Origin of the sequence: Bacillus sp. B.PNR1, from assembly GCF_030386235.1 — a bacterium.
GTDB classification, from domain to species: domain Bacteria; phylum Bacillota; class Bacilli; order Bacillales; family Bacillaceae; genus Bacillus; species Bacillus stercoris.
Genome location: NZ_JANYMN010000002.1, coordinates 56,302 through 113,972, shown reverse-complemented (window position 1 = coordinate 113,972; position 57,671 = coordinate 56,302). Strand labels below are relative to the sequence as shown.

The window sequence follows — 57,671 nt, the reverse complement described above, 5'->3', positions numbered from 1 at the left end:
TACAAGCACACAGTTAAAACATATCGCTGAATCAGAATGGTCTAAGATTATACGCCAAATTGAAAGAATTGATGACATCGTAAAGGATTCTATTGAGGATGTCAGGAACATGCATACACGAATGGTTGGTTTTGGCACATATGATGAATTATCAATTTCTGATGTCGATGATTTGATCAATAAGCTTAAAATGAACAAACCGCATCACCTTTTTTACTCAAAAGAAAAGTATGATCAGGCTGTAGATGCAGCACTTCATTTACAGCACTTGCTTCATATGGTGTCAGATGACCTTGGCCATATGGGACACGCTTACCATGATGCGGATCTGGCAGCGGCCAGCCGGATGGGGATTTCGTAAGGAGAGAAAGAGACATGAATTTTATGAATAAAAAACCAACAGATGCAGACCGTTTTATGCAAAGAGTAACGAGCCAGCATTCAAGCACCTCGCTTTTTTCAAATGCCCATCTAGATACATCTGAAATGACACCGGAACAATTGGCGGTGTACAAAGAGAAGAAAAAACAAGAACAAAAGTTGGCGCTGATGAATTCAATCAAGAAACAACTAAGCTATGCTCTCCAGGAAGACCGCAAACACTTGTCTTCAATCCTTGATAGCATCACAGATGCCGAGCAGACTGTTAAGACAAAGCAGGAAATGCTCGACCATCATATGTCAGGAAAAGCGATTGACAGTGTCACTGATAAAATGAAGGGTCAATTATCATTTGATAAAGTTCGTGCTCATGTGTCGAGTGCAGTAAATTCCATTGGCTTATAGAATAAAGAAACCAAAAGCCGGCAAATTGCCTGCTTTTTTGCTTTCTCCAGACTGACATAGAGCTGTCTTACATAAGATATGTTTATCATTCACAAAATGAGGGTAATTCTTTCGTTGCACGATTAACATAAAGGAGGTTCAAATGGACCACTTAGACTTGCATCATATTTTCGAACTGGGTTTTTTGCTGGTTATGATCGCAGCCGGAATCACTGCGATTGCCAAGAAGTGCAGGCAGCCTTATCCCATCGCACTGGTGATTGTCGGAACGATCATTGGACTTGTACATATTCCGCTCTTAGAACCGCTTAAAGATTTTATTACTGAAGGAGAAGTATTTAACTTTGTCATCATAACACTATTCTTGCCGGCTTTATTAGGAGAAGCGGCGCTGAAACTTCCTTTTTCCCATTTGAGAGAAAACAAACGGCCCGTTCTGGCACTGGCTTTCGGCGGTACACTCATCTCGTTTCTGATCGTCGGCTTTTCTTCCATGTGGCTTATGCATCTGGCCTTTCCTGCGGCGTTTGTTTTTGCGGCGCTGATGAGCGCGACTGACCCCGTGAGTGTGCTATCCATATTCAAAAGTGTCGGCGCGCCGAAAAAGCTTTCGATCGTCGTTGAAGGAGAAAGCCTGTTCAATGACGGGCTGGCGGTTGTGCTGTTCAACATTTCCGCTTTTTACTTGATGACATATCTGGATCTCGGCATCCAAGGCGCCGGTTTAGGCCTGTGGGAGTTTGTCAAAGTGATTTCTCTCGGCCTGATCATCGGAGGCATACTTGGATATGTCTTTTCCCAGCTCACCAAGTATTTTGATGATTACCCTTTAGAAATTATTTTCAGTATCATTCTGTTTTACAGTTCATTTCTATTGGCGGAAATGGCAGGTGCCTCCGGGGTAATCGCCGTTGTTGTCGCCGCTCTTATTTTCGGTAATTATGGCGCCAACATCGGCATGAGCCCGACGACAAAGCTGAATATCAATAACTTCTGGGACGTCGCCGCCTTGCTTGCGAACTCCCTTGTCTTTCTAATGGTCGGACTTGAGATTACGAGAATTGACCTCACTGATAAATGGGGTTTGGCCGTTACGGCGATTGTGATTGTGCTTATCGCCCGAAGTGCCGCCGTCTATATTAGTCTGGCCTTTATCAAAAACTTTCCGGCTTCATGGCAGCATACGATTAATTGGGGCGGGCTGAAGGGTTCTCTATCCATCGCACTGGTGCTGAGCCTGCCGAGAGACTTTCCGGGGCGTGAAGACATTCTTGTGTTCGCCTTCAGTGTTGTTTTATTCTCCCTCGTTGTCCAGGGCCTCAGCATCAAACCGCTTCTTGAACGGTTAGGCGTGAATCAAAAGGATGAAGGCAATCAGGAATATGAGGAACTGCTAGCCAAAGGACATCGCTTAGAAACCGCCATCAAAGAAGTCCAGCAATCCAAACATCATTTGCTTATACACGAAGCTGTCTCCAGCGAACTGACAGACCAATACAAAGAAGAGGTCAGCCAGCTGCATCAACAAACAAATCAGTTATTCGAAACGTACCCAGAACTCAAAAACAAACAACAAACCATTTTGAAGAAACATTCGTTATACGCTCAATACCAAGCGATTGAAAACCTATCAAAAGAAGATATCATCTCAAACGAAGTGGCTGAGCAAGAGCAAGCCCGGATCATTGATGAAATCGTTCGTTTGGAAGACGATCATTAATACACAAAAAAGCAGACTGTCAGCAGTCTGCTTTTTCCTTTATGATCTAAAAAAATCAATCAGCGGCTGAAAATCCTTAGACAAATCAACGTCATTCGGCTCTGCTTGAAGCAGGCGGTCAATCATGCGCTCCAGCTCCTCAACATCATTCTGATCCGTATACTCAATGAAGTTTAAGCCTTCAAGCCAATCTCGGTATGAATGTTTGGCTTTACCATAGCTATTTCCAAAGACAAGGCACGGTGTTTTCGTGATAATTGAGAAAATCATCGCGTGAAGGCGGTCGGTAATCACCAATTTACTGGAGCCGATGCGGTCCAGCATCTCCATAAAATGCTTTTCACGATCGGCGTAATCGATGGTGTCGACCGTATCCAGCACCGTATCGGTACGCTCCGTGTAAGTTGTTTTTTCTGCCCATTTCTTCATCTGTGAAATAAAATCTTCGTCAGTCACTTTCTCCTTATCCGCTCTTAAAATAAAGAGAACGCCGTCCCGCTCGAGCTCTCGCGGCACAATATCCAAGGAAAGCACCATGTCCGGTGTAAAGATCACATTGGAGTTGAAGGTCTCTTTCACCACATCGAGCGTTTGCGTCTCGCGCGCAGCAATCGTTAAGTTTGTATTTTGATGGTACGCATCCTGTGTTTTTTTCTTTTCCTTCTGCCCTTCCTCTGTATCCTCAAAATAAACGGATTGTGGCAAAGAAATCGATTTGTAGTCTTTAAACGCCGAGAAGACCTTTCTTCTGTCTTCCTCAATATCGAGATAAAGGTTTCCTAAGTTTCCTCCGCCTGTAAAGCAGACAATATCGTCTTCACGAATGATCTCCTTCACCAATTCAATGCCCTCATCCGTCGCATAATCCATAATTTCAATGTATTCATAATACGGAAAATGATTTTTGATAAATTTCTCTTCCGCATACGCAATCGCTTGGTCGCCAATGTTTGTGTAACTAGGGGAACCAAACAAAAATACTTTTCGTTTATCATTTAACAGAGCTTCCGGCTCCACATTTGGCGCAATGCCTTTAACTAGTTTTTTGCCTTTGATTTCTTGTACAGTCATATCTGCGTCCTCCTTCTGGGATGAATTCCTCATTATGTGTTAACTGTCTCTACCCCAAAAGAAGGATGGCTATGCATTGGCATGTGCACCGGCTATATCAAAAACATCGTTTTCGCCAATTTGATAGACGCCGCGATGTCCCGCGCCGTTCTTTCCATATATTCCGCGGCATGTTCAAACGCGTCTTCTAGAGGCACGGCTCCGGGAACGATGCTGAAAAGCGCATCGATGCCGTGCTGGTAGACGGCATCACTGTCCGATGATATTGATCCCGCAATGCCGATGACGGGCACATCGTATGATTTAGCCGCCTTGGCCACCCCGATCGGCGTTTTTCCGTGAACCGTTTGGCTGTCAATCCGGCCCTCACCGGTAATTACAAGATCTGCATCTTGAACGATATTTTCAAAATCAACCGCTTCAAGAACAATATCAATGCCTCTTTTCAAGTCAGCCTGAAGAAAAGTCAGCAGGCTCCACCCAAGACCGCCCGCTGCACCTGCTCCCTCTCTTTCTCGCAAGGTTGCTCCGAGCGCTTTTTCTGCTATATCAGCGAAATGGCTTACGTTCTGGTCTAGTACATCCACCATGTCGGACGTCGCGCCTTTTTGCGGCCCGAAAACAGCCGTAGCTCCTTTTGGCCCTGTCAACGGATTATCCACGTCACACGCGACTTCCAGTTTGACATTCTGCAACCTGGGATCAAGCCCGCTGATATCTATTGATGCAAGCTGTGATAGCGCGCCGCCCCCTGGGCCGATCTCGCATCCTGAGTCATCAAGAAGCCTTCCGCCCAATGCCTGGATCATTCCGGCTCCTCCATCGTTCGTGGCGCTCCCCCCGATTCCGATGATCAAACGCTCCGCTCCCGCAGCAAGAGCCGCTCCGATTAATTCTCCCGTTCCTTTTGTTGTGGTGACGAGCGGATTTCGTTTATCAACGGGCACCAGATGCAGCCCTGAAGCAGCAGCCATTTCAATCACAGCTGTTCTCCCATCACCCATCATGCCAAAAAACGCTTTTACCGGTTTCTCCAGCGGTCCTGTCACAACCTGCTCTATGACCCTTCCATTTGTGGCATCAACGAGCGACTGGACGGTTCCCTCGCCGCCGTCCGCCATCGGCATTTTTCTGTAATCAGCACCCGGAAAGACCGATTTGAAACCTCTTTCTATCGCGTCGGCGGCCTCCAGAGCTGATAAACTTTCCTTAAAAGAATCAGGTGCAATGATGATTTTCATCCAAATCGCCTCTTTCAAAACATGATTCATTAACCTATTGATCTCCAATGTACCACACTACCGCTGGAAATAAATACTATATAATATGGTAAAAATTTAATTAAAAATTAGAAATGAAAGTGTTTGCATAAAAGAAACATTCACGTTATCATACTTGTATACAAGTATACTCCTTGAGTGAGGAAGGTGAGTGTATGCTAGACTCCAAAGACCTGTTGTATCCCGCAAAGTGGCTCTCAAAAGCGTCAACCGGGGTTCGTGTCGCATACGAGCTGAGAATGCGGATCGTTTCAGGTCTGATTGAAAGCGGTACCATTTTATCAGAAAATACGATCGCCGCCGAGTTTTCAGTAAGCCGTTCGCCGGTTCGCGAAGCGCTAAAAATACTCGCATCCGAAAAAATCATCCGCTTAGAACGAATGGGAGCGGTCGTAATTGGTTTAACTGAGAAGGAAATCGCGGAAATTTATGATGTGCGTTTACTATTAGAAACATTTGTCTTTGAACGGCTCGTCAAAATAGACATTGAGCCTTTAGTTAAGGATCTCAGCAAAATTCTTGAAATGATGAAAGTTTCAATCAAATATGAAGACGCTGACGAATTTTCATTTCAAGATGTGCTGTTCCATGAAACGATAATCAGAGCCATCGATCATTCATACATTCAAATGATCTGGAACAATCTAAAACCTGTCATGGAAAGCTTTATTCTTTTATCCATGCGGGTACGGTTAAAGGAAAAATATGATGACTTCACAAGGATTTTAGATAACCATGAGCTTTATATTCAAGCCATCAAAACAAAGGATAGGGCGCTGATGATTCAGTCACTTCACCAAAACTTTGATGATGTGCAAGAAAAGGTAGAAGACCTGTGGCTCTCACAACAAATGCTGGCAAAAGGAGCTGAATACAACAATGACTAGTTATATGTTAGGAATCGATATCGGCACAACAAGCACAAAAGCTGTGCTGTTCAGTGAAAACGGAAATGTGGTACAGAAAGAAAGCATCGGCTACCCGCTCTATACACCGGACATCTCAACAGCTGAACAAAATCCGGAAGAGATTTTTCAGGCCGTCATCCAAACAACAGCGAGAATTACAAAACAGCATCCCGAAAAACAGATCTCTTTCATTTCGTTCAGCAGCGCCATGCACAGCGTCATTGCAATCGACGAAAATGACAAGCCGCTGACGCCATGCATCACATGGGCCGACAACCGAAGCGAAAGCTGGGCTCATAAGATCAAGGATGAATTGAACGGACATGAGGTGTACAAACGGACGGGAACACCGATTCATCCGATGTCGCCGTTAAGTAAAATTGCCTGGATCACGAATGAGCGGAAAGAAATCGCTTCCAAGGCAAAAAAATATATCGGCATCAAAGAGTACATTTTTAGACAGCTGTTCAATGAGTATGTCATCGATTACTCCTTGGCATCAGCGACAGGCATGATGAACCTGAAAAGCTTGGATTGGGACGAAGAGGCACTGCGCATTGCAGGCATCACGCCGGATCACTTATCCAAACTCGTGCCGACAACCGAGATCTTTCAGCATTGCAGCCCGGAAATAGCGATCCAGATGGGAATCGATCCGGAAACGCCTTTTGTCATCGGGGCCAGCGACGGCGTGCTCTCCAACCTCGGCGTCAACGCCATTAAAAAAGGCGAAATCGCCGTCACCATTGGAACAAGCGGCGCCATCCGGACAATTATTGACAAGCCGCAAACCGATGAAAAAGGGAGAATTTTCTGCTACGCCTTGACGGACAAGCATTGGGTGATCGGGGGACCTGTGAACAATGGGGGCATCGTCCTTCGCTGGATCAGAGACGAGTTTGCCTCTTCCGAAATCGAAACAGCGACACGGCTGGGCATTGATCCATATGACGTGCTGACGAAAATTGCCCAACGCGTCAGACCCGGTTCTGACGGTCTGCTGTTCCACCCATATCTCGCCGGAGAACGTGCTCCGTTGTGGAATCCAGATGTACGCGGCTCCTTTTTCGGCCTGACCATGTCGCATAAGAAAGAGCATATGATACGCGCGGCATTAGAGGGCGTCATTTACAACCTGTACACGGTGTTCCTGGCATTAACAGAATGCATGGATGGCCCGGTAACCCGCATCCAAGCAACAGGGGGATTTGCAAGGTCGGAGGTTTGGCGCCAAATGATGTCGGATATCTTCGAATCAGAGGTTGTCGTTCCGGAAAGCTACGAAAGCTCATGTCTCGGCGCCTGCATTTTAGGCCTGTATGCGACAGGAAAAATCGATTCTTTTGACGCCGTGTCCGACATGATCGGCAGCACATACAGACATACGCCGATCGAAGACTCAGCCAAAGAGTACAGAACATTAATGCCGATTTTCATCAATCTATCAAGATCCTTAGAAAATCAATATACGCAAATTGCAAATTATCAGAGGGGCTTAATCACACACAAATAGTACATGACATGAAGGGGAGGGCATTACCATGCCGTTAATCATCGTTGCACTTGGGATCTTAGCATTACTATTTTTGATTATGGGCTTAAAACTAAACACATTTATTTCCCTGCTGGTCGTATCGTTCGGCGTGGCACTGGCACTCGGGATGCCGTTCGATAAAGTTGTCAGCTCCATCGAACAAGGAATAGGGGGGACTCTTGGCCACATCGCGCTCATCTTCGGGCTCGGTGCGATGCTGGGCAAGCTGATCGCGGATTCAGGAGGCGCACAGCGCATTGCGATGACGCTCGTTAACAAATTCGGTGAAAAAAATATTCAATGGGCTGTTGTCATTGCCTCATTCATTATTGGGATTGCGTTATTTTTTGAAGTAGGACTCGTTCTATTAATTCCGATTGTCTTTGCGATTTCAAGAGAATTGAAGATTTCTATTTTATTTCTTGGAATCCCGATGGTCGCGGCACTATCCGTCACGCACGGTTTTCTGCCGCCGCACCCGGGACCAACGGCGATCGCTGGTGAGTATGGCGCAAACATTGGAGAGGTGCTGCTGTACGGCTTTATCGTTGCTGTTCCGACAGTGCTCATCGCAGGACCGTTATTTACAAAGTTCGCGAAAAAAATCGTTCCTGCATCATTTGAGAAAAACGGCAATATTGCATCACTCGGCACACAAAAAACGTTTAACCTTGAAGAAACACCCGGCTTTGGAATCAGTGTCTTTACTGCAATGCTCCCGATTATCATCATGTCGGTCGCGACCATTATCGACCTGCTTCAAGAAACAATCGGGTTTGCAGATAATGGCGTTTTAGCTTTTATCAGATTGATTGGAAACGCGTCGACTGCTATGATTATTTCGTTATTGGTTGCAGTCTATACAATGGGGATCAAACGCAACATTCCAGTCAAAACTGTGATGGACTCTTGTTCAACTGCCATTTCACAAATCGGCATGATGCTTTTAATCATCGGAGGAGGCGGCGCCTTCAAACAAGTGCTGATCAACGGCGGTGTTGGCGATTACGTAGCAGACTTATTCAAAGGAACGGCATTATCGCCAATCATTCTGGCATGGCTTATCGCAGCGATCCTGCGCATTTCTCTAGGTTCAGCCACTGTTGCCGCTCTAAGCACAACGGGTTTGGTCATACCGTTATTGGGGCATTCTGATGTTAACCTGGCATTAGTCGTGCTTGCAACAGGCGCCGGAAGTGTCATCGCTTCACACGTCAATGACGCCGGCTTCTGGATGTTCAAGGAATACTTCGGATTAAGCATGAAAGAAACATTTGCCACATGGACATTGCTGGAAACCATTATTTCCGTTGCTGGACTGGGATTCATTTTATTGTTAAGTTTAGTTGTATGAAATTAAGAAGGAGCTGTAACACATGTTGAATACGATTGGTGTCATAGGCTTAGGCGTAATGGGAAGCAACATCGCCTTAAACATGGCAAATAAAGGTGAAAACGTCGCTGTCTATAATTACACCAGAGATTTAACGGACCAGCTTGTCCAAAAGCTGGATGGACAATCTCTCAGCCCGTATTACGAGCTAGAGGACTTTGTTCAATCGTTAGAGAAACCAAGAAAAATCTTTTTGATGGTCACAGCGGGTAAACCCGTAGATTCCGTCATCCAATCATTAATGCCTTTGCTTGAAGAAGGCGACGTCATCATGGATGGAGGAAACTCCCACTATGAAGACACAGAAAGAAGATATGACGAGCTGAAGGAAAAAGGGATCGGCTACCTGGGAGTCGGCATTTCCGGCGGTGAAGTCGGCGCATTAACAGGGCCTTCCATCATGCCGGGCGGAGATCGCGACGTCTATGAGAAAGCCGCTCCTATCCTGACAAAAATCGCAGCTCAAGTCGGAAACGACCCTTGCTGTGTCTATATCGGACCAAAAGGAGCAGGGCACTTTACAAAAATGGTGCACAACGGCATTGAGTATGCCGACATGCAGCTGATTGCAGAAGCGTATACGTTTTTGAGAGAAACGCTGCGTCTGCCGCTTGATGAAATTGCATCTATTTTTGAAACATGGAATCAAGGTGAGCTGAAAAGCTATTTAATAGAGATTACAGCTGAGATTTTACGCAAAAAAGACGAAAAAACAGGGCAGCCTCTGATCGATGTCATTCTTGATAAAACCGGCCAAAAAGGAACCGGAAAATGGACGAGCATGCAGGCAATTGATAACGGCATCCCGTCCACGATCATCACAGAGTCCTTGTTCGCCCGCTACCTGTCATCCTTAAAAGAAGAACGCGTAGCGGCTCAAGATGTATTAGCAGGCCCGGAAACGGAAGAAAAACATTTTGATAAAGACACGTGGATTGAATACGTCAGACAGGCTCTTTACATGGGGAAAGTATGCGCCTACGCACAAGGCTTTGCCCAATACAAAATGTCATCTGAGCTTTACGGCTGGAACCTGCCGCTCAAAGACATCGCGTTGATTTTCCGCGGCGGCTGCATCATCCGCGCAGATTTCCTAAACGTGATCAGTGAAGCATTCAGCGAGCAGCCAAACCTGTCAAACCTGATGATTGCGCCTTATTTCTCAGATAAGCTCCAGGCTTATCAAACAGGCATGCGAAAAGTCGTTTGTGAGGGCATCAGCACCGGAAGCTCATTCCCATGCTTAACAACAGCGCTCTCTTATTACGACGGCTACCGCGCAGGGCGTTCCAATGCGAACCTCTTGCAGGCGCAGCGCGATTACTTTGGCGCTCATACGTATGAACGGACTGATATGGACGGCGTTTTCCATACAAATTGGTCTGAATAACCTGTATCAAAAACACGGTCAGTTTCAACTGAACCGTGTTTTTTTTATCTATGTTTTCTTCACAAACAACAGAAGACATAAGTTATGTTTTAAATATCATAAACAGTGATACAATAATAGCTAGAAACAATCCCCAAGACCATCATGTGACAGCAGCTTGCTGTTTTGTTCTATTCTGCTTTTGGTCTTTGTCCTTTGCTCCTTGCCTATGGTGTCATAAAATGTTCAAATGCTTACAACGTCTTGGCATTCTCATTTATAAAAGTCCCTGAAAACCTTGTCTAATTGAGAATCAGCCTCTCATCTGTTATAAAAGAAATGCCTAAATCCTACCTGTCACACCTTTAACAAGATGAAAAAAAGTAGGTTATGGCTTGACAAAAAATATATATTAATTAATAATTCATATATAATTAGAATTATTATTGAAAGCGAATATGCTTTCTAATACATTTTTAGGAGGAATATACATTATGTCTTTAATCGGTAAAGAAGTACTTCCATTCGAAGCAAAAGCATTCAAAAACGGTGAATTCATCGATGTAACAAACGAATCTTTGAAAGGCCAATGGAGCGTGTTCTGCTTCTACCCAGCAGATTTCTCTTTCGTATGCCCAACTGAGCTTGAAGATCTTCAAAACCAATACGCTGCACTTCAAGAATTAGGTGTTGAAGTATACTCTATCTCTACAGATACTCACTTCGTACACAAAGGCTGGCATGACAGCTCTGAAAAAATCGGCAAAATCACTTACGCAATGATCGGTGACCCATCTCAAACGATCTCTCGCAACTTCGATGTTCTTGACGAAGAATCTGGTCTTGCTGACCGCGGAACATTCATCATCGATCCAGATGGCGTTATCCAAACTGTAGAAATCAATGCGGGCGGTATCGGCCGTGACGCAAGCAACCTGATCAGCAAAGTAAAAGCAGCTCAATACGTTCGTCAAAACCCAGGTGAAGTTTGCCCGGCTAAATGGGAAGAAGGCGGCGAAACTCTTACACCTAGCCTTGATCTAGTAGGTAAAATCTAAGGAGTGCATTCAATTGGTACTTGATGCAAATATCAAAGCACAATTAAATCAATATATGCAGCTAATTGAGAATGACATTGTTCTCAAAGTTAGCGCAGGCGAAGATGACACTTCTAAGGACATGCTGGCTCTCGTTGATGAGCTGGCTTCCATGTCATCTAAAATTTCAGTTGAAAAAGCTGAATTAAACAGAACGCCAAGCTTCAGTGTCAATCGTGTCGGAGAAGACACTGGCGTGACTTTCGCCGGTATCCCTCTGGGCCACGAATTTACATCATTAGTGTTGGCGTTGCTCCAAGTGAGCGGCAGACCGCCTAAGGTAGACCAAAAAGTCATTGATCAGGTGAAGAAGATCAGCGGTGAATACCACTTTGAATCTTATATCAGCCTGACATGCCATAACTGTCCTGATGTTGTACAAGCTTTAAACATGATGAGCGTGCTGAACCCGAACATTACGCACACGATGATTGACGGTGCAGCATACAAAGCAGAAGTTGAAAGCAAAAACATTATGGCAGTGCCGACCGTTTACCTGAATGGCGAATCGTTCGGAAGCGGCCGTATGACGCTTGAAGAGATTCTTGCAAAAATGGGCAGCGGCGCAGATGCATCTGAGTTTGCTGACAAAGAGCCGTTTGACGTTCTTGTTGTCGGAGGCGGACCTGCTGGTGCAAGTGCAGCGATCTACACTGCACGTAAAGGCATCCGCACTGGTGTTGTCGCTGAGCGCTTCGGCGGACAGGTTCTCGACACCATGAGCATCGAAAACTTCATCAGCGTCAAAGCGACGGAAGGACCGAAGCTTGCGGCAAGCCTTGAAGAGCATGTGAAGGAATATGATATTGATGTCATGAACCTTCAGCGTGCGAAACGCCTTGAGAAGAAAGATCTGTTCGAACTTGAACTCGAAAACGGCGCTGTCCTGAAAAGTAAAACAGTGATCCTTTCAACAGGTGCACGCTGGCGCAATGTCAACGTACCAGGTGAACAAGAGTTCAAAAACAAAGGTGTCGCATACTGCCCGCACTGTGATGGGCCATTGTTTGAAGGCAAAGACGTTGCGGTAATCGGCGGCGGAAACTCTGGTATTGAAGCAGCGATTGACCTTGCAGGTATTGTCAATCACGTTACTGTGCTAGAGTTCGCACCGGAACTGAAAGCAGACGAAGTCCTGCAAAAACGTCTCTACAGCCTGCCTAACGTTACTGTCGTGAAAAATGCACAAACAAAAGAAATCACAGGCGATCAGAGTGTTAACGGCATCACATACGTAGACCGCGAAACAGGCGAAGAAAAACACGTTGAACTTCAAGGTGTATTCGTCCAAATCGGTCTCGTGCCAAACACAGAATGGTTAGAAGGAACGGTTGAACGCAACCGCCTGGGCGAAATCATTGTCGACAAACACGGCGCAACAAGCGTACCAGGCTTATTTGCTGCCGGCGACTGCACAGACAGTGCGTACAATCAGATTATTATTTCTATGGGTTCAGGTGCAACTGCCGCCCTCGGCGCGTTTGATTACCTAATCCGTAACTAATAAGAAAAATCCGCTAAATTGCCAGATTGGCAGGATAGCGGATTTTTCTTATTCTATAGTTCCTCACCATTCGTTTGAATGACGTTTTTGTACCACTCAAGAATCTTTTTTATATCGCTTCATCTCGCCTGTTGTGTAGAAGACGATATCAATAATGCCCAAGGCGTATAGCCCAATTTTTGAATGTAAAGAGCTTAGCCTTTTAGACACCCGCCCCACCCTAATATATTAGAATTTCAAACGTGATTTTACTTATAATAATTATAATTATTAAATGTTGCGATCATATCTTCTTGTGTTCCTTTGTTTCCGCGGTTCGTATTAAAGTATAACGTGCCATCATCAAAATCAACAGATTCTATCTCGAAAAGTGTATAGGCACTGCTGGTAATCCGAAAAGATAAGTTGTTACGGGTGAACAATTCTTTCGAAAAGTCAGCTGTTGGAGTTGCCTTTTGTTCTTTAATTAAACCATTTATATCCAAAGGATAAGTTAGTATAATGCTAACATTAGAGGCATTTCCATTTGCATCTGGTTTTGAAAGCGGCACATATAAGGTTCCTTGATAGAAGGAAATCCCTTGCTGGATGTATTTAGAAACATCTTCTATCTTATTATTAACTATAGCTTTCGTATAATTGAGTTTAAAAGTAGCCTCATAATCAAATCGTCCAGTTTTATCATTAAACGTACCAACAAAAAATCTTTTTCCTGATCTAACGATAAATTTATCTGCTCCTACTGAGTATGTAATTCCACTTATAGATAAATTAGAACCCTTATAATTCAGAACATAAGTTTTAGCAACTTTGTATGTTTTCTTTGTTGTATCTACACTGAGTTTTATTATTTTATTGATATATTTAGTTCCATCTGACATTGGAGCAACATAAATGCTTACATTTTTATCACCTGCAGATGCTTTTACAGCTAAATCATTAGCGTGACCTAAATCATAATTAGTACTATTTGTGTCTGAATTTTTAAGTAGTGTAACAGTTCTATTACTCGATGTACTGCTCATTTTAATAGAGAATAATTGAGTTTTTTGAGTTGCACTGTTTAGTTTTGCTGCATAAATAGCATTATTGTTGCGATCCACACACATTCCCTGCATCGCAGTAAAATACCCTGATTTTGATAAAGGTGTATAAGTTGTATACGTGTTAAAGTAACCGGATTGAGCGTATACAGTTGTTGCAGCCAAACTGCTTATAGCTAAGACAACCGCCGTTATTAGGACTCTTGGTTTTCTAAACATCCATACTATCCTCCTATATTTTATTTCCAAATTATATATTGAAGAGATTTTATCGTCAACGTATTACCCATTTATGCAAATTCGATTTTTTCACCTTATAAACTAAGAAATTATTTGTTTAACCCTTAAATATTGAAAACAAAAAGACCTACCAACGTCTAAGATTTTTAGATGAAAAATGAATATTTTGGTGATTCAATGTAATGAAATTCAGTAATTTATATATAAGGGTTTAACAGGCAAAATATCTCTGTTAGTATGGCAACCAAAGGAGAAGGATAATGAAGCTAACCACAGTAAAATTGGCGGTCTTGGTATTCCTAGTAGGTGCCTTATCCCTCCCGGTTTTACCTATAGCAGCGAATGCTACAGAATCCCAAGCTACATACAATATTGAAAACCTCAATGATAGTGAGCTGAAGATGACGTTCGATCATGCAGATGTTCAGCTTGCTGATGGAAATGCAATATTAAAAGATCATGTAACAGGCGAAGAACAAGTTCTCCCTAAAAGCTCAACTGACAAAAATGGTGATCCTGTTACACTTCAATACGAAAAAATTGATCATGGCGTTTTGATCAAAGTTGTAAACCAAGACTCTAGACAAACTAGCGGTACAATCAGCACTCAATCCGTTGGAAAATGTATTCTAGGTACTGGCGGCGGTGCGATAACAGGTGGAGGTACACTAGGTCTTGCAGGAGCTGCCGTAGGAACAGTCACAATCCCCGGTATTGGAACTGTAGGGGCTGGCGCTGTTGGTGCGATTACCGGCGCGGTTGGCGGTGCGATGACAGGGGCTGCTGCATCTTGCTTCTAATATAGAACTCTTCTTTCATTAACTATGGAAGGTGGTCGGCATGTACAAAATCATCATTCCTGCAATACTAGCCATCTTTGCGCTCTGGATACTCTTACAGATTTCCCTGGAGATGAGCATCGTTAAGAATCCAATGAACTACTTTATCGTATTCATTGTCTTTTTCCTCTTTATAAAGATGTTGAAAGAAAAACAACAATAGTTTGCTTTGAACAGGAAACCAGATTTGACATCTGGTTTTTTTGTGTTTCACTTTATCCACTCGTTTCAATTGTCTCTAAAAGCAGTTATGCGGTACTATCATATAAAGGTCCAATAATGAAAACCAATGTCATACTTTTAAATTCACCTTATCATGCACATGATCATATATAGGGGTTTATTCTAAAAAGGGGATGGACGATTTTGGAAAGCAAGTACCTAGATCTACTCGCGCAAAAATACGATTGTGAAGAAAAAGTCGTAACAGAAATCATTAATTTGAAAGCGATATTGAACCTGCCAAAAGGCACTGAGCATTTTGTCAGTGATTTGCACGGGGAGTATCAGGCATTCCAGCACGTGCTGCGCAATGGTTCAGGACGAGTCAAAGAGAAGATACGCGACATCTTCAGCGGTGTCATTTACGATAGAGAAATCGATGAATTAGCGGCATTGGTCTATTATCCGGAAGACAAACTGAAGTTAATCAAACACGACTTTGATGCGAAAGCGGCATTAAACGAGTGGTATAAAGAAACGATTAATCGAATGATTAAGCTCGTTTCATATTGCTCCTCCAAGTATACCCGCTCCAAATTGCGCAAAGCACTGCCTGCCCAATTTGCTTATATTACGGAGGAACTGCTATACAAAACAGAACAAGCTGGCAACAAGGAGCAATATTACTCCGAAATCATTGAGCAGATCATTGAGCTTGGCCAAGCCGATAAGCTGATCACCGGCCTTGCTTACAGCGTTCAGCGGCTGGTGGTCGACCATCTGCATGTTGTCGGCGATATTTACGACCGCGGACCGCAGCCGGATAGGATTATGGAAGAACTGATCAACTATCATTCTGTCGATATTCAGTGGGGAAATCACGATGTCCTTTGGATCGGCGCCTATGCCGGTTCCAAAGTGTGCCTGGCTAATATTATCCGCATCTGTGCTCGCTACGACAACCTGGATATTATTGAAGATGTGTACGGCATCAACCTGAGACCGCTGCTGAACCTGGCCGAAAAATATTATGATGATAACCCAGCGTTCCGGCCAAAAGCAGACGACAACAGGCCAGAGGATGAGATTAAGCAAATCACAAAAATCCATCAAGCGATTGCGATGATCCAATTCAAGCTTGAGAGCCCGATTATCAAGAGACGGCCAAACTTTAATATGGAAGAGCGGCTGTTATTAGAGAAAATAGATTACGACAAAAACGAAATCACGCTAAACGGAAAAACATATCAACTGGAAAACACCTGCTTTGCGACAATTAATCCGGAACAGCCAGACCAGCTATTAGAAGAAGAAGCAGAAGTCATAGACAAGCTGCTATTCTCTGTCCAGCATTCCGAAAAGCTTGGCCGCCATATGAATTTTATGATGAAAAAAGGCAGCCTATATTTAAAATATAACGGCAACCTGTTAATTCACGGCTGTATTCCTGTCGATGAAAACGGCAATATGGAAACGATGATGATTGAGGATAAACCGTATGCGGGCCGTGAGCTGCTCGATGTATTTGAACGATTCTTAAGGGAAGCGTTTGCCCACCCGGAAGAAACCGATGACCTGGCGACTGATATGGCCTGGTATTTATGGACAGGCGAGTATTCCTCCCTCTTCGGAAAACGCGCCATGACAACATTTGAGCGGTATTTCATTAAAGAGAAGGAAACGCATAAAGAGAAGAAAAACCCGTATTACTATTTACGTGAGGACGAAGCAACCTGCCGAAACATCCTGGCAGAATTCGGCCTCAATCCAGATCATGGCCATATCATCAACGGCCATACACCTGTAAAAGAAATCGAAGGAGAAGACCCAATCAAAGCAAACGGAAAAATGATCGTCATCGACGGCGGCTTCTCCAAAGCCTACCAATCCACAACAGGCATCGCCGGCTACACGCTGCTATACAACTCCTACGGCATGCAGCTCGTCGCCCATAAACACTTCAACTCCAAGGCAGAAGTCCTAAGCACCGGAACCGACGTCTTAACGGTGAAACGATTAGTGGACAAAGAGCTTGAGCGGAAGAAAGTGAAGGAAACGAATGTGGGTGAGGAATTGTTGCAGGAAGTTGCGATTTTGGAGAGTTTGCGGGAGTATCGGTATATGAAGTGAGGGATGTCGGGTTCAGAGGTGATTTTCGGGGCTTTTTTTTCGATCTCTCATTTAGCACAGAAAATTGCTAACATGTCTGGTTTTTATTAATAAAATTATGATTGAGCAAACATAAGGCGTTCAAGAATGGTTTAATAAAATTGAATTTCATTTACAGAAGTCAACATATCCAAGAACTTTTATTTATAAACAGCTATATCATGAAACTGGACTGGTGGTTGTTCACAGCTATTACCCGTTCCGGATAATAAAATACCACCTTAATAATAACTTTTTTTCACGTTACGGTTAGGTGAAAACCGGTGAAAAACTTACGAATTCTTAAACCAACACTTATCCAACTGATCCTGATGTAAAGTTATTGGAATGATTGTCGCATTGTAAGGTTCTAATCTGTTCATTTCTTCTATTAAGATTTGCTGCAAAAGTATCTGCTTGCATAGCTAACTCCTTTAATATACCAAGGAAGTAAGATTCATATTATAACTTGTTTAATTTTTCTAAAAAATGGTGTATAATTCTATAAGCGTGTGGCTAGATTTTTTCGCTTGTGTTTCGCAAGTGTTGACAAAAATGGAGGGGACATTCGCTTCTCCGAATCTCATTCTTAACATGATGGTATATTTGCCGATGTTTACAATTTTCACCGCCTAATGAGTAGCCACACGTTTATTTATGAGGGAGTTTATATGATGGAATTTAATGATATAAAAACACGAAATGGCCTTGCAGATTTTCTGAAAATTCCCAGAAAACAACTTAGTTACTTATTGTATTTTAAAGATGTTAATAATTTATATACTTCGTTTGAAATACGTAAGAAAAATGGGGGCAGTCGTAAAATTAAGGCTCCAATAGAAGAACTTAAAGACATTCAAAAAAACTTGCAGAAGCTTTGTATAAGCATAAAAAAGAGAAGCGGGGGAAAAAAAATAATATCTCTCATGCATTTGAAAAAGACAAGAGTATTATAACAAACGCAAAAATTCATCGTAATAAAAGGTTAGTTTTGAATATTGATTTAGAAAACTACTTTGAGAGTTTTCATTTTGGCCGTGTCAGAGGTTTTTTTGCTAAGAATAATGATTTCTTACTACCTATTGAAGTAGCCACAGTTATAGCACAAATATCATGTTATGAAGGAAAATTACCTCAAGGATCTCCAAGTTCTCCAATCATCTCAAACTTAATTAGTAAAATACTCGACCATAAAATAATGAAAATTGCAAAAAAATATAAGTTGGATTATACACGTTATGCAGATGACTTAACATTTTCGACCAATGATAAAAAATTTTTAGATCTACAATCGGAATTCTATGAAGAAATATCTAAAGAAATAAAACGGGCTGGATTTAAAATAAATGAAAAAAAGAAAAGGTTGCAATTTAGGGATTCAAGACAGGTGGTTACTGGACTTGTTGTTAATAAGAAAATAAACGTAAATAGAGTTTATTACAAAGAGACTAGGGCAATGGCTCATCAACTCTATAAATATGGAAAGTTCGAGATTAATGGTAAACCCGCTACCCTTAATCAATTAGAAGGAAGATTTACCTTTATAAATCAACTCATTTGGTATAATAACAAAATAGATGGAGAATATTCCAATTTTAATTATTTGCACTCCAGAGAACTTCAATATCAAAAGTTCCTATTTTATAAATACTTTTTTGCGCATCCCAAGCCACTAATTGTGACGGAAGGTAAAACGGATATTGCATATTTAAAATCAGCTTTAAAAAGTCTCTATAAAGAATATCCAAATTTGATTACTAAAAAAGACGATGGAACATTTGAGTTTAAAGTTTCTTTTCTAAATAAAACAAAGAGATTAAAATACTTTTTGGGAATTAACCAGGATGGGGGCAGTGCACTAAATAATATATATAATTACTTTGATTCAAAGAAACCCGCCCCTAATTATCTGAGTTACTTTAAACAGATAAGTAATAATTCACCAATAAATCCCATAATATTAATGTTCGATAATGAGATTGAGAGTGGAAAGAATAAACCTATAGGTAAATTTCTAAAACATGTAGGTCTCGATGATGGAAAAAAGGTGATTTTAGAGGATAAATACATGGTCAACCTTATTGACAACCTATTCCTTTTAACTGTACCTTTAATAGATGGGAAGGCTGAATGTGATATAGAAGACTTATTTAAAGACGACGCCCTATTGCATAAAATTGATGGAAGAGAATTTATTAAAAAGGATAAGTATGATGTCTCGAAATACTATGGCAAAGAAATTTTCTCAAGGTATATTTCGGATAACTATTCCAATATTAACTTTAAAAATTTTAAATCTGTTTTAAATAACATAAGCGATATTATAGACATATACACGCATCGGCTTTTAGATACAGAACATGATACTGAAGGAAAAAAAATAGACGAGAGTAATGCGAACAAAGTGCCTTTAAGCATCATATAAATGAGCTTTACTTATCTTACGAGCATTTTTTTGTCCCTAATAGGGCAGAGATCATTATCCACTTAAACAATAGGATGCTTTGTTTAAGTAGACGTAAATTTTTTATAGCATGTTTTGATATAATTTCAAAACATGCTTTTATTATTGGAAACAATCTCAAAAAGATTGTGTTTCAGATGCAAAATATCACCCATTAGACCCTAATATAGGCATAAAAGTAGAATTGATATTAAGGGATATTTGGAATTAACATACTTCCTAAGCTTACTTAAGTCTAGAGTGTACTCAAAACTTACATTATCGATAAATTTCAGGAAATGAGTGACTGATTTGGGACATCACATGAAAATACTAAGTGTTAATAGTAACTTGCAACCCGACTATAACTTGCATGCCATTAGAAACCTATCTAAAGTCAATATCTTTGTAGGATCTAATAATTCTGGTAAAAGTAGATTCCTTAGAGGGATATTTGCAACCGATAAAAGTTTTTCTTTTATGCCTCCAGAAGAAATAGTAGACGTTGAGGAATATTACAATATACTAAGAGAATTCATGGATGAAATAATTAGCTCTATAACAATAGAAAATTATCTTGTGGGCATCGGTGAACTTGTTGTAAGCCAATTAATTAATGAGATAAATGATTTAGAAAATATTCCAATGTTAAAGGAAGATGAGGATTTATTTAAGCAATTTCATAGACTAGTTGATGAAATAAGTAAACTGAATAGTTCATCACCTCTCACTTTAACAAGAAACATTGCAGGATCAACAAATAATACAAAAAATCAAATAATAACTAACTTAAAAGCATTGATAAGTGATTATCAATCAAAAATTTATGAAGTGACCCCTTCTGGTAGAACAAGTTATAAAATTAATTTTAAACGTGTTTATATACCGACTTTACGCGGCCTTAGAGGATATGTGGATACAATCGATACTGGGAAAGATGTTTATAAAGAAAGAACGAAAAATGATTACTTTAAAGAAGCACCTGAACCATTAGAAATACATACTGGACTTAATCTCTATGATGAAATAACAGATATGTTATTAGGAAGTGTTCAACAAAGGCACAATATGATGAAATTTCAAGAATTCCTGTCGGAAAGCTTCTTTAACGGACAGCCAGTCACAATTACACCCGTTAGACATTCAGATGTAATAAAAGTGAAAATAGGAACAGAAACGGAAAAAAACATATTTGAATTAGGGGATGGCATTCAATCATTAATCATCCTAACATTCCCGATATTTAAGTTTTTAGGAGAAAACTTGCTATTATTTATAGAGGAACCTGAGTTGTATTTACATCCAGGTATGCAAAGAAAGTTTATTGAGATTATAATGGGTGAGAAATTTGCTCATCACCAATTTTTCTTCACAACCCATTCAAATCATTTTTTGGATATGACACTGGATATGGGCAGGATTTCCGTATATAAATTCAAAAAAGAATTAGCAGAACACTCTGGAGACATTATTGAAGAGCTAGATCCAAATTTCTCTATAGAAAATGTAAGTAATGAGAACAGGAGCGTTTTACAAGAACTTGGAGTTAGAAATTCCGCTGTTCTTCTATCTAACTGTACCATATGGGTTGAAGGTATTACAGACAGGTTGTATATAAGACGTTTTCTTAAAGTATTTCTAGAATCTGACTCTAATTTAAAACAGTTTAAAGAAGATATACACTATTCATTCATTGAATATAGCGGTGGCAATATAACTCATTGGTCATTCCTTGATGATGATCAAACAGAGGCTGATGAAGGTCATGCTTCTATAAATGCTGAAAAAATCTGCAGCACACTTTTTCTGATTTCAGACAAAGACGGTGACGATAAGCGTCCTCGGCAAGAAAGGTTAAAAGAAGTTCTAAGAGAAAGGTATTATTGTTTGGAATGTAAAGAAATAGAGAATATACTCTCAGCAGATACAATTAGAAAAGTTATTGCTGAATATGAAAAGAGTAAACTAGAACACCTAACCATCAAAGACTTTACTCAAGAAGAATACAAAAACGAGCATTTAGGTAACTTTATAAATTCTCTTTTTCCAGAAGGAACTAGGAAAAGAAAAGGTAGTTATGGTGCAGATTCAGGAACAATAACAAATAAATTGGATTTCTGCAAAAAAGCTATTGACCATATAACTACGTATGATCAATTAAGTGAAGAAGCACAGAAATTAAGTCAAGTCCTTTATGACTTTATAAAAGCACACAATGAATAACATATTTATGTAAAAAAGCCCTCACTTAGAGAGCTTTTTTCTTTAAAGGCATATTTAATAATAGACTTTTACAGATGCTAATATCTAAAGCTAACAAAAATTTTATTTACTTATGATAAGGCTCCCCACGATTAATCCGAAAAGCCCGATAAATCTGCTCCACCAGAATAAGCCGCATCAACTGATGAGGAAACGTCATTTTTGAGAATGACAGCTTCTCATCCGCTCGCTTCATTACCGCGTCACTCAATCCGAGTGATCCGCCGATGACGAAGGTGACTTTGCTTTTTCCATATGTAGCCAGCTTATCTATTGTATCGGCTAGTTCTTCGGATGTTTTCATTTTTCCTTCGATGGCGAGGGCGATGACATGGGCGTCGGGGCTGATTTTTGCTAGGATGCGGTCGCCTTCTTTGTCTTTTATGATTTTCATGTCCTGGTCGCTTAGGTTTTCCGGCGCTTTTTCGTCCGGGAGTTCGATGATGTCGATTTTTGCGTAGGCCGAAAGTCGTTTGGTGTATTCTTCAATGCCTTGCTTGAGGTATTTTTCTTTTAGTTTTCCGATTGTCACAATATTGATATTCACAGGTCATCCCCACTTTAAAAACAAGTTATTCATATATGTTGTCCACAATTGTGGATATCTTTTCTGTATTTTGTGTAAGATCATTCGTTCCCCACTATATATACTGCGGGGTCTCCACATAATTCACAGGCTGTGGATAAACTGTTAGTATGTTCGATTTTTCTGATTTCGGGCGGCAGCTCGTGGTCGTCTATGTACATATCCAGTACCGTTTCGATATGTTCTTCACAGGAATAATACGCTTGTTTCATGTTCAAATCCTCCGATGTTTTCTTCCATTTTTACAATTGTTCTCTTCTCAATATAACCTATTTATTCACATGTTAGTAGTGCTTCGGGCTGAGTTTTATCCACAATTCGACAAACAAGCTGTTGATGACTCTATTTCGCTCGTATGTTAGTTTGGATGTAACCGATGTGTGGGGAGGTTTGCATTTGCGCTTTAGATGGGTTTGGCTTTTTGTGATCATGTTGTTGCTTGCTGGGTGTCAGCCGTCTTATTGGGTGTTAGAGAAAGATCGAATCGGTGAAGGCAGTCCAGACTTAGAAATATACGCTAATTTTCTCCAAATGCATGATAACGTGAAAGGATATCAAGTCTTCACCATTTCAGAAGGGAGAAAGATGGTTATTGTGTCTCTCGGAAGCTACGAGAAAGATAAGAAACTCGAAGTGTCGGACGTCAAATACTCACCTAAAGAAACGATTGTAACTGTGAAACGAAGACCTGCTCCTAAGGCAAATGAGAAAAACCCTTATATTTTGATTGGACTGGACAAAATCGAAGGGGATTTCATCGTACAGGATGAAACGGGAAACCGCTTTGAAGAAACGGATTATCAGCAATAAAGCCGGCGTTCAGAGAACGTCCGGCTTTTTCTTTTACTTCAATGTTCCATGCGGATCGATGACGAATTTTTTGGCTGCGCCTTTGTCAAAGTCGCTGTAGCCTTTTGGCGCGTCGTCCAAAGAAATGACGGTGGCGTTGACGGCCTTTGCGATTTGCGCTTTGCCGCTCAGAATCGCTTTCATCAAATTGCGGTTGTATGTCATGGCGGGCGTTTGTCCGGTGACGAAGGTGTGAGCCTTGGCCCAGCCGAGTCCGAAGCGGATTTTTAGTGAGCCTGTTTTGGCGTCCGCATCCTTTGCACCGGGATCTTCGGTCACGTATAAGCCTGGAATGCCAAGGCTTCCGCCGACCTGGGTGACATCCATGATCGAGTTCAGCACGGCGGCTGGTGCTTCTCCTTGATTGCCGTGTCCAGATGCTTCAAAGCCGACACAGTCCACTGCGGCATCAACGGTTGGTTCACCTAGTATTTGTTCAATTTGCTCGCCGAGGCGGTCATGTTTTTGCACGTTGACCGTTTCACAGCCGAAGCTTCTCGCCTGTTCCAGTCTGTCTTCATTCAGATCGCCGACAATCACGGCGGAGGCGCCTAGGAGCTGAGCGGAGTGTGCAGCTGCCAAGCCGACAGGCCCCGCTCCCGCGATGTAAACGGTTGAACCTGTTTGCACGCCTGCTGTATAGGCTCCATGGAAGCCGGTCGGGAAAATGTCGGACAGCATGGTCAAATCGAGAATCTTTTCTAGTGCCTGTTCTTTATCAGGGAATACCAAGAGCTGAAAATCGGCGTACGGCACCATGACGTATTCAGACTGGCCGCCGACCCAGCCGCCCATATCGACGTAGCCGTAAGCCGAGCCCGGCCGGTCAGGATTGACATTCAGGCACACGTGCGTTTTCTGCGTTTTGCACATCACACAGCGCCCGCAGGCAATATTAAAAGGAACGGATACGATATCGCCTTTTTTGATAAATTCAACATCACGCCCCGTTTCAATGACTTCTCCAGTGATTTCATGCCCGAGCACCAACCCTTCAGGCGCTGTTGTGCGGCCTCTGACCATATGCTGGTCGCTTCCGCAAATATTGGTTGTAATGACTTTGAGAATGACCCCATGCTCACATTTTCGGTTCACATTCGCCTTCGGAACGCCGGGCCCGTCCCTTAGGATTAACTCCGGATAACCGATATCCTCCACCGCTACAGTCCCTTTGCCTTTGTACACAACCGCTTTGTTTCCAGTCAACGCCATTCCTCCCATTCATGTGTTTGGACTCTCGGTCCTAGAACATGACTTCGGTTCGGCATGACCCTTTCCCTTTCTCAACACTGTTTTTTCTGTATTCTTATAACGATAAAGATGCCAAGAAAGCAGCCAAGTATGGTTCCGAAGATGTCTAACCAGTCGACTTTACGTCCATTTAACAGGAACACAGTAATGACCGAAACCAGGCTGATCATAACTGCCAGAAGAATCACCCGTTTGGTCCGCATGTCATTACTCCTTTAGATTCGTTTCTATACCATACCCAAAATCTCTGCACACTTGGTTCAGCAAAAAAAGAGACTTTATACCAGTCTCTTCATAAACAGATCAATTAAAAAATTTCCTGAGAAATAATGTGACAATACTGGTTACTAACGCAATTGCCGTATAAACCACAACCCAAAATAAAAATGAACTGTTGCCTGATGCTAATGTAAACAACAAAATGATGCTTGCCATTAGGACAATCAACGGCGCCACCCAAAATCTCTTAAATAAAAAATGACCCGCTATACCAAATACACCTGCAATGATCGGAAAACCAAAAACGATAAATAAAACGGCGATAGCTCCCATAAAACCTCCTTGCCCTAAAACCCCTTCATCACCTCAACATCATACAGCTTCAAATGACTCTTCGGCGTCACAACGTCCTTTACCTTCCCAATCTCTTTTTCCTTCATTTTCTTTCCGGTTTTCAGACTGTACTGTTCAATGTAGGCAGGCTTGTTGTACGTGTATGTGAAGAAGTAGAGACTGCTGCCTTTTTGGGTGATTTCTTTGAAATCGGCTTTCATTTTGTCTCGGGAAAGGGTGAATGCGATGCTTGTTTTTCCTGTCTTGGCATCGATTTTATACACTTTTCCGAAGCCGTCAATGAAGTACAGGTTCCCGTCATAAGAGAAGAAGCTTTTTTTGAAGCTAAAGGGCATGGAGCTGTATATCGTTTGTTCGTCGTTTTTGTATTCGGCGATGTCGTGCAGCTCTACTTTGCCGCTTTTTTTGTTGATCTTGACCATTTGATAGAGATTGCGCGCCTTTTGGCCGCGAATCATGACATACACAGCTTGGTCGTCCACGGCAAGCTGGGATTCGACTGAGGCTCCTTCCCTGTACTGCCATTCCGTTATCTTGTGGTAGGTGAGCTTCTTCTGATCCGCTTGAATCTGAAGGAGCTCATAGACTTTTTCGTCAGCTGTCGGAACGAGTGCGAAAATCGAACCGTTATGAAAACCGGAGGCCCGAATGTAGGATGGGATGACGTCTTTTTTCCACTCTCCGTTCATTTGGCGGTACAGCTCTGAGCGGTATCCGTCTCTCTTTTTGTCATAGCCGGAGTTGTATAAGGTATAAAAACCGTCCGTGTTTTGCAGAAAGCCCGCGCTGTCTCCGGTGTGCTGATAGGCTCTTTTATGAGAACTCAGGCCGTTTTTGATCGTGTAAATCGTGTTTTTATCCTCCAGCATCACACTGTCGCCGTGAACCTTGGCTGAGCCCAGCTCAAGGCCCTTCATCTTAAAGGAAGACAGCGACCCGTCCTGGCTGATAAACAGGGCGTAGCTTTTCCCGCCGCCAAATGCATCTTGATCCGCAGAGGATGAGAAATACAGCAGGATTTCTTTGTCATCCAGGAAACCGGGATCTCTAAGATCCTGCTGACTCACGGCTTTATGGCTTTTGAGAGGGGAAACGAAGACAAATAGTGCGATTCCTGCGAGAACAAGCATGGCAATGGTGATCATCCACTTTTTCATATCCCTCTCCTTATCTGATGGTCATAATGGTTGCTGTATAGGATGAACTGGTGATGTCGCGCGGATACACCCCTAAACCTCCGTTGCTGTCTATATCAATGCCGGCTTTCAGCAAAAAGGCGGACCATAGGAGCTTTGAACAGTTTTTGGCGCCGTCATGGCCGGTGCTTCTGTTATTGACGAAGTTAAAAGAGTATGGATCGCCGACTTTTGATACCGCCCAGTCAGCGGCAGCTGTTTTTTGAGATGAGGTAACACTGACGGTCTGTACAATGGAGTTGTCTTCCACGTCTCTGGCATTGTAAGCGATCTGCCTGACACCGTCACCCGGGACAGATTCAACAATTTTGTCAGCGGCGGAATACATGCCGACGTGGCCATGATTATAGTAGGCTGTGTAGGAGTTCGTGTAATAAATGTTGCCTTTCGCGCTTGTCGGGAGTTTTTTCGTGCCGGACGAGCCGCCCATGATAGACATGCCGCTTTCCTTGGCGAGCCTGTCACCTTCTGCTTTGTCAGCTGTGATTTCCTTATAAAACTGCTTCAGAATGACGTCTTGCTTTACATGCTGCTGTTTGGAAATCTGGCTGGCGGATTTCATGATTTCCTCCGGTGTCGTGCCTGGCTGCAGTGCGGCGATTTCTTCTGCATAGTTTGTGGTCTTTACGGCTTTCGCTGGAGAAACAAACAGGCCGCCGCATATTGTAAGCGCTACCATAAATATTGATACCCTTTTCTTCATTCTCATTACATCTCCTCTTTTCATTTAAATGTAGGAAAATATACTTCCCTCCTCTATTATATTAGGAATATATGGAAAGAAACTAGACCTTTTACAGAATTTTTAGAATTTATTTACAGAAGACTAAAAAAGGCCTTTACCAGACCCTTTTCGTTAAAGCTCTTTGCTCATCACCACGTCTGTTTCTTGAAATCCGGTTCGCTCATATAGCTTTCGCGCCGTCTGATTATGGGCAAAGACGTGAAGGGACAGCTTCCGGATTCCCATGCTGCGGGCCGTGTTATCTAATGCCGCCAATGCTTGCTTTGCGTAGCCCTTGCCCCGATACGGTTCATATAACCCGAAATCGTAAATAAACGCTTCCTGCTGCGGATGCTCCGGTTCAGCATGGATCCAGAGCCAGCCAACGATTTCCTTTTCATTCAGCGTGAGGCTCCACAAATGGTGATGGGGGGTTTCCAGCCCTCTCGGAAGCAGATCAGTAAACGTCTGCCTAGACAAAAGCTGTGCGTCTTCAGGCAGCCATGCTCCCGCTTTTACCTTTTCTTCCGCGTAATGCTTTGTTGTGTACGTGAGATAGGACCGAAATTCTTCTGTCTGCATCGGGGTTAGTATCATTGTCATATCATCTCTCCTTCATATATTGACTAGAGGATTTTACATAAAATAGAAAGAGGTGTTACTATCAGAATAAGCAACTGAGATTGATAAGTCACTAGAGAAAGGAGTTTCACATGAATAAGATTGCACCTGCAGAAATCGCTAGCATGCTCAACGATTGGTACCTTGCTATCAAGAAACATGAAGTGGAAGAGTCCTCCCGTTTATTTGAAGAAGTGAAGCCTTTATTGGATGACATGGAAGAGGATCAGGAGGTGCTTGCCTACTTCTCCTTATTGGAACTGCGCCACAAGGTTTTGCTTCACGAGGCGAGAGGACAGGGCTTTCAGCATGAGGAGCCTTCTCATATGAATGCTACGTCTGACATGCTGAAATATTACTTTTTTCTGTTTGAAGGCATGTATGAGGCCTATAAAAATAATTATGATATTGCCATTGGGCTGTATAAAGATGCTGAGCAGTATCTCAACAACATTCCCGATCCGATTGAGAAAGCCGAATTTCACCTGAAGGTCGGAAAGCTCTATTATAAGCTGGGACAAAATATTGTGTCCCTCAATCATACACGGCAAGCGGTCAAAACGTTCAGGGAAGAGACTGATTATAAAAAGAAGCTGGCTTCAGCCCTGATTACCATGTCAGGCAATTTTACCGAAATTGGGCAGTTTGAAGAAGCTAAAACATATTTGGACGAAGCAATTCGGATCACAAGAGAATTGGAGGATCATTTTTTTGAAGCCCAGCTTTTGCATAACTTCGGCCTTCTCCATGCGCAAAGCGGCCAATCAGAACAAGCAGTCTCCAAATTAGAAGAGGCCTTGCAGAACGAAGAGTATGCCCGCTCCACCTATTATTATCACTCTGCCTACTTGCTGATACGAGAGCTGTTTAAGATCAAAAAGAAAGAACAGGCCTTATCTTATTACCAAGAAGTGAAGGAAAAATTGGCTGCTGAGCCGAATAGAATATGTGAGGCAAAAATAGACATTTTATATGCCATTTATGCAGAAGGGGGTCATGCGGAAACGTTTTACTTATGCAAACAACATATGGATGACTTGTTGTCCGAGAAAGAGTATGACAGTGTAAGAGAACTTTCCATTTTGGCTGGCGAACGGTATAGGGAACTTGAGCTTTACAAAGAAGCTGCCCACTTTTTTTATGAAGCATTACAAATTGAAGAACTGATTAAACGAACGGAGGTTATATAAATGAAAAAATTTTTGATTGGCGCAGGCATCGCAGCGGTGATGTTATCAGGCTGGTTTATTGCGGACCATCAAACCCATTCACAGGAGATGAAAGTCGCTGAGAAAATGATTGGATAAATGAAAAACCCCCGCGGGATACGGGGGTTCAATTTAACGAAAGAATCCTAAAACGGTTTGTAGTTTTAGGATTCTTTCATCTTTTCAGCGTGATTGAAAACCCTTGAAGTCTAGGAAGAACGAGCATTGGAGCGCAGCGAATGTTTGGAATTCGTGAGCACCGAAGCGCAGGCCTGACAACGAATGCGAGGGTTTGTCGACACGCTGAAACCCCCGCGGGATACGGGGGTTTTCTTATTACAGGAGCTTCTTCCCTAGCAGAGATTCTACGAGCTCTACTGCTGTTTTGCCCGTTTTGTTTTTATGATCAAGGATCGGGTTAACCTCAACGAATTCGGCTGAGGTAATGATGCCTGCATCATACAGCATTTCCATAGCCAAATGGCTCTCCCGGTAGCTGATGCCTCCGACGACAGGGGTTCCGACACCCGGTGCGTCGTTCGGATCAAGTCCGTCCAGATCAAGGCTCAGATGGACGCCATCACATGCTGATAAATAATCAAGGGTTTCTTCAATGACCTTTGTCATGCCAAGACGGTCGATTTCGTGCATTGTGTACACCTTCATGCCGCTTTCCTTAATGTACTTGCGCTCCCCTTCATCAAGTGACCGGGCGCCAATGATAACGACGTTTTCCGGTTTGATTTTAGGCGCGTAGCCTTCAAGGTTAACCAGTGACTCGTGGCCAATGCCGAGGCTGACCGCGAGCGGCATGCCGTGAATATTGCCGGATGGTGAAGTTTCAAGTGTATTCAAGTCGCCGTGCGCGTCATACCAGATGACGCCGAGATTATCGTAATGCTTCGCTGTGCCTGCCAGCGTGCCGATCGCAATACTGTGGTCACCGCCCAGGACAAGCGGGAATTTTTTCTCTTCGATGACTTTGTTGACCTTTTGCGCGAGTTTTTCATTTCCCGCCAAAACGGAATTCAGGTTTTTCAGTTCCTCGTCATTTTTGATTTTTTCGCGGTTGATCGGAATGTCACCGAGATCTTCAACCGTATACCCCATGTCTGACAGCCGCTCGATCAGATGAGCGTAGCGGATGGCACTCGGGCCCATATCCACTCCGCGTCGTGCTTGTCCTAAATCCATTGGCATTCCAATAACCGAAATCGTTTTATCCATCTGTGATTCCACCTCAACATTTAAGATAATGTCCTATGCGGGTTCTAACAAAGATGACTTGCGGACAACGTTTTTAAAGCTCTAGCTGACGATTTGCCTGCTGGCGTTTTTTAATGACGACATGATAAATGATGTAGCAAATGATCATAAACGGTACGCCGCAATACAGCGCGATACGCTGCTCCGGATCAAATGCAAGGCTGATAAGCACGACTGTATTTAATGTCAGGCCGATCAGCGGAAGCACCGGATACAGCGGTGTTTTGAATTTCAAATCTTCTGTCTTGCCGCCTTCGCGGATATATTTGCGTCTGAACATGATTTGGGAAAGCGAGATCGTAATCCAGCCGACCTGCGCGCTCATCCCCGCCAATGATAACAGCACCATATATACGGTTTCAGCCTGCGCAAACTTTGTCAGAAGTGATAGGCAAGCCACAGCCATCGTTACGATTAACGCATACATCGGTACACCGCGCTGATTTGTTTTGCCGAGCGCTTTAAAGGCCTGTCCTTCATTCGCCATCGCGTACAGGATACGCGTTGATGCGTATAAACCTGAATTCGCAACAGATAACAGCGCGATTAAAATAACAAAGTTCATGATATCAGCAGCATATGGGATTCCAATTTGCTCAAATACGGCAACAAACGGACTTTCCACGACTCCCGCCTGTTTCCACGGAATCATGCCGGCAATGACAACGATGGAAAGAACAAAAAATACAAGCGTTCTCCATACTGTCTGTTTGATCGACCGCGGAATCGTTTTTTCAGGGTCTTCACTTTCTCCGGCCGCAACCCCGATCAGCTCAGTTCCCTGGAACGCAAAGTTCACGGTAATCATCGTAATCAGCATTGCCTTTATGCCGTTCGGAAATAACCCGTCTTCATAAAAATGCGTCAAAAACGGCGCATGCTCTCCGCCCTTCAGATCAATCAGGCCAAACATGGCAGCTCCGCCGAGAATAATAAATAAAAGGATAATCAAAATTTTAATGCCTGAGAACCAGAATTCAGATTCCGCAAAGGCTTTTGTGGTGATCGCATTTAGAATAAACATCAGAGCCGCAAAGACCAGACACCAGATCCACACGTCTATATGCGGAAACCAGCGTTGCATCAGCTGCCCCGCTGATAAGAATTCAATGGCGCATGTAACCGCCCAGCCGAGCCAGTACAGCCAGCCGAACGCAAATCCGAAGGCCGGGCTGATAAATTTCGTCGCGTAGGTCTGGAAGGACCCCGATACAGGAAAGGCGACTGCCAGCTCTCCTAAGCAGAGCATGGTCAAAAACATGATAAAGCCGCCCACTAAATAGGACAGAACCGCGCCGAGCGGTCCCGCTTGGTTAATGGTAAACCCGGTTCCAAGGAAGAAACCGGTTCCGATCACTCCGCCCAATGAAATCATGAACAAATGGCGTGATTTCATTGTCCGCTGGAGCTGATTTCCGTTATCTTGGTTTGTATTCACATTCTGCACCCCTTCAGCAACTTGTATTGGATCTAAGCTGGAACATCTGCATGGTGCTATCCCAGTTTGCTGTCCAAAGAGCCTCTATCTATTTAATATAAAATTCACTTCTTCTCATAAAGATACATTATACTAAAATACTGTAGCTGAGCAAATAGGGAGTGCTGATTTTTCTGTTGTAAATTTATACAAACGAAGTGAATATCCCTTCATGGTGCGGGTTTATGCGTTTTGCAGCACGTGCTTGATTTTCTCTATCGCCCAATCCAAATCCTTTTTGGAAATGATTAATGGCGGTGCAAAACGAATAACAGTATCATGCGTTTCCTTGCATAAAAGCCCTTCTTCCTTCAAACGCTCACAATACGGACGTGCCGCTTCCGTCAATTCCACGCCGATAAACAGCCCTCTGCCGCGGACTTCTTTAATGACAGGGCTGTCAATGCTCTCAAGCTCGCTTTTAAAGTATTCGCCAAGCTCAAGAGAACGATCCGCCAGTTTTTCATCCTCCAGCACTTCTAATGAAGCGATAGACACTGCACATGCAAGCGGGTTTCCGCCAAATGTGGAGCCGTGTGATCCCGGGTTAAACACGCCTAAGATCTCGCGGTCCGCCGCAATGCATGAGATCGGGAACACACCGCCGCCAAGCGCTTTGCCCAAGATATACATATCCGGAACAATGCCGTCCCAGTCACAGGCAAACGTCTTGCCTGTACGTCCGAGACCCGTTTGAATTTCATCCGCAATAAACAAGACATTCTCTTCCTTACAAATCGCCGCCGCTTCCTGTAAAAATCCTTCAGGCGGAATGACAATGCCCGCTTCGCCTTGAATCGGTTCAAACAAGAATGCCGCTGTATTCGGCGTAATGGCCTGTCGAAGCGCTTCCACATCGCCGTAAGGAATGAGTTTGATCCCCGGAAGCATCGGGCCGAATCCTCGTTTATATTCCTCTTCAGAAGAAAGAGATACCGCCAGCATCGTGCGGCCGTGGAAGTTCCCGACACACGCGATAATTTCCGCTTGATTGTCTGCTACGCCTTTCACTTCATACGCCCAGCGTCTCGCCGCTTTCACCGCAGATTCAACCGCTTCGGCTCCTGTATTCATCGGCAGAATCATCTCTTTGCCTGTCAGCTTAGCTGTTTTTTCGTAAAACGGCCCAAGCTGATCGTTGTGAAACGCGCGTGATGTGAGGGTAATTTTATCAGCCTGATCCTTCAATGCCTGAATGATTTTCGGGTGTCTGTGACCCTGGTTTACCGCAGAGTAAGCACTCAGCATATCCATATATTCATTGCCTTCCGGGTCCTTTACCCAAGCACCCAGCGCTTCAGAAATGACAATCGGGAGCGGGTGATAATTGTTGGCTCCATAATGAGACGTCTGATCAATAATTTCTTTGGATTTAGATAAAGCTGGCATATTTGAATTCCCCCTTGTTTTCTGTTTCAACATGTTATCCTGCTTTCCCTTTATATAAATGCAAGTTCTGTGCCAAATCAAGAATTCGTGTGTTTTCTACAATTTTCGAGGACAAGGTGCAAAAACATTCTGATATTTCGAGCAAAAAGACTTCAGTAAGGGCAAAATTATTTTGCAGTTCAAATGAATATATCAACAAAGAAGGTATTCACAAGCCAGATAAAAAGATCCTTTTAATTAAAAAATTAAAATAAGAATGACATTTATAAGAAATATTTCCACTATAAAAAGGCGTAATCTAAATTATGATTACGCCTTTTACCTATAGTTCTTAGTTCAGTTTATCTGCAACATCCTTAACAAACATCTCTGTCGCAAGTTTAGACTCTTTATCATTAGAAGTTATTCCCCAAAATTTAGTTGCATTGTAAACGTACAGATAGTCTACAGCGCCACCTGCTGCTAGTACCAAAACAAAAATAGCAGCACCCAGAGTTTCAACACATTTACCTGAGACTAAATCCGCATGTTCAGAACTGCCCATGTTAACCTTCTCAGCAGCTTCTTTTAAAAGATCTCCACCCTTGCTGAATTCCTCATCAATTAATTTAAGATCCTTTTCATAAACCGATTTTTTCAAATCGTTAAAATATTGAGGATCGATTTTTTTCATTTCACTTATTAACAATTGAGTAAGTTCTTTAGATTTATCTGAATTTCTAACATTATAATCGTTGGTGTTCCAAATTTCAGGAAATTTTTTCGAGATTTCACCTTGACCAAAAACAATTCCAGCAAAAATTTCTTCACCTGAGTATTTATGTAGATTCTTTGCTTGAGTAATAGGTGTTGCACCAGAAAATATAGATACAACCAACACAATGAGCATTAAATAGACCAATTTAAGTTTTAAATCTTGAGCCGCTAAACGCATATCCATTTCTCCTCCCGATTTTTATTCCTATGGCTACGACTAGTGACAACAAAAACAATATCTATAATGACTTTCCTGCATCACCCCTTTTCATAAATAAATGGCTAATGGAAAACCGTTTTCCTAATGAAAAATGAAATTGTTTTTCTAAGGGCCTTAAATAGAGAATTAAAATACCTAGCATAATCATTGAAAAACTTATAAGACCAAACATTACTGCAAAAATTTCATGCATAAGTATTGCAATAATAAACATATATTTTCGATATGATTTAGGTGAAAATAAAAATGCAAATAATAACAATTGAATAATTAAAGTTCCCCAAGTTGGAATTACAACTAAAGGTGATGACAAAAAGTCATTAAATAAGGTATGTAATAAAGGCGGAAAACCTAACATTGGATCTTGAGCATAATAATAAACAGCCGTTCCATTTAACCAATCTTGATCAGCTAATTTTGCCGTAGCTGAATTAAAATATAAAATTGCAATTTGGATTCTAATAAATACAAAAGTTGTAAGTGCTATGACGCGAAAATATAAATCTTTCTTGTTGATTAGATCTGTACCAGTCTTTATATTTTCCCAATGCCATTTTCTTGAATCGGTCAAAGTTATAGGCAGGAGTAGTAACGTAAAAACTGCACTCACTTGCTCTCCCCCATCAATAGTCATAGCGGAAACTTGTAAACTATAAGATATCCACCAATGTATAATTCCAGTCAATCTGGGCCTCCAGCCTGACACAACAACCAGTAATAAGATGACACAAATCCATCGTATTAAATTAAGGTATATATGGTTATTAGGCACTGTACAAAAAATGCTATATGTTCCATTACAATACGGTGTTTCTTGTCCTGCACCCGGTCTAAAGAAAATGCTAGAATCATTTAAAGCAAGTGTTAAAGCTGTAGATAAAGCCATAATACTTCTTGCCAAACCATAGACATTGGTCCAAGGTACGTTATCATTTGCCCACTTATAAATTTTAATGTTTAACGTTTCGAACATTTTACATTCACCCTCATAACCTTAGAAGTTGGAACGACCTTATATTGGCTCCATGCCCATGGAACAAGACTTCCGCTTACGATTCCCAGATCACCACAAAGTGAAGCATTAGGCGTAGGGTTTGCAATGTCCACTTGTACCTTCATCTCATCAAGACAATTCTTTGCATCCTTATCGCATGTTTTCCATTTTAATGAACTTGGTAGTTTAGAAATAAGTAATCCAAGTTCTATGCCCTGTGCTCTGCCATATCTATTAAGTCCAAATACATTTCTTATTTTGTTATTTGGCCATGAAAGCATATCTGTATCTCCACTCATACTGTATGCATAAAGATGATCAGATCTTGGATCCCTACTGTAAAACCCCCATCCCTGTGGAATAAATTGTTTCACCAAAAACTCTGCTCTAACAGTTGTCGAGAGAGGATTTTTCGGTAATGCAACTATGATACTTGAGAAAAGCAAGATCGTTAGACATGCACAAATTGTTAAAAAAAAGAGGCCTATTCTACTTTTATCACTACTAAAATCGTTCAATTATGAACACTCTCCCGATTACAATTTATCCTATTTATTTCTAAATAAACCCATAAAATACAGAAGAATATTATCATAGGCTATATGAAAAATGAAGAGTTTTTTAATATTTAGTTATTTTTTCCCAGTTAAAAAGAGGTTAGAATAAGACTCTAACCTCTTTAAATAGGAAACATAACCCGGCTATTTATTTAGCTCTTTTTGATATATGAAATAAGATGCGAATACGGATAAGAGTATACTACCTATTGCCGCTATAAAAATAATCGGCTCGGTAAAAGACTCAGGAATAAATGCAGTTAAAACAATAATGATTCCGGCTAGAACAAATATTCTTGAACTCAATCTATGTGTAAGCCTCCATACATTTTCACTGCTTAATGTCCAAGGAGTTCTAATTCCCAAGAAAAAATTCGGTCTAACCTGCTGAATAAAATTACCAAAAACCATAAATATAGCTCCAAGAATAAATGAACCTAAATATGGAATAGGAAGTTTAATACCCAGCCCCGTCAATATTGTAATCAAATTAATGAGAAATAAGACGAGAAACATGGTATTAAAAATAGATAAGTATGCACGAGTAAAGGTCGGATAGTTTCGTCGGGGATCAATTTTAGGAATAAGCACCATAAGAATATATTGTACTATCATTATACCTACCAACGTTGCTATGGCCGTAGGTTTCTTTGAAAAGTCATCTGCTTCACCACTTATACCCCAGTGTGTTGCCAATTCATTAGGTAAGTGTGAATATGTTATAACCCAAGCTAAAATTGTTAAGGCTATCATAATTAGTGCAAAGAAATATTTTTTCATCATTCTCCACCTTCCTTCTTGTCATGGTCTGTATCTGTAAGGGAAAAAAACCAGCCAATAAGATCTTGAAGTACAGTCGTATTTAAAGAATAAATAATAAATTGTCCCTTTTTTTGGTCTCGTACTAAATCAGTGTTCTTTAAAATATTTAAGTGATGAGAAATACTAGGTTTTGACATATCAAATTGGTCAGCAATTTGCCCGGCTGTTAAATCTTGTTGTTTTAACAAATCCAAAATCCTTCTCCTTGTAGGATCGGCCAGAGCTTTAAAAGCCTTATTCAAATAATTCTCCCCCCTTTGGTAAACATTAGGATTTAGATATTTACCTAAATAATAAAACATTTTATTTTTCCAGTCAATATACAACACCAGTATTTCCTTCCTTTACGATAAAACGATATTAGAATTAACTGTAATACAAATCCTAAGTGCAAAATTCTTTTGCATATCCTCTCCTTTTTTTTATAAAATAGAAGCAATATTAAGAAAATAATTGAGGGAGGTTCATACAGTGGTCAAGGACAGCGAATTCCTCACATTGGTTTTTCAGAGCATTTTAGATGAAATCGATGTTGGCCTGCACGTAGTGGACGAGCATGGTAACACGATCGTTTATAACAATAAAATGATGCAGATTGAAGATATGGAGAAGCATGACGTCCTGAATAAAAACCTGATGGATGTGTTTATGTTTTCAAAACAGCAGGACAGTACGCTGGTACAGGCTCTCCAGGAAGGCAAGACGATTAAAAATGTGAAGCAGAGCTACTTCAATAATAAGGGCCAGGAAATCACGACGATCAATCATACCTATCCCATCGTCCAGGACGGCAAAATCAAGGGTGCCGTTGAAATTGCCAAGGATGTGACAAAGCTAGAACGGCTAATCAGGGAGAATATGAACAAAAAGGGCAGCACCACCTATACGTTTGACAGCATCCTCGGCACCAGCCCGGCCATTCAAGACGTCATCGAAAACGCTAAGCGGGCAACCCGCACGTCATCATCTGTCCTTCTCGCAGGCGAAACCGGCACGGGAAAAGAGCTGTTCGCGCAAAGTATCCATAATGGCAGCGATCGTTCAGGCGGCCCGTTTATTTCGCAAAACTGCGCGGCACTGCCAGACAGCCTTGTGGAAAGCATTTTGTTTGGGACGAAAAAAGGCGCGTTTACGGGCGCTGTCGACCAGCCCGGCCTGTTTGAACAAGCCCATGGCGGCACGCTGCTGTTAGATGAAATCAATTCGTTGAATCTCAGCCTTCAGGCAAAGCTGCTGCGCGCCCTTCAAGAACGAAAAATCAGGCGTATCGGTTCAACAAAGGATACTCCGATTGATGTACGTATTATTGCCACGATGAATGAAGACCCAATTGACGCGATTGCCGGCGAGCGAATGCGGAAGGACTTGTATTACAGGCTGAGTGTCGTCACGCTGATCATCCCGCCGCTCCGGGAACGAAAAGAAGACATTTTGCTTCTCGCATCGGAGTTCATCCAGAAAAACAACCATCTGTTCCAAATGAATGTTGAACACATCAGCGAAGACGTGAAGCAATTTTTTCTTTCTTATGACTGGCCGGGAAATATTCGTGAGCTTGAGCATATGATCGAAGGTGCCATGAATTTCATGACGGACGAGCAAACGATTACGGCCTCCCATCTGCCCTATCAATACCGCATGAAAATCAAGCCTGCTGACATCCCAGATCCTGAACCAAGACATCAGCCGGCTGCGGACTTAAAAGAAAAAATGGAAAGCTTCGAAAAATATGTGATAGAGAACGTGTTAAGAAAACACGGCCATAACATCTCGAAAGCCGCTCAGGAGCTTGGCATCAGCCGACAAAGCCTTCAATACCGGCTGAAGAAATTTTCTCACTCATCTGACGAATAAACTGGTGCAGGAAGCCTGATCATAAATACAGTGCCTCTGCCGATTTCACTTTTCACGTCAATTGTCCCATTGTGGCTGTCGATAATCGATTTCGTTATGGCAAGGCCCAATCCCGAACCTCCATATTTCCGGGAGCGCGATGGGTCTGCCCTGTAAAAGCGGTCAAACACATGCGGTAAGTGCTCCGGCGCGATGCCTGTGCCGTTGTCCGCTATCATCAGCATAACGCTATCACGGCCTTTTTGCAGTGAGATGGTAATGGCACCGGCTTTCTCTTTTGTATACTGCACCGCGTTATAAACCAAATTCAAAATAACCTGTTTCATCTTATCCCTGTCAAACACCGCTTCAGCATCATCCTCAAGCAGCAGCTGCAGTCTTCTTTCTTTTGCAAGCAGACTGAGCTGCGGCTCCATTTCCCTTATGAGCGCATCGAGATTTCCTCTCTTCATTTCAAAGCTCGGCACCCGATCAATTTTTGCTAAAAACAACAGATCCTCTATCAGCCGAGTGGCTCTCTTCGACTCTTCATACATACTATTCAACGCCCTATCTCTCTGCTCCGGCTGAAGCGCGGCGCCACGCAGCAGCACTTCGATAAAGCCGTGTATGGACGTTAAAGGCGTTCTCAATTCATGTGAAGCGTCTGATACAAATTGCCGGATGCGCTCCTTCGCTTCTTTTTCTGCTTTAAATGACGTTTCAATCCGCTCCAGCATGCGATTAAACGAAATGGCGAGCGTGTCGATTTCCATTTGTTTTCGATATACAGGAAGCCTTTTATTCAAATTTCCTGCATTGATTTCACCCATCATATGTACCATTTGTGATAACGGTTTAAGCGTATGTCTGACCACTGGCAAGAATGTAAAAAGCCCGAGCAGGAGCGCGACAAGCGAGAGCGTGGAGTAAGTGCTGATTTGCCGGAGCAGTACGTCCTTCAGTGGTTCTGTTAAAGCACTCATTTGAATCACGCCTGCTTCTTTTCCATCGATATTAATAGCCTGAAATACAATCAGCACTTCCTCGCCGGATTCATTTTTCGTGACTCTATAATGCAAAGCCATCGTATCTTTTAATGCCTCATCATATACACTTTTTTTCACTTTCGGCGGCGCTCCCGCATATGGGTCGGTCGACAATACCGTACTGTCTTTTGTTTTCTTATCAATAAAAACAATGGTCACGCCCGGATAAATAAAGGCGGGACGGACAGCACCATCTGATTTTTTCAAGCCGCCGGAATGGCTTTTGTATGTTTTAATGTTATTCCAGATGGTCGGCTCCGTCGAATTGATATAACTCTGAATGCTGACAGCCCGGTTTTCATATAATAGGCGTTTTCCATACACATATTGCAAAGCGCCAACAAACACCAATAGAAGAACGAGAATGCATAATGAGCGGCATAAAAGCTGAAAGCGCAGCGTTTTGAATCGTTTTTTCATTCTATATCCACCCGATAGCCCGCGCCCCGAACCGTTCGGATTACTTCATGCTTTTTGTCATTCAGCTTTTCCCGCAAGGAACGGATGTACACTTCGACAATATTTTCTTCTCCGTAAAAATCATACCCCCATACTTTATCCAGAATCCTCGCTTTACTGAGCACAAGGCCGTGATTCAGCACCAAAAACTTTAAAAGCTCGTATTCTGTTGCTGAAAGCTTGAGCACCTCTTCCTGATAGCGGATTTCTCTGCGCCGATCATCAATTCGAAACGGACCGAGCGCGACTTCTTCAAACAGGTTGGGAAAGTGATCCCGAATTCTTGCATAGATTCGCGCCAGCAGCTCTTCAAAGCTGAAGGGTTTGATCATATAATCATCAGCGCCCTCTGTCAGCGCTTTTACCCGAACCCCCACCTCATCCTTGGCCGTAAGCATAATAACGGCGGTATGGCCGGTTTTTTTCATCATCCTCGATACTTCCAGTCCATCCATTCCAGGCATCATCACATCCAGGATGGCCACATGCGGCTGAAATGTCTTTACGGTGTTCATCGCTGTCATTCCGTCAGCTGCTGTCTTCACTTCAAAGCCTTCATTTTCAAGGCCCATTGTCAAAAAATCTAATATCGCCGGTTCATCGTCCACGAGCAAAATCTTGATGCCTTTCATCCTATTCATGCTGTGCTCTCTCCTTAGTTGGCATAAACCTCTGATTAGTTTTTTCCCTTCCCCTCCTATTATTCGTTTTTACCTGAAAACAAACTGAATCTTCCCTAAAAATCAGCTGAATTCAGCAAGTTTTCAGCCAGCCCTCATTTGATTTTCAGCTTCAGCCTATACAATTGCCTTAGTTGGTACAGCCAACAATGAAATAAGGAGGAATCTCACATGAATATCACTAAAGTTTTATCAGGAGCTGCACTGGGAACGATTATTTCAATCAGTTCTTTCACTTCTGCTCACGCCGCGGTCATTCAAAAGGATGATACATCAACGAAGGTCGAGACGAAGCAGCAGGCTTCCATCACAATAGCAAAGGCAAAACAGGTTGCGTTGAACAAATGCAAGGGTACTGTTCAAACGGCCCAAATGAAGAAAGTGAACGGCACATACGTATATGTTGTGAAAGTTCTCGGTGAGGACGGCAAACAGCATACGATGAACGTCAACTGCAACAGCGGCAAAGTTGTGAAACATGATGTTCAAAAGAAACAAATCTATATCAGCAAAACAAAAGCCCAATCGATCGCTTTGAAAAACTGCAAAGGTGCGGTTCAATCTTCTGAGCTGAAGCAAGAAAACGGTGTTTACGCTTACGTCGTGAAAGTAATGGGTGAAGACGGAAGCCTTCACACGCTCCATATCAATGGAGAAAACGGCAAAGTCGCAAAACACGAGCAAAAGAAACAAGCACATCTTTCTAAAACAAAAGCGCATCAAATCGCACTCAACAAATGCAAAGGCGCAGTTCAATCTTCTGAACTGAAGAAAGAAAACGGCGCATACATCTACGTTGTCAAAGTGCTTGGCGAAGATGGAAAAACTCATAAAATCCATGTCAACTGTGACAGCGGTAAAATCGTAAAACAAGAAGTGCAAAAGAAAAACGCAGCCGTTACAAAAACAAAAGCACATCAAATTGCACTAAATAAATGTAAAGGCACAGTGAAATCTACTGATTTGAAGAAAGAAAACGGCACATTCGTTTACGTGTTCAAAATTACTGCCCAAAACCACACTGAACATACAGTGAAAGTGAACGCTGAAAACGGAAGCATTTGCAAATAAAATAACTGCTTGCCAGCAGTAAAATAACTGAAATTCAACGTATAACACCAGTCTTGTTTTACACAAAGTTCTAAGTTCATGTCTACCTTTTTCTAAATACTCTTTTAAACTGAACGTGTGTGACCCGCGTTCAGTTCTTTTTCTAAGGAGGACCCACAAATGAATATGAAAATATGTTCTGCAGCTGCTTTAGGCGCGGTCATTTCAATCAGTTCTTTATCATCCGCACACGCGGCTGTTCTGCATAAAGAAGACACTGCTAAAGTTCAAACCCAGCAGCAGGCTTCTATTACGCTCTCTAAAGCAAAAACTGTCGCTATAAAGAACTGCAAAGGCGCAGTTCAATCAGCACAAATGAAGAAAGCAGATGGCGTTTATGTCTATGTCATTAAAGTGCTTGGTGAGGATGGCAAAATTCACACCTTTAACATTAACCGCAGCAGCGGAAAAATCGTCAAGCATCACGTTGAACATAAACAAGCCGCGATCACAAAAGCAAAAGCACAAAGCATTGCGTTGAACAAATGCAAAGGTACCGTCACATCTTCTGCATTGAAGAAAGAAAATGGCACCTATGTGTACATCATCACCATCACAGCCAGCAACCACACGGTTCAAACCATTAAAGTCCATGCAGATAACGGAAGTATTTGCAGCTAACAGCCATTTACTGCTGTTTCACGTGTAACATCCATCTTGTATTTTTCTTCATATTCGATATATCCTTTTCAACTGAACGGGCGTGACCCCCGTTCAGTTTTTTTGCATATCAAAACAGCCTGGCAAACGATGCCAGACTGTTTGATTAACTTCCTAATTGGTCTGCGGACGACAGCTTGATGTCAACAGATTTTTCTTTTCCGCCGCGGTAAAACTTCACCTTCACCCGATCACCGACTTTTTTCTGATAAAGCCGTTTTCGCAGATCAACAATATCATTTACTTTGTATCCGTCAAATTCCGTGATGACATCGAGTTCCTTCAGTCCTGCTTTTCCGGCAGGTGAAAAGGCGTCTACGCCCATCACAACCGCTCCATTGGTGACGTTCTTAGGAAGCTTTAATGTTTCATCCCAATGATAGCTTGCGATATCGCTTAAGGATTTCATCTCAATGCCAAGGAACGGGCGTTTGACCTTTCCGTATCTCTCTAAATCCTCTATCACAGGGATCACGAGCTTAGACGGAATGGACAGGCCAATCCCTTCAACTGCTGACTCGGCAATTTTCATTGAATTGATGCCAATGACCTTCCCATCCATATTTAACAAAGCGCCGCCGCTGTTCCCAGGGTTAATGGCCGCATCTGTTTGCAGGACTTCTGCGTTCCAATCAGGCTGTCCGTCACCGTTTGAATCCACTGGGATCGCCCTCTCCGTACCCGAGATGACGCCTTGTGTGACAGAGCCAGCAAACTCAAGGCCTAACGGGTTACCGATCGCAATAACCGGCTCCCCAGACTTCACTTTATCTGAATTTCCGAAATCGGCGACTGCTTTAATCTTATCGCTTTTCACCCGTAAAACGGCAAGGTCCATCAGCTGGTCGCTGCCGACAAGATCAGCTGATACACGTGAGCCGTCTTTCAAGCTGATTTCAATTTGGGAAGCGCCTTCGATGACATGATGGTTGGTCACGACATAAGCGGTATGGTCATTTTTCTTATAGATGACGCCAGAGCCGCTCCCAGCCTCGCCGCTCTCTCCCCGTATATCTGATTTTTGGATGTTCACAACACCGACAACGGCGGGCGACACATTGCTGACAATCTTGGTGACCGTATTGTTGACACTGACATTCACCGTCCTGATTGATTCCCGGCCGTTGTTGTTCTGCTGCTGATCTAAAGCGCCTGTATCTAGCCCTTCATTTGAAAGGTACGGCATGATAAACGCCATTAATACGGCACCGACAATCACGCCAATCAGACTTGAAAGAAAATATCCTTTTTTGCTTCTCTTTGGCTGTTCAGGAGTAGTATGTTCTTCCTCACGTTCGTAATCCACCATATTCCATCCTTTCCAAGAACGTTAATATGGTTATATTGTGGGTTAGAAACTCCTAGAATAGTCATGATTTACATAGAAAAATTATACAGCGCAAAGCGGAGTGGCCTTCTTCGGATCGGTGTCATATAAGTCAAATGTCTCACCCGTCACAAATCCTTTAGAAGCCAATGTCTGCTGCACAGACATCCTTGCCAGCTCCTTCATGTTGTTGTCCTGGCTTAAGTGCGCCAGGTAAATACGGGACGTCTCATCGCCAATGACATCCGTCATCGCCAGGGCAGCATCTTCATTTGAAACGTGGCCGACGTCACTTAAAATCCGCCGCTTAATGCTCCACGGGTATCTTCCCATTTGCAGCATGCCGACATCATGATTGCTTTCAAACACAAACACATTCGCAGAACGGATAATGCCTTTCATCCGGTCGCTGACATATCCCGTATCTGTCATTAATGCGAGCTTTCGGCCGTTATAATGGAACACATAAAACATCGGCTCGGCCGCATCGTGGGAAACGCCAAACGATTCAACATCAAGTCCGCCGAACGATTTGACTGATTCCATCGGAAATACAAACTTTTGATCGGTGTCAATTTTCCCGATTTGATTCTCCATCGCTTTCCAAGTCTTCTCATTCGCATAGATCGGAAGCTTGTACTTTCTGGCGACCACACCAAGGCCCTTAATATGGTCACTATGCTCATGCGTCACAAAAATGCCGTCTACATCATCCAGCTTACGCCCGATCTGCGCCATCAGCCCGTCCATGGCTTTCCCGCTCAAACCGGCGTCCACTAAAAATGCGTGATCCTCTGTTTCAAGGTAAAACGCATTTCCCGTACTCCCGCTCGCAAGTACGCTAAATTGCAAGCTCATGTCTGTCTCACTCCATTATTTTCATTGATCTGTATCTAAAATCGTACTCTCCAAAGCATTCACAGTAAAATACTCTTGTACTGTCTTTTTCTCGCCGTTCACTTTTTTATCGTACTCGACTGTAATTCTCCATACCGGCGCCAGCACCTGCGTACTTGTCAGCGGATATTGTGCTACATAGCCGAATTTACAGCTCTTCACAGTGCTGTATTCTTTTAATTGATTTTGATAGTACAACAGCTCAACCGCATCCATTTCAGTAATTAAGCTTTCTTTCTGGATTTGCTTGAAGGTCTCAAGCGTTGTCTGGTCGTACGACACAACCTCGTTTTTACCGTTTAAGTGCAATACCACTTGCCCGATCATATTAGAGGGATTATCGGTCTTTTGGTAAATATAATGCCCTTCATACGTTTGGAAGAAAATAATTTCTTTCTTCGATTTATCAACCTTCCAAAGCTTATATTTTTCGCCATCTTGAATCTTCGAAGAAACAAGTGCCTGCGCATCGTCTTCGATATTCTTCTTTGACAGGGCGATTGGATTTGCAAACTTCATTTTCAGGCTCGTTACTTTATGATCATCACTAGGCATGTCCATCAAAGGCTTTTGATCCTTCAGCGCCTCAATTTCCTCCTTGGTGAAGGCTTTTTGATTTGCTGTGATCCGATAGCCTTCTGTCGCTTCCTTATTCAAGCCTTCATACGTGATATGATCGGCCCTCATGTCGTGCTCGACATCATTTTTAATGACTTCATATTCCTTGCCGGTAGCCTGCCATTTTTGAAAAAACTGATAGCCTAAGAAAATATCTAAAATGAGGAAGGCAACGATGAAGATTGATTTTGTCTTATTCCACTCCACTGTTAGCCTCCTCCTTTTTCAATAAGTCCTTTGTAATCGGCACAATTTTTCCATTTACTTTCATCGCCCAAACCGGTTCCAGTTCAACGAGAGGATCATCGTTGGTTGATGTGGATACCAATTGATAAGCAAGGAAGATCTGATCAATTTTGTCCGTATCATAAGCGGTTTGTCTCGAAAGCAGCATCTTCACTTCGCTGCCGCTCATCAGCTCTGTTTCACTTGTTTTAATCGGATTCGTTCCGAGACTGTAATTCGGCCGCTTATAGCTGAGAATGTCATCATTCGCCCATTGCACCGTAATCGCCGATGTCGCTCCGAAAGGTTTGGTGGTGCTGTTAATGACCGGGAGCTGATCCATAAAGATATAGAAGCTCAGCTGTTGGCTGTCATTGATACTGAAAAATTGATAGTGATCCGTCCAGCTTCCGGTATCCTCAAGGTATTTTTGGCTCTTTTTGATTAATTCTCCCGTTTGATAGGATGTGCTCTGCACCAAATTGCGCTGCTGGAATTGCACCTGGCGCTGGCTAAGATTCACATCTAAACGGCTGATCCCATCTGTCAGTACATTTCTGTTGTTGTAATTCGAATCTTCCCTTACGATGCTCGGATCGCTAAACAAAGCCTGCTTAAAGGTATTTGTTTTAATCGATTCAGTGACAAATTCTTTTTTGTCCATCGTAAGCGGTTTGTTTGGCAGCAAGAACTCTTTCTTTGAGCCAATGGAGAACAAACTGAACGCCGGCATATTTGATTGCCTGTTTTTCAAGTCGTTCATAATGTTCCGGTAGTTTGCCGACTCAACCGTCACTTCAAGAATGAGCTGTTTGCTGTAAGACACCAAATAGATTTTCTTGTTCGCTTTTGTTTCATTGAATGGGATCAGAATATGATCAAACGAACTGTATTCAAACGACTGATTAGACCATTTAAACAGCGTTTGGAAAATATCAATCGGGATCGTATCGCTGAATTGCAAATCAAGCTTGGCCTCAGAACCGCCTATACCATAAAACCAGCTCTTGAATCCAGACTTGTCATACTGATCCGAAATATCTTTAATTCCTTTTACATCCCAATGCGGCAAGTCAGACCAGATTTCTTCATAGAGGGCATTGTCATCCACTTTGTAATGAGCGCCGTCATCATGGATAAACATGTCTCTCGGCCTTACCGTTTCAGACAGCTTTTGGGTCGTTTTTTCGATTTTATGTTTCTCACGCACAGTAGACTCTGTTGAGGATGAGCCTTCAGAAAAGTTTGGCTGGAACGTCCATATCCCCCATGTGAAAACAAGACTGATGACGACGAGTACGGTAAGTAATATCGTTTTTATATTTTCACGCTTCATCCCAATCATCCTCTTGTTCCTCTTTATATGGAAGAGTAAATGTAATCGTCGTGCCTTTTCCTTCTATGCTGTCCGCCCAAATATCTCCACCGTGCGCCTGTACCATTTCCTTGGCAATCGCCAATCCCAGGCCGGTGCCGCCAAGCTTTCTCGTTCTCGCTTTATCCACCCTGTAGAAGCGGTCAAAGACTTTTTCGACATCTTTTTTCGGAATGCCGATCCCTTCATCCTTCACGCTGATATAGAGCAGTTCTTCCTCTTCATTGACATCAATCGAGAACGTGACATGTCCGCCTTCGGGTGAGTATTTTAATGCGTTAGAAATAATATTATCGAGCACCTGCGTAATTTTATCCTGGTCAATCTCGACGTACAGGTTTCTGTCCGGCAGATTGCGGATAAACTCCACATGCTGCTCTTTTGTCATTTCAAAACGGTCAATAATAAGCGACATAAACCGGACAATCTGAATCCATTCCCGGTTAAATTGATAATCCTTACTGTCAAATTTCGACAGCTGAAGCAAATCATTGACAAGCCGGATCATACGCTCTGTTTCATTTTGCGTCACCATCAAGAAGCGCGGAGCAATGTCTTTATTTTCCCACGCGCCTTCAGCTAACGCTTCTAAATAGCTGCGCATTGTCGTGAGCGGCGTCCGCAGCTCATGTGATACATTCGCAACGAATTCTCTGCGTTCCTGATCCATTTTCTCTTGTTCGGTTACATCGTAAATGACAGCGATTAAACCATCAATTTTGCCGTGTTCCCTTTGAATCACAGAGAAATTCACGCGAAGCACCGTTAATTGATCATCGCGCTCAATTTCAAGCAGCATAGAATCCTGCTGCTCCACCAAATCTTCAAAAGTATAATTCTCTTGAAGCCCCAGCAAGCTTGTAATCGGCATTTCTAAAGCTGTTTCACGTGAAACGTTCAATAGCTCCAACGCCGGACTGTTTAGGAGAATAATTGCTCCGTTTCGGTTTGTGGCGATAACGCCGTCTGTCATATAGGCAATAACAGAGGCTAGCTTTCTTCTTTCCCCTTCAGTCATCGCCTGAGCATCTTCAAGTTCTCTCGTTAAGTGGTTAAATGTTGTGGCGAGCTGCCCAATTTCATCATGCCCGTACTTTTTAACCTTCCTTGAGAAATTCCCCTTCGCAAGCTCCATCGCCTGCTTTCGCATATCTGAAAGCGGGTGGGTAATGGTTCTTGCCAGAAAAATACCGAGAAGAGCCGTCAAAACGAGTGCCAAACCTGTGCCGGACGCCAGAATCGTGTTGATTGTCTTCATTTGATTAAAGACATCTTCCATACTCGCGACAACATAGATCGCGCCGACAACCTCTTGGTTTTCAGTCATGACAGGCTTCGCGGAAATAAGAACTCTGATTTTGCTTTTCGGATCATAATATTTTCTTAAATACGACTGTTTGGTAGAAAAAATCCTCTTAAAAATCAGATCGGTCGTTTGTTTCCCTGCCACTTCTTCACCATACGGCTTTGAAGACCCGACCACTTCATAGCTTTTATCTACAAAACTAATTTCCCGAACCTCATCACTTTTCGTGAAATCACTCAGGATACGGCTGACGTCATCCTTTATAACAGTGCTGTCGTTATCGCTCTTATATTCTTGTTCGATATAATAAGAAAGGTTGTCGATTCGCTGATTCAGCGATTGTTCATAAGAGCTGATCAGCGACTTCTCTACCTGATTGACAAAATACACACCAATGATTTGCATAGCAATGATGATCAAAAGCACATAAATCAAGGTAATCTTAAATTGGATCGACCGAAAAAAACCAACCTTATTCATATGGGCATTAGTCCTGTTCTGGGTTTCTCAAGTAATAACCTACACCGCGGCGTGTGACAATCCAATTTGGATGGCTCGGGTTGTCCTCAATTTTTTCACGAAGCCGGCGGACTGTTACGTCAACCGTTCTGACATCGCCGAAGTAATCATAGCCCCAAACGGTTTGAAGCAAATGTTCACGGGTCATCACTTGTCCGATATGTTTTGCTAAATAATGAAGCAATTCGAACTCACGATGAGTCAATTCAATTGTTTCATCTCGTTTTGATACAACGTACGCGTCAGGGAAGATGACGAGAGAGCCGATATGAATCTCATTAGAGGAAGGCTCTTCCTCCGCAGGCGCTGTTGTCAGCTGGCGGCGCAGATTCGCTTTTACACGCGCCAGAAGCTCGCGTGTGCTGAATGGTTTTGTGACATAGTCATCAGCACCGATTTCGAGTCCGATAACCTTGTCAATTTCTGAATCCTTAGCCGTCAGCATAATGATTGGCATATCGTATTTCTTTCTGACTTCACGGCATACTTCAACGCCGTCTTTATTAGGGAGCATAATATCTAAAAGAATTAAATCAGGCTGAAGCTCTTCTACCATTTCAACGGCTTCGTTTCCGTCGTGGGCACAGTGCACCTCATAGCCTTCTTTTCTTAAGTTAAATTCCAATATATCTGCAATCGGTTTTTCATCATCTACTACAAGGATCTTTTTATCCATCATTTTGATTTTCCTCCTGCCGAATGACTTCATTTCATCTATATCACATTCGTTTCATCACTTAAGGCCCATGTAAAGGGTCCTTGTCTATTATAACGGTTTAAGGGCAAAAGATAAAAAAAATAAAGGTTTAGAAAAAAAACACACATTTCACCTTTATCCGCCCATTGTTTATCTTTTGTCATGCTGGTCAACTTTTTTTAAAAAAGATAACTTTATTGAAACCTCCCCTCACCGGAGTGCGTCTTTATCAATGACGTCTTCTTCTTTGAACCGGCCCTAGGGCCGGTTCTCCCTTTTTCTTCTATTATAACATTCCTCATGTTTGCCTTTTTCCTATAAGAAAAAACGCACCTACGATTGCAGATGCGTTTGGTAAGTGGCTCGGGACGGAATCGAACCGCCGACACACGGATTTTCAGTCCGTTGCTCTACCAACTGAGCTACCGAGCCAAATGTTTTATTTTTCTCTACTAAGTAAAGTAAAATGGCGGTCCGGACGGGACTCGAACCCGCGACCTCCTGCGTGACAGGCAGGCATTCTAACCAACTGAACTACCGGACCTTACAGTAATTGCCCGGAGAGCTGTCGTGTCAGCTCTCACAGACAAATAAGGAATTTAGCAATAACGCTAAAGTAAATCAATGACCCGTACGGGATTCGAACCCGTGTTACCGCCGTGAAAGGGCGGTGTCTTAACCGCTTGACCAACGGGCCTTCACGAAATGGTGAGCCATGAAGGACTCGAACCTTCGACCCTCTGATTAAAAGTCAGATGCTCTACCAACTGAGCTAATGGCTCTTAAAGATGTCAGAATTTCTATAGAGCAAACGACTTAGATCTAGTTCTTATCTCGTACTCTATTGAAGCAGTTTCCGTAACAACGAGATTTATAATATCACGAACAAATAGAAGTGGCAATAACTTTTTTGGTTTTTTTTCATATTTTTTTCTCAGACCAACTTATATGCGGGTTTCAAACAAAAAACAAGCCCCTGATATAGGGGCTTGCAGGCATATTCTATTTAGTTCGCACGGTATACACTGCGAAGGACATTTGTTTGTGAACGGTCTGGACCGACAGAGAAAATAGAAAGAGGAATGCCTGTTAGCTGAGACACACGCTCAAGATAATGGCGCGCATTTTCCGGAAGCTCGCTCAAGCTCTTCGCACCTGTAATATCCTCAGTCCAGCCTGGCATTTCTTCATAAACCGGCTCACATTCAGCAAGTGCTTTAAGACTTGCTGGGAATTCTTCAATGATTTCGCCTTTGTAGCGGTACGCCACACAGATTTTCAACGTTTCAATTCCTGTTAAGACGTCAATTGAGTTCAGAGAAAGATCTGTAATTCCGCTCACACGGCGGGCGTGGCGGACAACGACGCTGTCAAACCAGCCGACGCGGCGCGGGCGGCCTGTTGTTGTTCCATATTCGCGTCCGACTTCACGGATTTGATCACCGATTTCATCTTTCAGCTCAGTCGGGAAAGGACCGTCTCCGACACGAGTCGTATATGCTTTTGATACACCGACAACGTGCTGAATTTTGGTCGGGCCGACACCAGAACCGATCGTGACACCGCCGGCAACCGGGTTAGATGACGTAACAAACGGGTATGTTCCTTGGTCGATATCAAGCATAACCCCTTGTGCGCCTTCAAATAATACACGGCGCCCTTCATCAAGAGCATCGTTTAAAACAACAGATGTATCGCAAACGTATTGTTTGATCTGCTGGCCGTACTCATAATATTCGTCTAAGATATCCTCAATTTTAAACCCTTCTGTCTCGTACATTTTCTCAAGCAGACGGTTTTTTTCCTCGAGATTGCGTTCAAGCTTTTCCGCAAACGCGTCACGGTCTAACAGATCCGCGATGCGAATTCCGATGCGGGCTGCTTTATCCATGTAAGCAGGGCCGATTCCTTTTTTCGTTGTACCGATCTTGTTAGCCCCTTTACGCTCTTCTTCCACTTCATCCAATTTCAAATGATACGGCAGAATGACGTGAGCTCTGTTGCTGATTCTCAGGTTATCTGTACTGACGTTGCGTTCATGAAGATACGCAAGCTCTGTGACTAATGCTTTCGGATCTACAACCATTCCGTTTCCGATGACACACGTTTTATCCTTATAAAAAATTCCAGATGGGATTAAGTGAAGCTTGTATGTGATTCCGTCAAACTTGATTGTATGCCCTGCGTTATTTCCGCCTTGATAACGGGCGATCACTTCTGCATTTTCTGATAGGAAATCTGTGATTTTACCTTTTCCTTCATCGCCCCATTGCGTACCTACTACAACTACTGAAGACATGTCCGTGCACCTCCGTTAACCTTTCAAAACGATTCTATTCAAACAAATCAAGTTTATCAGTGAAGAAACAGAAAGTCAATTGTAAATCCGAACATTAAATTATTGTAAATCTATATTCGTTCGCTTTCATTCGTTTTATAAGCGTTTTCTCACCATTTTGTCATAAAAAGCTTGTGAAACTTTCATCCTTTAGCATGAAAAAGAATTACTTGCCTGATATTCCTTTTGAATTCATAAAAACAACCCGCCAGCCGTCCGGGTCCTCTATCGTCACGCCCCCATTGCTCCAGTACGGATTCTCTGATTCAACCTCTCGATAGCCCATGTGCTTTAGCTTTGAGGTGACCGCTGCCAGTTCCTCTGCATTCGGCACATAAAAAACAAGGAGGCTGTCGGGATGGGGAACGGGGGCAGTGCTTTCCCCTTCATACTGAGTGAATTCCAAATGATAATCGGCATGAGGAAGGCCGAACATGACACCGTCATACCCGTTATGCTGTGAAAATTCTCCTATTCGTTTCAAACCCAGTCCCTCTTCGTAAAAACGAACAATCTCATCAAGCTGGCCTGTAGGACGCGCAATTCGGATTTGTGCTGCATGAAAAGATGTAAAACGGTTTCCCATATTGATACCATCTCCTTTTTGCACCATTTTATTAAAACGCTTTCAAATTTTCATCCGCTGAGCGGACGGTTTTTCTTCCACCTTTCGAACGAAAAAAACCCCAAGATCAGCTCTTGGGGCTTATGCGCTGGGCGGAACGCCTGCGTCATCAAAACGCCGTTCCAGGTTGACGAATTTGTTGTATTCTTTTACGAACGCAAGAGACACGGTTCCTACCGGGCCGTTACGCTGTTTAGCGATAATGATTTCGATAATATTTTTATTCTCGGTTTCTTTGTCATAGTAGTCATCACGATAAAGGAACGCGACAATATCCGCGTCCTGCTCGATACTTCCTGATTCCCGGATATCAGACATCATCGGACGTTTATCCTGACGCTGCTCAACACCCCGGGAAAGCTGAGAAAGCGCGATAACAGGGACTTGCAGCTCCCTGGCAATCGACTTCAGTTCACGGGAAATTTCTGATACTTCCTGCTGACGGTTGTCCTTTGAACGGCCGCTTCCCTGAATCAATTGCAGGTAATCGATCAAAATCATGCCAAGCCCGCTTTCCTGCTTCAAGCGGCGGCACTTGGCGCGGATTTCACTTACCCGAATCCCCGGTGTATCATCGATGTAAATTCCGCTGTTCGACAGGCTTCCCATTGCCATCGTCAGCTTGCCCCAATCCTCTTCAGTCAGGTTACCTGTCCGGAGATTCTGGGCATTGATATTTCCCTCGGCACAGAGCATACGCATAACGAGCTGCTCTGCACCCATCTCAAGACTGAAAATCGCTACGCTCTCATCGGTCTTTGTTGCCACGTTTTGTGCGATGTTCAAGGCAAAGGCAGTTTTCCCCACTGACGGACGGGCAGCCACAATAATCAAGTCGTTGCGCTGGAAACCCGCAGTCATCCGGTCAAGCTCCGTAAAACCTGTTGGAATCCCTGTGATATCCCCTTTTCGATTGTGAAGCTGTTCGATATTATCATAGGTTTGAACAAGGACGTCCTTAATGTTTTGGAAGGCACTCGTATTTTTGCGCTGTGCCACTTCCATAATCGTTTTTTCCGCTTCACTGAGTAAATCCTCGACCTCATCTTCACGGGTATACCCGTCTTGAGCAATCGTTGTCGCGGTTCTGATTAATCGGCGAAGAATCGATTTTTCCTCAACGATTTTCGCGTAATATTCTATGTTAGCCGCTGTCGGCACCGAGTTTGCGATATCTGTCAGATATGAAATGCCGCCTACTTCTTCCAGCAGGTCTGTGTTCGCAAGCTCTGAAGTTACCGTCACCAGATCAACCGGCTCACCTCGGTCACCGAGCACCAGCATCGCATTATAGATTTTTTGGTGGGACATTCTATAAAAATCATCTGGAATCAATACTTCTGAAGCCAGTGTTAAAGCAGACGGCTGTAAAAAAATAGCGCCTAACACGGCTTGTTCGGCTTCTATATTTTGCGGAGGAAGCCGATCATTCAGAAGGTCTGTCATGCTAAGCACCGTCCTCTCATTAAAAAATCTCCAACCTCCATTCTACCATTTCTACAGAAAAAAAATAGAAAAATTGTCTGTTTCCTGTTTTTTTCAGTTAGCAGATTGGATCGTTTTGGACAGTAACAAGGCGGGAAAAATGCAATAAAACATAAGGGAGGAATGAAAGATGATAAAAAAATACGCGATTACACCGAATGTTGATGCGGATGGCTGGTTTATTGAGGTGGAGAATGTGGCGCCGACAGCTTTGTATACGTCTAAAGACGCCGCTATTGAAAAGGCCAAACAGGTGGCTAAGGAAAACAGTCCGGCAAAGCTTGTCATTTATGACCAGTTTAAAAATGTGGAAGAGGAACTCTCATTTTAGTGAATGAAAGCCTTCGCTGCAGCGAGGGTTTTTTAGCGGTTATCGGTTTATTTCATCCATTGGATGCCTATGTCCATCATCAAATCTGCCGCTTTTTGATACAGATCCCACTCCTCGAGCGAAGCAAATTTTCCCATCAGCTCCTGAAGCTTTAGCCTCACTGCTAAGTATTCTTCGAATGTGACAGCTTTTTCAGTGTCTATTTGGTGTTCCTTCAGCATTTGTTTTAATAAGGACAACGGTGCGTGCATAAGAGCCCTCCTTACCTCATTTATAACGGGCATTTTTCGATTGCTCTATTCCTTTGTTACATCTTCTTACATTTCACATCTGATTCTTGTACAATGGACAGAAGAGAGGAGGGATCTTTTGTGAGACCTTTGCAAATTTCTGCTGAAACTGCACAAAAGCTTGCAGAGTCCTTGAATCTGCCGCTTGAACAGATCATGCATATGCCTCAGCATATTCTGCTGGCCAAAATGGCTGAATTGCAAAAAGAGGACAAATCATAGCCTTCATTCACATACTTGCTTACCTGTTTCGGGATAATATGATGTATATGTTAGAAAAAAGGAGTAACTGCTTTGCCACATCCACAAAATAAAAAAATCCAATCATTTTGGCTGATCGCCGGCATTATCTTTATCGCCTTTAACTTACGGCCCGCGATCACTTCAGTCGGTCCGGTCATCAGCTCTATCCGGGCAGAGCTGCACATGTCAAATGGGGCAGCCGGGTTTTTGACCGCACTGCCGCTGCTTTCATTTGCAGTTCTTTCTCCGCTTGCACCTAAGCTCGGACAGCGCCTCGGAAATGAGCGAACCTTATGGCTAGGTCTCGTGGTACTGTTGATCGGTGTTTTGACTCGTTCTACCGGCTATACTGCCGCTTTGTTTTTCGGAACGGCACTAATCGGAGTCGGGATCGCGATTGGAAATGTACTTTTGCCAAGCTTAATCAAACATAAATACCCTGAAAAGCCAGGGCTCATGATCAGCCTGTATACGACATCAATGAATATATTCGCTGCGTTGGCATCAGGTGTCAGTGTTCCTTTAGCGACCCAGATGGATGGCGGATGGAAACAGGCCTTTCTCTTATGGGGCGGGCTGGCTTTACTTGCATTGCTGATCTGGATACCCCAGCTGCGCCATCGGGATACAGCAAACAAGGCAGTGAAGCTTCAAAACAGTTCCATTTGGGCTTCCAAAATGGCATGGTATGTCACCATCTTTATGGGACTGCAATCGTTTTTATTTTACAGCAGCATCGCTTGGTTTCCTGAAATTCTCCGTTCACACGGGATTGATACGGCAACAGCCGGGTGGATGGTATCACTCATGCAATTTGCGAGTCTGCCTTCCACTTTTCTGACACCGGTTTTAGCTGATCGTGTGAAACAGCAGCGCGGTATCGTTGCAGCGCTGGCCTCAGTTTATTTGATCGGTCTCTGCGGATTATTAGCGGGCGGCAGCCATACATTGCTTGCCATCTGGATGATCATTATCGGTATCGGGCAAGGCTCCAGCATTAGTCTGGCGCTCACTTTGATTGGTCTCCGCAGTGAAAATGCCCAGCAGGCCGCTGCGCTGTCAGGCATGTCTCAGTCATTCGGCTACCTGCTGGCAGCAGTCGGGCCAATCTTTGTCGGCTATCTCTTTGACCAGACGCATTCATGGACGATGCCGATTGTGCTTCTCATTGCTGCCTTGATCGTAATGGGAGCAGCCGGACAGGGAGCCGGACGAGATCGATACATTTTTCAGTCAGCAAAACAAAGAAATTCAGCATAAAAGCGGGGAAGATATCTCCGCTTTTTTCTTTGAATATTTATGATTTATTCATAGGTTTTTCATATTTGTTTTTTACAATGAGACACTATAAAGAGGTGAAAAACGATGAAAACCAAACGATTCGACGCAGCTCTTATTCTTATTTTGCTTACAGCAGCTTTTCTGAATATGTATAACATTTGGCAGGATGACACAGCGAACCAGTACTATTTGGCTGCTGTGAAAAGCATGACGCAAAGCTTCCACAATTTCTTCTATGCGTCATTTGACCCTTCCGGATTTGTCACAGTGGATAAGCCGCCTGTTGTGTTATGGGTTCAAACGATTTTCGCACTGATTTTCGGCGTTCACACGTGGAGTGTGATCCTTCCTCAGGCTCTCGCCGGAGTTGGATCCGTGTTCCTGCTCTATAGAATGATCAAACCGACTTTTGGAGTTGGAGCGGCCCGCATTGCCGCACTTGTCATGGCACTGACCCCTATCGCAGCAGCTGTCAGCCGGACAAACAATATTGACAGCATGCTTGTCTTTACCTTATTGCTCGGTTCAGCTTGCCTGCTTAAGGCAGTAAAACAAGGCAAACTGGTTTGGCTGCTGACGGCATTTGCCCTAATTGGGCTCGCCTTTAATATGAAGATGATGCAAGCATTTATGGTCTTGCCTGCATTTGTGATATTCTACCTGATTGCTTCCCGGGTTGCTCTGAAGAAAAAAATCGGATCTCTGATTCTGTCTCTTGTCCTTCTCACAGGCCTCTCCCTCTCATGGGCGGTTGCAGTGGATTCGATCTCACCCTCCAGCCGGCCTTATGTCGGAAGCAGCCAGACCAACTCCGTGTTAGAACTGGCCTTTGGCTACAACGGCACCGAGCGACTGCTTGGGCAAACTACGGGCCTGGCAAAGGGTGATATGAATGCTGCTGGCGGAGGGAACATGCAGAATCAAGACAACATGCAAGCGCCAAATGGTAACGGTTCATCTTTTTCTCAGAACGGAAATCAATCATTCGGAAACCATTCACAAGCGCCTCAGCCGCCTAACGGACAAACCGGCGCTTCCAATGGAGGCGGAGACACACCTCCCACAGGCGGCAACGGACCTGGAAATGGAGGGCCTGGCGGTGGCGGCGGAAAAAGCATGAATATGTTCGGCACCGGTGATGCTGGACCGCTCCGTCTCTTCCAATCGGCACTTTCCGGTCAAATCAGCTGGATGCTACCATTCGCATTGATCGGATTGCTAGGCGGAATCTTCAGCTGGTATCGTGATCGCCGCGGACAGGCTGCTGAAATGAAAGAAACGCTATTCTGGACGGCATGGCTCGTTCCTGTGGCTGGTTTCTTCAGCATCGCGGGATTCTTCCACCAGTATTACTTGATTATGCTGGCACCGCCGATTGCCGCGCTTTCTGGAATCGGCTGGCACTCGATGTACCGCTTATACCAAAACAATAAAGACTGGTCCAGCTATCTTCTGCCAGCAGCCGTTCTGATCACAGCCGCGTTCCAGGTGTATATCCTGAGTGCTTATACAAGCCAAATCGGCAGTGTATGGATGTACGTACTGGGACTCTTAGGACTCGGGATCACCCTTGCACTTCTGATGCTTAAACGCAATCATCCGTTCAGTAAGCAGCTGACCATCCTCAGCTTGTGCATTCTGCTGCTCACACCAGTCTATTGGTCAGCAACGCCGCTTCTATACGGAGGCAACAGCGTCCTTCCTGAATCCGGCCCGCAGCTCAAAAGCTCGGCAAACAGCGGAAACATGTTCTCTTCAGAGGTCGACAGCGGGCTCCTGTCCTATCTGAGAAAGCACAATACTGGCGAAGAATATTTATTTGCCACTTTGACAACCGTAACGGCTGCGCCATACATCATTAACGAAAATGAGTCTGTTATGGCAATGGGTGGGTTTAACGGCACGGATCCCATTCTGACTGTGTCCGAACTGAAAAAACTAATCAAAGAAGGCAAAGTGAAATACTTTCTTCTCTCAGAAAACAACTCAGGCAACAGCGAACTTGTTTCCTGGATTAAGAAAAACGGAAAAGAAA

Annotated in this window: 56 protein-coding genes, 4 tRNA genes and 2 pseudogenes (2 of these 62 only partly in view); 25 read left to right on the top strand and 37 right to left on the bottom strand. The window is 43.1% G+C overall.

The annotated features are described in order from the left end of the window. The 3 genes from NZD81_RS11920 to NZD81_RS11910 form a co-directional block, all read left to right on the top strand. A protein-coding gene (locus tag NZD81_RS11920) for a lipase (RefSeq protein ID WP_289860585.1) crosses the window boundary here: on the top strand, positions 1-361 show its 3' end. The gene continues 1,100 nt to the left of window position 1, outside the view; 361 of the gene's 1,461 nt are visible here — the last part of the coding sequence; the start codon falls outside the window, past its left edge; it ends in the stop codon at positions 359-361. Positions 362-375: 14 nt separating this feature from the next. Further along, positions 376-786, top strand: a complete 411-nt coding sequence (locus NZD81_RS11915) for a hypothetical protein (RefSeq protein ID WP_148343393.1) — start codon at positions 376-378, stop codon at positions 784-786. 142 nt (positions 787-928) lie between these two features. Continuing rightward, positions 929-2,506 (top strand): Na+/H+ antiporter, encoded by a 1,578-nt coding sequence (locus NZD81_RS11910; protein WP_289860582.1) that lies wholly within the window; start codon positions 929-931, stop codon positions 2,504-2,506. Positions 2,507-2,545: 39 nt separating this feature from the next. Here the strand turns inward: NZD81_RS11910 and NZD81_RS11905 are convergent, their stop codons facing one another. Both NZD81_RS11905 and NZD81_RS11900 read right to left on the bottom strand, forming a co-directional pair. Next, entirely contained in the window at positions 2,546-3,577 is a 1,032-nt protein-coding gene (locus tag NZD81_RS11905; RefSeq protein WP_279473466.1) for a polysaccharide pyruvyl transferase family protein, read from the bottom strand. A 92-nt stretch (positions 3,578-3,669) separates the two neighbouring features. Further along, on the bottom strand, positions 3,670-4,818 hold the full coding sequence (locus tag NZD81_RS11900; RefSeq protein ID WP_289861005.1) for a glycerate kinase: 1,149 nt from the start codon (positions 4,816-4,818) through the stop codon (positions 3,670-3,672). Positions 4,819-5,012: 194 nt separating this feature from the next. On the opposite strand from NZD81_RS11900, the gene gntR reads away from it, so the two are divergent. The 6 genes from gntR to ahpF all read left to right on the top strand — a co-directional run bounded on the left by gntR (position 5,013) and on the right by ahpF (position 12,662). Further along, positions 5,013-5,744: a gluconate operon transcriptional repressor GntR gene (gene gntR, locus NZD81_RS11895; protein ID WP_014666057.1), complete on the top strand. Its 732-nt coding sequence runs from the start codon at positions 5,013-5,015 to the stop codon at positions 5,742-5,744. After that, the gene (gene gntK, locus NZD81_RS11890; protein WP_040081211.1) at positions 5,737-7,278 is read left to right on the top strand and encodes a gluconokinase; all 1,542 of its coding nucleotides are present in this window, start codon (positions 5,737-5,739) and stop codon (positions 7,276-7,278) included. The genes gntR and gntK overlap by 8 nt, the downstream gene beginning before the upstream one ends. A 28-nt stretch (positions 7,279-7,306) precedes the next feature. Continuing rightward, entirely contained in the window at positions 7,307-8,653 is a 1,347-nt protein-coding gene (gene gntP, locus NZD81_RS11885; protein WP_014666059.1) for a gluconate permease GntP, read from the top strand. 22 nt (positions 8,654-8,675) lie between these two features. Then, positions 8,676-10,082 carry a decarboxylating NADP(+)-dependent phosphogluconate dehydrogenase gene (gene gnd, locus NZD81_RS11880; protein ID WP_040081209.1) on the top strand — a complete coding sequence of 469 codons (1,407 nt, stop codon included), beginning with the start codon at positions 8,676-8,678 and terminating at the stop codon, positions 10,080-10,082. A 473-nt stretch (positions 10,083-10,555) separates the two neighbouring features. Beyond that, positions 10,556-11,119: an alkyl hydroperoxide reductase subunit C gene (ahpC, locus tag NZD81_RS11875; RefSeq protein ID WP_014666061.1), complete on the top strand. Its 564-nt coding sequence runs from the start codon at positions 10,556-10,558 to the stop codon at positions 11,117-11,119. Between the two features lie 13 nt (positions 11,120-11,132). Beyond that, complete coding sequence (gene ahpF / locus NZD81_RS11870; protein WP_134976182.1) at positions 11,133-12,662, top strand: alkyl hydroperoxide reductase subunit F; 1,530 nt, start codon at positions 11,133-11,135, stop codon at positions 12,660-12,662. A gap of 53 nt (positions 12,663-12,715) precedes the next feature. On the opposite strand, the pseudogene NZD81_RS11865 reads toward ahpF, so the two are convergent. Together NZD81_RS11865 and NZD81_RS11860 are read right to left on the bottom strand one after the other, a co-directional pair. Further along, positions 12,716-12,847, bottom strand: a pseudogene (locus NZD81_RS11865) (hypothetical protein); the annotation flags it as partial. A 63-nt stretch (positions 12,848-12,910) separates the two neighbouring features. Further along, a complete protein-coding gene (locus NZD81_RS11860; RefSeq protein WP_286314310.1) occupies positions 12,911-13,924 on the bottom strand; it encodes a hypothetical protein in 1,014 nt (337 codons plus the stop codon). A gap of 281 nt (positions 13,925-14,205) precedes the next feature. Here NZD81_RS11860 and NZD81_RS11855 point away from each other — a divergent pair, with 281 nt between their 5' ends. From NZD81_RS11855 to NZD81_RS11830, 6 genes are all read left to right on the top strand, one after another. Next, the gene (locus tag NZD81_RS11855) at positions 14,206-14,745 is read left to right on the top strand and encodes a Pathogenicity island protein (RefSeq protein WP_350249255.1); all 540 of its coding nucleotides are present in this window, start codon (positions 14,206-14,208) and stop codon (positions 14,743-14,745) included. Between the two features lie 40 nt (positions 14,746-14,785). Then, entirely contained in the window at positions 14,786-14,947 is a 162-nt protein-coding gene (locus NZD81_RS11850; RefSeq protein ID WP_014666065.1) for a hypothetical protein, read from the top strand. A 203-nt stretch (positions 14,948-15,150) separates the two neighbouring features. Beyond that, complete coding sequence (fbp, locus tag NZD81_RS11845) at positions 15,151-17,076, top strand: fructose-1,6-bisphosphatase (protein WP_289860575.1); 1,926 nt, start codon at positions 15,151-15,153, stop codon at positions 17,074-17,076. A gap of 692 nt (positions 17,077-17,768) precedes the next feature. Further along, on the top strand, positions 17,769-18,050 hold the full coding sequence (locus NZD81_RS11840) for an RNA-dependent RNA polymerase family protein (RefSeq protein WP_289860573.1): 282 nt from the start codon (positions 17,769-17,771) through the stop codon (positions 18,048-18,050). Further along, positions 17,972-19,519: a retron Ec67 family RNA-directed DNA polymerase/endonuclease gene (locus tag NZD81_RS11835; RefSeq protein ID WP_289860571.1), complete on the top strand. Its 1,548-nt coding sequence runs from the start codon at positions 17,972-17,974 to the stop codon at positions 19,517-19,519. The genes NZD81_RS11840 and NZD81_RS11835 overlap by 79 nt, the downstream gene beginning before the upstream one ends. Before the next feature lie 330 nt (positions 19,520-19,849). Further along, positions 19,850-21,760, top strand: coding sequence for an AAA family ATPase (locus NZD81_RS11830; protein WP_100506029.1), 1,911 nt, complete (start codon positions 19,850-19,852; stop codon positions 21,758-21,760). A gap of 106 nt (positions 21,761-21,866) precedes the next feature. Here the strand turns inward: NZD81_RS11830 and rlmH are convergent, their stop codons facing one another. Both rlmH and NZD81_RS11820 read right to left on the bottom strand, forming a co-directional pair. After that, positions 21,867-22,346 carry a 23S rRNA (pseudouridine(1915)-N(3))-methyltransferase RlmH gene (gene rlmH, locus NZD81_RS11825; protein WP_014115824.1) on the bottom strand — a complete coding sequence of 160 codons (480 nt, stop codon included), beginning with the start codon at positions 22,344-22,346 and terminating at the stop codon, positions 21,867-21,869. Between the two features lie 80 nt (positions 22,347-22,426). Continuing rightward, on the bottom strand, positions 22,427-22,597 hold the full coding sequence (locus NZD81_RS11820; protein ID WP_003219122.1) for a CxxH/CxxC protein: 171 nt from the start codon (positions 22,595-22,597) through the stop codon (positions 22,427-22,429). 184 nt (positions 22,598-22,781) lie between these two features. Here NZD81_RS11820 and NZD81_RS11815 point away from each other — a divergent pair, with 184 nt between their 5' ends. Next, the gene (locus NZD81_RS11815; protein WP_289860566.1) at positions 22,782-23,195 is read left to right on the top strand and encodes a hypothetical protein; all 414 of its coding nucleotides are present in this window, start codon (positions 22,782-22,784) and stop codon (positions 23,193-23,195) included. Positions 23,196-23,228: 33 nt separating this feature from the next. Here NZD81_RS11815 and fdhA read toward each other — a convergent pair whose 3' ends face one another. The 6 genes from fdhA to NZD81_RS11785 form a co-directional block, all read right to left on the bottom strand. Next, positions 23,229-24,455, bottom strand: coding sequence for a formaldehyde dehydrogenase, glutathione-independent (gene fdhA, locus NZD81_RS11810; RefSeq protein ID WP_289860565.1), 1,227 nt, complete (start codon positions 24,453-24,455; stop codon positions 23,229-23,231). A 62-nt stretch (positions 24,456-24,517) separates the two neighbouring features. Then, positions 24,518-24,688 carry a hypothetical protein gene (locus NZD81_RS11805; protein ID WP_103031325.1) on the bottom strand — a complete coding sequence of 57 codons (171 nt, stop codon included), beginning with the start codon at positions 24,686-24,688 and terminating at the stop codon, positions 24,518-24,520. A 100-nt stretch (positions 24,689-24,788) separates the two neighbouring features. Then, complete coding sequence (locus NZD81_RS11800; RefSeq protein ID WP_289860564.1) at positions 24,789-25,037, bottom strand: DUF2651 family protein; 249 nt, start codon at positions 25,035-25,037, stop codon at positions 24,789-24,791. Positions 25,038-25,051: 14 nt separating this feature from the next. Next, complete coding sequence (locus NZD81_RS11795) at positions 25,052-26,215, bottom strand: hypothetical protein (RefSeq protein ID WP_136654014.1); 1,164 nt, start codon at positions 26,213-26,215, stop codon at positions 25,052-25,054. A gap of 10 nt (positions 26,216-26,225) precedes the next feature. After that, positions 26,226-26,963 carry a YiiX/YebB-like N1pC/P60 family cysteine hydrolase gene (locus NZD81_RS11790; RefSeq protein ID WP_289860563.1) on the bottom strand — a complete coding sequence of 246 codons (738 nt, stop codon included), beginning with the start codon at positions 26,961-26,963 and terminating at the stop codon, positions 26,226-26,228. A 147-nt stretch (positions 26,964-27,110) separates the two neighbouring features. Beyond that, positions 27,111-27,581 (bottom strand): GNAT family N-acetyltransferase, encoded by a 471-nt coding sequence (locus NZD81_RS11785; RefSeq protein WP_168781450.1) that lies wholly within the window; start codon positions 27,579-27,581, stop codon positions 27,111-27,113. 110 nt (positions 27,582-27,691) lie between these two features. On the opposite strand from NZD81_RS11785, the gene rapG reads away from it, so the two are divergent. Next, positions 27,692-28,789, top strand: a complete 1,098-nt coding sequence (gene rapG / locus NZD81_RS11780) for a response regulator aspartate phosphatase RapG (RefSeq protein ID WP_172641098.1) — start codon at positions 27,692-27,694, stop codon at positions 28,787-28,789. Then, on the top strand, positions 28,790-28,906 hold the full coding sequence (locus tag NZD81_RS11775; protein WP_289860562.1) for a Phr family secreted Rap phosphatase inhibitor: 117 nt from the start codon (positions 28,790-28,792) through the stop codon (positions 28,904-28,906). It begins immediately after the preceding gene. Between the two features lie 237 nt (positions 28,907-29,143). On the opposite strand, the gene rocF is transcribed toward NZD81_RS11775, so the two are convergent. From rocF to NZD81_RS11735, 8 genes are all read right to left on the bottom strand, one after another. Continuing rightward, positions 29,144-30,034, bottom strand: a complete 891-nt coding sequence (gene rocF, locus NZD81_RS11770; protein WP_003226959.1) for an arginase — start codon at positions 30,032-30,034, stop codon at positions 29,144-29,146. A 73-nt stretch (positions 30,035-30,107) separates the two neighbouring features. Then, complete coding sequence (locus NZD81_RS11765; protein ID WP_014666081.1) at positions 30,108-31,511, bottom strand: amino acid permease; 1,404 nt, start codon at positions 31,509-31,511, stop codon at positions 30,108-30,110. A 222-nt stretch (positions 31,512-31,733) separates the two neighbouring features. After that, positions 31,734-32,939 carry an ornithine aminotransferase gene (gene rocD / locus NZD81_RS11760; protein ID WP_069838313.1) on the bottom strand — a complete coding sequence of 402 codons (1,206 nt, stop codon included), beginning with the start codon at positions 32,937-32,939 and terminating at the stop codon, positions 31,734-31,736. Between the two features lie 331 nt (positions 32,940-33,270). Then, entirely contained in the window at positions 33,271-33,873 is a 603-nt protein-coding gene (locus NZD81_RS11755) for a sporulation delaying protein family toxin (protein WP_015715048.1), read from the bottom strand. Between the two features lie 61 nt (positions 33,874-33,934). Further along, the gene (locus NZD81_RS11750; RefSeq protein WP_040081179.1) at positions 33,935-34,888 is read right to left on the bottom strand and encodes a sporulation-delaying protein SdpB family protein; all 954 of its coding nucleotides are present in this window, start codon (positions 34,886-34,888) and stop codon (positions 33,935-33,937) included. Continuing rightward, positions 34,873-35,355 (bottom strand): SdpA family antimicrobial peptide system protein, encoded by a 483-nt coding sequence (locus NZD81_RS11745; RefSeq protein ID WP_162105773.1) that lies wholly within the window; start codon positions 35,353-35,355, stop codon positions 34,873-34,875. The genes NZD81_RS11750 and NZD81_RS11745 overlap by 16 nt, the downstream gene beginning before the upstream one ends. 255 nt (positions 35,356-35,610) lie before the next feature. Then, the gene (locus NZD81_RS11740; protein WP_014481470.1) at positions 35,611-36,246 is read right to left on the bottom strand and encodes an SdpI family protein; all 636 of its coding nucleotides are present in this window, start codon (positions 36,244-36,246) and stop codon (positions 35,611-35,613) included. Beyond that, a complete protein-coding gene (locus NZD81_RS11735; protein WP_015715052.1) occupies positions 36,246-36,530 on the bottom strand; it encodes an autorepressor SdpR family transcription factor in 285 nt (94 codons plus the stop codon). The genes NZD81_RS11740 and NZD81_RS11735 overlap by 1 nt, the downstream gene beginning before the upstream one ends. Before the next feature lie 229 nt (positions 36,531-36,759). On the opposite strand from NZD81_RS11735, the gene rocR reads away from it, so the two are divergent. Then, positions 36,760-38,142: an arginine utilization regulatory protein RocR gene (gene rocR / locus NZD81_RS11730; protein WP_136654016.1), complete on the top strand. Its 1,383-nt coding sequence runs from the start codon at positions 36,760-36,762 to the stop codon at positions 38,140-38,142. Here rocR and NZD81_RS11725 read toward each other — a convergent pair. Beyond that, entirely contained in the window at positions 38,124-39,590 is a 1,467-nt protein-coding gene (locus NZD81_RS11725) for a sensor histidine kinase (protein ID WP_147772768.1), read from the bottom strand. The genes rocR and NZD81_RS11725 overlap by 19 nt on opposite strands. Then, complete coding sequence (locus NZD81_RS11720; RefSeq protein ID WP_014666085.1) at positions 39,587-40,270, bottom strand: response regulator transcription factor; 684 nt, start codon at positions 40,268-40,270, stop codon at positions 39,587-39,589. Before NZD81_RS11720 ends, NZD81_RS11725 begins: the two co-directional genes overlap by 4 nt. A 210-nt stretch (positions 40,271-40,480) precedes the next feature. Here NZD81_RS11720 and NZD81_RS11715 point away from each other — a divergent pair, with 210 nt between their 5' ends. Both NZD81_RS11715 and NZD81_RS11710 read left to right on the top strand, forming a co-directional pair. Continuing rightward, on the top strand, positions 40,481-41,380 hold the full coding sequence (locus NZD81_RS11715; protein ID WP_136654018.1) for a PepSY domain-containing protein: 900 nt from the start codon (positions 40,481-40,483) through the stop codon (positions 41,378-41,380). Positions 41,381-41,539: 159 nt separating this feature from the next. Then, positions 41,540-42,040, top strand: a complete 501-nt coding sequence (locus tag NZD81_RS11710) for a PepSY domain-containing protein (protein ID WP_069150691.1) — start codon at positions 41,540-41,542, stop codon at positions 42,038-42,040. Here NZD81_RS11710 and NZD81_RS11705 read toward each other — a convergent pair. From NZD81_RS11705 to dnaB, 14 genes and pseudogenes are all read right to left on the bottom strand, one after another. Then, positions 42,037-42,166 (bottom strand): annotated as a pseudogene (locus NZD81_RS11705) (hypothetical protein). The gene NZD81_RS11710 and the pseudogene NZD81_RS11705 overlap by 4 nt on opposite strands. A 19-nt stretch (positions 42,167-42,185) precedes the next feature. Beyond that, the gene (gene htrC, locus NZD81_RS11700; RefSeq protein WP_014666088.1) at positions 42,186-43,388 is read right to left on the bottom strand and encodes a serine protease HtrC; all 1,203 of its coding nucleotides are present in this window, start codon (positions 43,386-43,388) and stop codon (positions 42,186-42,188) included. A gap of 81 nt (positions 43,389-43,469) precedes the next feature. Then, on the bottom strand, positions 43,470-44,264 hold the full coding sequence (locus tag NZD81_RS11695) for an MBL fold metallo-hydrolase (RefSeq protein ID WP_014666089.1): 795 nt from the start codon (positions 44,262-44,264) through the stop codon (positions 43,470-43,472). A gap of 21 nt (positions 44,265-44,285) precedes the next feature. Further along, positions 44,286-45,128 carry a WalRK two-component regulatory system regulator WalI gene (gene walI / locus NZD81_RS11690; protein WP_014666090.1) on the bottom strand — a complete coding sequence of 281 codons (843 nt, stop codon included), beginning with the start codon at positions 45,126-45,128 and terminating at the stop codon, positions 44,286-44,288. Next, the gene (gene walH, locus NZD81_RS11685; protein WP_014666091.1) at positions 45,115-46,482 is read right to left on the bottom strand and encodes a WalRK two-component regulatory system regulator WalH; all 1,368 of its coding nucleotides are present in this window, start codon (positions 46,480-46,482) and stop codon (positions 45,115-45,117) included. The genes walI and walH overlap by 14 nt, the downstream gene beginning before the upstream one ends. Then, positions 46,472-48,307, bottom strand: a complete 1,836-nt coding sequence (gene walK / locus NZD81_RS11680; RefSeq protein ID WP_014666092.1) for a cell wall metabolism sensor histidine kinase WalK — start codon at positions 48,305-48,307, stop codon at positions 46,472-46,474. Before walK ends, walH begins: the two co-directional genes overlap by 11 nt. 7 nt (positions 48,308-48,314) lie before the next feature. Next, positions 48,315-49,022: a cell wall metabolism DNA-binding response regulator WalR gene (gene walR, locus NZD81_RS11675; protein ID WP_003244363.1), complete on the bottom strand. Its 708-nt coding sequence runs from the start codon at positions 49,020-49,022 to the stop codon at positions 48,315-48,317. Positions 49,023-49,402: 380 nt separating this feature from the next. Next, positions 49,403-49,475 (bottom strand) — tRNA-Phe (locus NZD81_RS11670). Between the two features lie 35 nt (positions 49,476-49,510). Next, a tRNA-Asp gene (locus NZD81_RS11665) sits at positions 49,511-49,587 on the bottom strand. 81 nt (positions 49,588-49,668) lie between these two features. Then, positions 49,669-49,740 (bottom strand) — tRNA-Glu (locus tag NZD81_RS11660). Positions 49,741-49,749: 9 nt separating this feature from the next. Beyond that, positions 49,750-49,825, bottom strand: a tRNA-Lys gene (locus tag NZD81_RS11655). Between the two features lie 224 nt (positions 49,826-50,049). After that, a complete protein-coding gene (purA, locus tag NZD81_RS11650) occupies positions 50,050-51,342 on the bottom strand; it encodes an adenylosuccinate synthase (RefSeq protein ID WP_014666093.1) in 1,293 nt (430 codons plus the stop codon). Between the two features lie 205 nt (positions 51,343-51,547). Then, the gene (locus tag NZD81_RS11645) at positions 51,548-51,967 is read right to left on the bottom strand and encodes a VOC family protein (RefSeq protein ID WP_040081174.1); all 420 of its coding nucleotides are present in this window, start codon (positions 51,965-51,967) and stop codon (positions 51,548-51,550) included. 120 nt (positions 51,968-52,087) lie between these two features. After that, positions 52,088-53,452, bottom strand: a complete 1,365-nt coding sequence (gene dnaB / locus NZD81_RS11640) for a replicative DNA helicase (RefSeq protein WP_205440444.1) — start codon at positions 53,450-53,452, stop codon at positions 52,088-52,090. Between the two features lie 169 nt (positions 53,453-53,621). Between dnaB and NZD81_RS11635 the strand changes: the two genes are divergently transcribed. Beyond that, a complete protein-coding gene (locus tag NZD81_RS11635) occupies positions 53,622-53,822 on the top strand; it encodes a DUF2188 domain-containing protein (protein ID WP_014666095.1) in 201 nt (66 codons plus the stop codon). 47 nt (positions 53,823-53,869) lie between these two features. On the opposite strand, the gene NZD81_RS11630 is transcribed toward NZD81_RS11635, so the two are convergent. Next, positions 53,870-54,073 carry a hypothetical protein gene (locus NZD81_RS11630; protein WP_014666096.1) on the bottom strand — a complete coding sequence of 68 codons (204 nt, stop codon included), beginning with the start codon at positions 54,071-54,073 and terminating at the stop codon, positions 53,870-53,872. 120 nt (positions 54,074-54,193) lie between these two features. Here NZD81_RS11630 and NZD81_RS11625 point away from each other — a divergent pair, with 120 nt between their 5' ends. The 3 genes from NZD81_RS11625 to NZD81_RS11615 form a co-directional block, all read left to right on the top strand. Continuing rightward, positions 54,194-54,334 (top strand): YycC family protein, encoded by a 141-nt coding sequence (locus NZD81_RS11625; RefSeq protein ID WP_003242786.1) that lies wholly within the window; start codon positions 54,194-54,196, stop codon positions 54,332-54,334. Positions 54,335-54,406: 72 nt separating this feature from the next. Beyond that, entirely contained in the window at positions 54,407-55,615 is a 1,209-nt protein-coding gene (locus NZD81_RS11620; RefSeq protein WP_014666098.1) for a CynX/NimT family MFS transporter, read from the top strand. A gap of 105 nt (positions 55,616-55,720) precedes the next feature. Beyond that, positions 55,721-57,671, top strand: partial view of an ArnT family glycosyltransferase gene (locus tag NZD81_RS11615; RefSeq protein ID WP_289860561.1) — the 5' portion only. Its footprint extends 113 nt past the window's final position; 1,951 of the gene's 2,064 nt are visible here — the first part of the coding sequence; its start codon is at positions 55,721-55,723; the stop codon falls past the right edge of the window.

Excerpts from the sequence above, each read along its gene's own strand:
- gntP (WP_014666059.1), top strand. The coding sequence starts at position 7,307 with ATGCCGTTAATCATCGTTGCACTTGGGATCTTAGCATTACTATTTTTG.
- NZD81_RS11905 (WP_279473466.1), bottom strand. The coding sequence starts at position 3,577 with ATGACTGTACAAGAAATCAAAGGCAAAAAACTAGTTAAAGGCATTGCG.
- NZD81_RS11820 (WP_003219122.1), bottom strand. The coding sequence starts at position 22,597 with ATGAAACAAGCGTATTATTCCTGTGAAGAACATATCGAAACGGTACTG.
- NZD81_RS11795 (WP_136654014.1), bottom strand. The coding sequence starts at position 26,215 with ATGAAAAAGTGGATGATCACCATTGCCATGCTTGTTCTCGCAGGAATC.
- NZD81_RS11750 (WP_040081179.1), bottom strand. The coding sequence starts at position 34,888 with ATGTTCGAAACGTTAAACATTAAAATTTATAAGTGGGCAAATGATAAC.
- walH (WP_014666091.1), bottom strand. The coding sequence starts at position 46,482 with ATGAAGCGTGAAAATATAAAAACGATATTACTTACCGTACTCGTCGTC.
- NZD81_RS11860 (WP_286314310.1), bottom strand. The coding sequence starts at position 13,924 with ATGTTTAGAAAACCAAGAGTCCTAATAACGGCGGTTGTCTTAGCTATA.
- NZD81_RS11720 (WP_014666085.1), bottom strand. The coding sequence starts at position 40,270 with ATGAATAGGATGAAAGGCATCAAGATTTTGCTCGTGGACGATGAACCG.
- gnd (WP_040081209.1), top strand. The coding sequence starts at position 8,676 with ATGTTGAATACGATTGGTGTCATAGGCTTAGGCGTAATGGGAAGCAAC.
- NZD81_RS11850 (WP_014666065.1), top strand. The coding sequence starts at position 14,786 with ATGTACAAAATCATCATTCCTGCAATACTAGCCATCTTTGCGCTCTGG.
- htrC (WP_014666088.1), bottom strand. The coding sequence starts at position 43,388 with ATGGTGGATTACGAACGTGAGGAAGAACATACTACTCCTGAACAGCCA.
- NZD81_RS11775 (WP_289860562.1), top strand. The coding sequence starts at position 28,790 with ATGAAAAAATTTTTGATTGGCGCAGGCATCGCAGCGGTGATGTTATCA.
- walR (WP_003244363.1), bottom strand. The coding sequence starts at position 49,022 with ATGGATAAAAAGATCCTTGTAGTAGATGATGAAAAACCGATTGCAGAT.
- NZD81_RS11725 (WP_147772768.1), bottom strand. The coding sequence starts at position 39,590 with ATGAAAAAACGATTCAAAACGCTGCGCTTTCAGCTTTTATGCCGCTCA.
- NZD81_RS11785 (WP_168781450.1), bottom strand. The coding sequence starts at position 27,581 with ATGACAATGATACTAACCCCGATGCAGACAGAAGAATTTCGGTCCTAT.
- rocD (WP_069838313.1), bottom strand. The coding sequence starts at position 32,939 with ATGCCAGCTTTATCTAAATCCAAAGAAATTATTGATCAGACGTCTCAT.
- NZD81_RS11740 (WP_014481470.1), bottom strand. The coding sequence starts at position 36,246 with ATGAAAAAATATTTCTTTGCACTAATTATGATAGCCTTAACAATTTTA.
- NZD81_RS11635 (WP_014666095.1), top strand. The coding sequence starts at position 53,622 with ATGATAAAAAAATACGCGATTACACCGAATGTTGATGCGGATGGCTGG.
- ahpC (WP_014666061.1), top strand. The coding sequence starts at position 10,556 with ATGTCTTTAATCGGTAAAGAAGTACTTCCATTCGAAGCAAAAGCATTC.
- NZD81_RS11715 (WP_136654018.1), top strand. The coding sequence starts at position 40,481 with ATGAATATCACTAAAGTTTTATCAGGAGCTGCACTGGGAACGATTATT.
- NZD81_RS11840 (WP_289860573.1), top strand. The coding sequence starts at position 17,769 with ATGGAATTTAATGATATAAAAACACGAAATGGCCTTGCAGATTTTCTG.
- NZD81_RS11900 (WP_289861005.1), bottom strand. The coding sequence starts at position 4,818 with ATGAAAATCATCATTGCACCTGATTCTTTTAAGGAAAGTTTATCAGCT.
- NZD81_RS11695 (WP_014666089.1), bottom strand. The coding sequence starts at position 44,264 with ATGAGCTTGCAATTTAGCGTACTTGCGAGCGGGAGTACGGGAAATGCG.
- NZD81_RS11710 (WP_069150691.1), top strand. The coding sequence starts at position 41,540 with ATGAATATGAAAATATGTTCTGCAGCTGCTTTAGGCGCGGTCATTTCA.
- gntK (WP_040081211.1), top strand. The coding sequence starts at position 5,737 with ATGACTAGTTATATGTTAGGAATCGATATCGGCACAACAAGCACAAAA.
- fdhA (WP_289860565.1), bottom strand. The coding sequence starts at position 24,455 with ATGGGAGGAATGGCGTTGACTGGAAACAAAGCGGTTGTGTACAAAGGC.
- gntR (WP_014666057.1), top strand. The coding sequence starts at position 5,013 with ATGCTAGACTCCAAAGACCTGTTGTATCCCGCAAAGTGGCTCTCAAAA.
- walK (WP_014666092.1), bottom strand. The coding sequence starts at position 48,307 with ATGAATAAGGTTGGTTTTTTTCGGTCGATCCAATTTAAGATTACCTTG.
- NZD81_RS11630 (WP_014666096.1), bottom strand. The coding sequence starts at position 54,073 with ATGCACGCACCGTTGTCCTTATTAAAACAAATGCTGAAGGAACACCAA.
- NZD81_RS11800 (WP_289860564.1), bottom strand. The coding sequence starts at position 25,037 with ATGGGAGCTATCGCCGTTTTATTTATCGTTTTTGGTTTTCCGATCATT.
- rocF (WP_003226959.1), bottom strand. The coding sequence starts at position 30,034 with ATGGATAAAACGATTTCGGTTATTGGAATGCCAATGGATTTAGGACAA.
- NZD81_RS11790 (WP_289860563.1), bottom strand. The coding sequence starts at position 26,963 with ATGAGAATGAAGAAAAGGGTATCAATATTTATGGTAGCGCTTACAATA.
- dnaB (WP_205440444.1), bottom strand. The coding sequence starts at position 53,452 with ATGACAGACCTTCTGAATGATCGGCTTCCTCCGCAAAATATAGAAGCC.
- NZD81_RS11755 (WP_015715048.1), bottom strand. The coding sequence starts at position 33,873 with ATGCGTTTAGCGGCTCAAGATTTAAAACTTAAATTGGTCTATTTAATG.
- NZD81_RS11855 (WP_350249255.1), top strand. The coding sequence starts at position 14,206 with ATGAAGCTAACCACAGTAAAATTGGCGGTCTTGGTATTCCTAGTAGGT.
- rapG (WP_172641098.1), top strand. The coding sequence starts at position 27,692 with ATGAATAAGATTGCACCTGCAGAAATCGCTAGCATGCTCAACGATTGG.
- NZD81_RS11645 (WP_040081174.1), bottom strand. The coding sequence starts at position 51,967 with ATGGGAAACCGTTTTACATCTTTTCATGCAGCACAAATCCGAATTGCG.
- purA (WP_014666093.1), bottom strand. The coding sequence starts at position 51,342 with ATGTCTTCAGTAGTTGTAGTAGGTACGCAATGGGGCGATGAAGGAAAA.
- NZD81_RS11910 (WP_289860582.1), top strand. The coding sequence starts at position 929 with ATGGACCACTTAGACTTGCATCATATTTTCGAACTGGGTTTTTTGCTG.
- NZD81_RS11805 (WP_103031325.1), bottom strand. The coding sequence starts at position 24,688 with ATGCGGACCAAACGGGTGATTCTTCTGGCAGTTATGATCAGCCTGGTT.
- NZD81_RS11915 (WP_148343393.1), top strand. The coding sequence starts at position 376 with ATGAATTTTATGAATAAAAAACCAACAGATGCAGACCGTTTTATGCAA.